The 56,055-nt window shown below is 69.5% G+C and carries 53 protein-coding genes and 2 pseudogenes (2 of these 55 only partly in view); 27 read left to right on the top strand and 28 right to left on the bottom strand.

Translation table 11 applies throughout. The features are described from left to right. On the top strand, window positions 1-887 hold the 3' portion of the coding sequence (locus OHA77_RS01375; protein ID WP_406315496.1) for an aldo/keto reductase. Its footprint begins 94 nt before the window's first position; only the last 887 of its 981 coding nucleotides appear in the window; its start codon lies off the left edge, out of view; it ends in the stop codon at window positions 885-887. Between the two features lie 197 nt (window positions 888-1,084). Here the strand turns inward: OHA77_RS01375 and OHA77_RS01370 are convergent, their stop codons facing one another. The 10 genes from OHA77_RS01370 to OHA77_RS01325 form a co-directional block, all read right to left on the bottom strand. Beyond that, window positions 1,085-1,633 (bottom strand): hypothetical protein, encoded by a 549-nt coding sequence (locus tag OHA77_RS01370; protein ID WP_406315494.1) that lies wholly within the window; start codon window positions 1,631-1,633, stop codon window positions 1,085-1,087. Next, on the bottom strand, window positions 1,630-2,097 hold the full coding sequence (locus OHA77_RS01365; protein WP_406315492.1) for a hypothetical protein: 468 nt from the start codon (window positions 2,095-2,097) through the stop codon (window positions 1,630-1,632). The genes OHA77_RS01370 and OHA77_RS01365 overlap by 4 nt, the downstream gene beginning before the upstream one ends. A 39-nt stretch (window positions 2,098-2,136) precedes the next feature. Then, window positions 2,137-2,919: a hypothetical protein gene (locus OHA77_RS01360; protein WP_406315490.1), complete on the bottom strand. Its 783-nt coding sequence runs from the start codon at window positions 2,917-2,919 to the stop codon at window positions 2,137-2,139. A gap of 25 nt (window positions 2,920-2,944) precedes the next feature. Then, window positions 2,945-3,445 carry a hypothetical protein gene (locus tag OHA77_RS01355; protein ID WP_406315488.1) on the bottom strand — a complete coding sequence of 167 codons (501 nt, stop codon included), beginning with the start codon at window positions 3,443-3,445 and terminating at the stop codon, window positions 2,945-2,947. Window positions 3,446-3,490: 45 nt separating this feature from the next. After that, window positions 3,491-5,032 carry a hypothetical protein gene (locus OHA77_RS01350; protein WP_406315486.1) on the bottom strand — a complete coding sequence of 514 codons (1,542 nt, stop codon included), beginning with the start codon at window positions 5,030-5,032 and terminating at the stop codon, window positions 3,491-3,493. A 9-nt stretch (window positions 5,033-5,041) separates the two neighbouring features. Continuing rightward, window positions 5,042-6,598, bottom strand: a complete 1,557-nt coding sequence (locus tag OHA77_RS01345; protein WP_406315484.1) for a pyridoxal phosphate-dependent decarboxylase family protein — start codon at window positions 6,596-6,598, stop codon at window positions 5,042-5,044. A gap of 894 nt (window positions 6,599-7,492) precedes the next feature. Next, window positions 7,493-7,972, bottom strand: a complete 480-nt coding sequence (locus tag OHA77_RS01340) for a nucleoside deaminase (protein ID WP_326822509.1) — start codon at window positions 7,970-7,972, stop codon at window positions 7,493-7,495. 181 nt (window positions 7,973-8,153) lie between these two features. Beyond that, entirely contained in the window at window positions 8,154-9,785 is a 1,632-nt protein-coding gene (locus OHA77_RS01335) for a penicillin-binding transpeptidase domain-containing protein (protein WP_406315482.1), read from the bottom strand. Window positions 9,786-9,858: 73 nt separating this feature from the next. After that, window positions 9,859-10,509, bottom strand: a complete 651-nt coding sequence (locus tag OHA77_RS01330; RefSeq protein WP_326822511.1) for a lysophospholipid acyltransferase family protein — start codon at window positions 10,507-10,509, stop codon at window positions 9,859-9,861. Between the two features lie 577 nt (window positions 10,510-11,086). Beyond that, window positions 11,087-11,581: a winged helix-turn-helix transcriptional regulator gene (locus OHA77_RS01325; RefSeq protein ID WP_406315480.1), complete on the bottom strand. Its 495-nt coding sequence runs from the start codon at window positions 11,579-11,581 to the stop codon at window positions 11,087-11,089. A 105-nt stretch (window positions 11,582-11,686) separates the two neighbouring features. Here OHA77_RS01325 and OHA77_RS01320 point away from each other — a divergent pair, with 105 nt between their 5' ends. After that, the gene (locus tag OHA77_RS01320; protein ID WP_406315478.1) at window positions 11,687-13,105 is read left to right on the top strand and encodes an MFS transporter; all 1,419 of its coding nucleotides are present in this window, start codon (window positions 11,687-11,689) and stop codon (window positions 13,103-13,105) included. A 17-nt stretch (window positions 13,106-13,122) separates the two neighbouring features. Continuing rightward, a complete protein-coding gene (locus OHA77_RS01315; RefSeq protein WP_406315476.1) occupies window positions 13,123-13,608 on the top strand; it encodes a pyridoxamine 5'-phosphate oxidase family protein in 486 nt (161 codons plus the stop codon). 73 nt (window positions 13,609-13,681) lie between these two features. Here the strand turns inward: OHA77_RS01315 and OHA77_RS01310 are convergent, their stop codons facing one another. After that, window positions 13,682-14,089 carry a hypothetical protein gene (locus OHA77_RS01310; RefSeq protein WP_406319969.1) on the bottom strand — a complete coding sequence of 136 codons (408 nt, stop codon included), beginning with the start codon at window positions 14,087-14,089 and terminating at the stop codon, window positions 13,682-13,684. A 629-nt stretch (window positions 14,090-14,718) separates the two neighbouring features. Here OHA77_RS01310 and OHA77_RS01305 point away from each other — a divergent pair. The 4 genes from OHA77_RS01305 to OHA77_RS01290 all read left to right on the top strand — a co-directional run bounded on the left by OHA77_RS01305 (window position 14,719) and on the right by OHA77_RS01290 (window position 17,316). Then, window positions 14,719-14,946, top strand: coding sequence for a Gfo/Idh/MocA family oxidoreductase (locus OHA77_RS01305; RefSeq protein WP_406315474.1), 228 nt, complete (start codon window positions 14,719-14,721; stop codon window positions 14,944-14,946). A 96-nt stretch (window positions 14,947-15,042) separates the two neighbouring features. After that, on the top strand, window positions 15,043-15,804 hold the full coding sequence (locus OHA77_RS01300; protein WP_406315472.1) for a group II truncated hemoglobin: 762 nt from the start codon (window positions 15,043-15,045) through the stop codon (window positions 15,802-15,804). A 39-nt stretch (window positions 15,805-15,843) separates the two neighbouring features. Beyond that, window positions 15,844-17,046, top strand: coding sequence for a low temperature requirement protein A (locus tag OHA77_RS01295; protein ID WP_406315471.1), 1,203 nt, complete (start codon window positions 15,844-15,846; stop codon window positions 17,044-17,046). 99 nt (window positions 17,047-17,145) lie between these two features. Next, entirely contained in the window at window positions 17,146-17,316 is a 171-nt protein-coding gene (locus OHA77_RS01290; RefSeq protein ID WP_406315469.1) for a hypothetical protein, read from the top strand. 279 nt (window positions 17,317-17,595) lie between these two features. Here OHA77_RS01290 and OHA77_RS01285 read toward each other — a convergent pair whose 3' ends face one another. Next, window positions 17,596-17,922: a putative quinol monooxygenase gene (locus OHA77_RS01285; RefSeq protein ID WP_406315467.1), complete on the bottom strand. Its 327-nt coding sequence runs from the start codon at window positions 17,920-17,922 to the stop codon at window positions 17,596-17,598. Window positions 17,923-17,979: 57 nt separating this feature from the next. On the opposite strand from OHA77_RS01285, the gene OHA77_RS01280 reads away from it, so the two are divergent. Further along, a complete protein-coding gene (locus OHA77_RS01280; protein ID WP_406315466.1) occupies window positions 17,980-18,300 on the top strand; it encodes an ArsR/SmtB family transcription factor in 321 nt (106 codons plus the stop codon). Between the two features lie 32 nt (window positions 18,301-18,332). On the opposite strand, the pseudogene OHA77_RS01275 reads toward OHA77_RS01280, so the two are convergent. The 4 genes and pseudogenes from OHA77_RS01275 to OHA77_RS01260 form a co-directional block, all read right to left on the bottom strand. Next, window positions 18,333-18,515, bottom strand: a pseudogene (locus tag OHA77_RS01275) (IS30 family transposase); the annotation flags it as partial. After that, the gene (locus tag OHA77_RS01270; RefSeq protein WP_406315464.1) at window positions 18,469-18,684 is read right to left on the bottom strand and encodes a helix-turn-helix domain-containing protein; all 216 of its coding nucleotides are present in this window, start codon (window positions 18,682-18,684) and stop codon (window positions 18,469-18,471) included. The gene OHA77_RS01270 and the pseudogene OHA77_RS01275, both read right to left, overlap by 47 nt. A gap of 324 nt (window positions 18,685-19,008) precedes the next feature. Beyond that, window positions 19,009-19,770, bottom strand: coding sequence for a TetR/AcrR family transcriptional regulator (locus OHA77_RS01265; RefSeq protein WP_406315462.1), 762 nt, complete (start codon window positions 19,768-19,770; stop codon window positions 19,009-19,011). 17 nt (window positions 19,771-19,787) lie between these two features. Continuing rightward, window positions 19,788-20,762 (bottom strand): tyrosine-type recombinase/integrase, encoded by a 975-nt coding sequence (locus OHA77_RS01260; RefSeq protein WP_406315460.1) that lies wholly within the window; start codon window positions 20,760-20,762, stop codon window positions 19,788-19,790. Window positions 20,763-20,869: 107 nt separating this feature from the next. Between OHA77_RS01260 and OHA77_RS01255 the strand changes: the two genes are divergently transcribed. The 5 genes from OHA77_RS01255 to erm all read left to right on the top strand — a co-directional run bounded on the left by OHA77_RS01255 (window position 20,870) and on the right by erm (window position 25,871). Continuing rightward, window positions 20,870-21,415 (top strand): MOSC domain-containing protein, encoded by a 546-nt coding sequence (locus OHA77_RS01255; protein ID WP_406315458.1) that lies wholly within the window; start codon window positions 20,870-20,872, stop codon window positions 21,413-21,415. A gap of 51 nt (window positions 21,416-21,466) precedes the next feature. Next, a complete protein-coding gene (locus OHA77_RS01250) occupies window positions 21,467-22,264 on the top strand; it encodes a GNAT family N-acetyltransferase (protein ID WP_406315457.1) in 798 nt (265 codons plus the stop codon). Window positions 22,265-22,370: 106 nt separating this feature from the next. After that, the gene (locus OHA77_RS01245) at window positions 22,371-23,465 is read left to right on the top strand and encodes a winged helix DNA-binding domain-containing protein (protein WP_406315456.1); all 1,095 of its coding nucleotides are present in this window, start codon (window positions 22,371-22,373) and stop codon (window positions 23,463-23,465) included. Window positions 23,466-23,542: 77 nt separating this feature from the next. Further along, a complete protein-coding gene (locus OHA77_RS01240; RefSeq protein WP_406315454.1) occupies window positions 23,543-24,607 on the top strand; it encodes a cobalamin-independent methionine synthase II family protein in 1,065 nt (354 codons plus the stop codon). A gap of 523 nt (window positions 24,608-25,130) precedes the next feature. Then, window positions 25,131-25,871 carry an ErmE/ErmH/ErmO/ErmR family 23S rRNA (adenine(2058)-N(6))-methyltransferase gene (gene erm, locus OHA77_RS01235; RefSeq protein WP_406319968.1) on the top strand — a complete coding sequence of 247 codons (741 nt, stop codon included), beginning with the start codon at window positions 25,131-25,133 and terminating at the stop codon, window positions 25,869-25,871. 71 nt (window positions 25,872-25,942) lie between these two features. On the opposite strand, the gene OHA77_RS01230 is transcribed toward erm, so the two are convergent. Next, the gene (locus OHA77_RS01230; RefSeq protein WP_406315452.1) at window positions 25,943-28,201 is read right to left on the bottom strand and encodes a cellulose binding domain-containing protein; all 2,259 of its coding nucleotides are present in this window, start codon (window positions 28,199-28,201) and stop codon (window positions 25,943-25,945) included. A gap of 387 nt (window positions 28,202-28,588) precedes the next feature. Here OHA77_RS01230 and OHA77_RS01225 point away from each other — a divergent pair, with 387 nt between their 5' ends. Both OHA77_RS01225 and OHA77_RS01220 read left to right on the top strand, forming a co-directional pair. After that, the gene (locus OHA77_RS01225; protein WP_406315451.1) at window positions 28,589-29,236 is read left to right on the top strand and encodes a LysE family translocator; all 648 of its coding nucleotides are present in this window, start codon (window positions 28,589-28,591) and stop codon (window positions 29,234-29,236) included. Between the two features lie 432 nt (window positions 29,237-29,668). After that, the gene (locus OHA77_RS01220; RefSeq protein ID WP_406315449.1) at window positions 29,669-29,896 is read left to right on the top strand and encodes a hypothetical protein; all 228 of its coding nucleotides are present in this window, start codon (window positions 29,669-29,671) and stop codon (window positions 29,894-29,896) included. Here the strand turns inward: OHA77_RS01220 and OHA77_RS01215 are convergent. Next, a complete protein-coding gene (locus OHA77_RS01215) occupies window positions 29,889-30,368 on the bottom strand; it encodes a hypothetical protein (protein ID WP_406315447.1) in 480 nt (159 codons plus the stop codon). The genes OHA77_RS01220 and OHA77_RS01215 overlap by 8 nt on opposite strands. Before the next feature lie 239 nt (window positions 30,369-30,607). On the opposite strand from OHA77_RS01215, the gene OHA77_RS01210 reads away from it, so the two are divergent. Next, entirely contained in the window at window positions 30,608-30,964 is a 357-nt protein-coding gene (locus tag OHA77_RS01210; protein WP_326822523.1) for a PRC-barrel domain containing protein, read from the top strand. Window positions 30,965-31,016: 52 nt separating this feature from the next. Here OHA77_RS01210 and OHA77_RS01205 read toward each other — a convergent pair whose 3' ends face one another. Next, the gene (locus OHA77_RS01205) at window positions 31,017-33,029 is read right to left on the bottom strand and encodes a HelD family protein (protein ID WP_406315445.1); all 2,013 of its coding nucleotides are present in this window, start codon (window positions 33,027-33,029) and stop codon (window positions 31,017-31,019) included. 65 nt (window positions 33,030-33,094) lie between these two features. Between OHA77_RS01205 and OHA77_RS01200 the strand changes: the two genes are divergently transcribed. Beyond that, the gene (locus tag OHA77_RS01200; protein ID WP_406315443.1) at window positions 33,095-33,775 is read left to right on the top strand and encodes a TetR/AcrR family transcriptional regulator; all 681 of its coding nucleotides are present in this window, start codon (window positions 33,095-33,097) and stop codon (window positions 33,773-33,775) included. A gap of 96 nt (window positions 33,776-33,871) precedes the next feature. On the opposite strand, the gene OHA77_RS01195 is transcribed toward OHA77_RS01200, so the two are convergent. After that, the gene (locus tag OHA77_RS01195; RefSeq protein ID WP_406315441.1) at window positions 33,872-34,816 is read right to left on the bottom strand and encodes a DUF5996 family protein; all 945 of its coding nucleotides are present in this window, start codon (window positions 34,814-34,816) and stop codon (window positions 33,872-33,874) included. Window positions 34,817-35,198: 382 nt separating this feature from the next. On the opposite strand from OHA77_RS01195, the gene OHA77_RS01190 reads away from it, so the two are divergent. Next, entirely contained in the window at window positions 35,199-36,836 is a 1,638-nt protein-coding gene (locus OHA77_RS01190) for a right-handed parallel beta-helix repeat-containing protein (protein ID WP_406315439.1), read from the top strand. Between the two features lie 355 nt (window positions 36,837-37,191). Beyond that, a complete protein-coding gene (locus OHA77_RS01185; protein ID WP_406315437.1) occupies window positions 37,192-37,770 on the top strand; it encodes a hypothetical protein in 579 nt (192 codons plus the stop codon). A 39-nt stretch (window positions 37,771-37,809) separates the two neighbouring features. Here the strand turns inward: OHA77_RS01185 and OHA77_RS01180 are convergent, their stop codons facing one another. Next, a complete protein-coding gene (locus tag OHA77_RS01180) occupies window positions 37,810-38,829 on the bottom strand; it encodes a zinc-dependent alcohol dehydrogenase family protein (protein ID WP_406315435.1) in 1,020 nt (339 codons plus the stop codon). After that, window positions 38,826-39,536, bottom strand: coding sequence for a pyridoxamine 5'-phosphate oxidase family protein (locus OHA77_RS01175; protein ID WP_406315433.1), 711 nt, complete (start codon window positions 39,534-39,536; stop codon window positions 38,826-38,828). The genes OHA77_RS01180 and OHA77_RS01175 overlap by 4 nt, the downstream gene beginning before the upstream one ends. 334 nt (window positions 39,537-39,870) lie before the next feature. On the opposite strand from OHA77_RS01175, the gene OHA77_RS01170 reads away from it, so the two are divergent. Beyond that, complete coding sequence (locus OHA77_RS01170; protein WP_406315432.1) at window positions 39,871-41,055, top strand: MFS transporter; 1,185 nt, start codon at window positions 39,871-39,873, stop codon at window positions 41,053-41,055. Here the strand turns inward: OHA77_RS01170 and OHA77_RS01165 are convergent, their stop codons facing one another. After that, a complete protein-coding gene (locus tag OHA77_RS01165) occupies window positions 41,056-42,363 on the bottom strand; it encodes an NAD(P)/FAD-dependent oxidoreductase (protein WP_406315430.1) in 1,308 nt (435 codons plus the stop codon). A gap of 159 nt (window positions 42,364-42,522) precedes the next feature. On the opposite strand from OHA77_RS01165, the gene OHA77_RS01160 reads away from it, so the two are divergent. Both OHA77_RS01160 and OHA77_RS01155 read left to right on the top strand, forming a co-directional pair. Then, the gene (locus tag OHA77_RS01160) at window positions 42,523-42,960 is read left to right on the top strand and encodes a hypothetical protein (protein WP_326822533.1); all 438 of its coding nucleotides are present in this window, start codon (window positions 42,523-42,525) and stop codon (window positions 42,958-42,960) included. A gap of 280 nt (window positions 42,961-43,240) precedes the next feature. Beyond that, complete coding sequence (locus OHA77_RS01155; protein WP_406315428.1) at window positions 43,241-43,711, top strand: CBS domain-containing protein; 471 nt, start codon at window positions 43,241-43,243, stop codon at window positions 43,709-43,711. A 57-nt stretch (window positions 43,712-43,768) separates the two neighbouring features. Here the strand turns inward: OHA77_RS01155 and OHA77_RS01150 are convergent, their stop codons facing one another. Further along, window positions 43,769-44,470, bottom strand: coding sequence for a CBS domain-containing protein (locus OHA77_RS01150; protein WP_406315426.1), 702 nt, complete (start codon window positions 44,468-44,470; stop codon window positions 43,769-43,771). Window positions 44,471-44,780: 310 nt separating this feature from the next. Here OHA77_RS01150 and OHA77_RS01145 point away from each other — a divergent pair, with 310 nt between their 5' ends. After that, window positions 44,781-46,508, top strand: a complete 1,728-nt coding sequence (locus OHA77_RS01145) for a GAF domain-containing protein (RefSeq protein WP_406315425.1) — start codon at window positions 44,781-44,783, stop codon at window positions 46,506-46,508. Between the two features lie 13 nt (window positions 46,509-46,521). Here OHA77_RS01145 and OHA77_RS01140 read toward each other — a convergent pair whose 3' ends face one another. Both OHA77_RS01140 and OHA77_RS01135 read right to left on the bottom strand, forming a co-directional pair. Next, window positions 46,522-47,163, bottom strand: coding sequence for a response regulator (locus tag OHA77_RS01140; RefSeq protein ID WP_406315423.1), 642 nt, complete (start codon window positions 47,161-47,163; stop codon window positions 46,522-46,524). Between the two features lie 191 nt (window positions 47,164-47,354). After that, the gene (locus OHA77_RS01135) at window positions 47,355-49,088 is read right to left on the bottom strand and encodes an NAD-dependent malic enzyme (protein ID WP_406315421.1); all 1,734 of its coding nucleotides are present in this window, start codon (window positions 49,086-49,088) and stop codon (window positions 47,355-47,357) included. 446 nt (window positions 49,089-49,534) lie between these two features. Here OHA77_RS01135 and ftsH point away from each other — a divergent pair, with 446 nt between their 5' ends. Together ftsH and OHA77_RS01125 are read left to right on the top strand one after the other, a co-directional pair. Continuing rightward, window positions 49,535-51,472: an ATP-dependent zinc metalloprotease FtsH gene (gene ftsH, locus OHA77_RS01130; protein ID WP_406315419.1), complete on the top strand. Its 1,938-nt coding sequence runs from the start codon at window positions 49,535-49,537 to the stop codon at window positions 51,470-51,472. A 106-nt stretch (window positions 51,473-51,578) separates the two neighbouring features. Further along, the gene (locus OHA77_RS01125; protein ID WP_406315417.1) at window positions 51,579-52,991 is read left to right on the top strand and encodes a phosphoribosyltransferase family protein; all 1,413 of its coding nucleotides are present in this window, start codon (window positions 51,579-51,581) and stop codon (window positions 52,989-52,991) included. 368 nt (window positions 52,992-53,359) lie between these two features. On the opposite strand, the gene OHA77_RS01120 is transcribed toward OHA77_RS01125, so the two are convergent. Then, window positions 53,360-53,680: a hypothetical protein gene (locus OHA77_RS01120; protein WP_406315416.1), complete on the bottom strand. Its 321-nt coding sequence runs from the start codon at window positions 53,678-53,680 to the stop codon at window positions 53,360-53,362. 94 nt (window positions 53,681-53,774) lie between these two features. Continuing rightward, a pseudogene (locus tag OHA77_RS01115) lies at window positions 53,775-53,965 on the bottom strand (transposase); the annotation flags it as partial. Between the two features lie 113 nt (window positions 53,966-54,078). On the opposite strand from OHA77_RS01115, the gene OHA77_RS01110 reads away from it, so the two are divergent. Together OHA77_RS01110 and OHA77_RS01105 are read left to right on the top strand one after the other, a co-directional pair. Then, window positions 54,079-55,929, top strand: a complete 1,851-nt coding sequence (locus OHA77_RS01110) for a protein kinase domain-containing protein (protein ID WP_406315414.1) — start codon at window positions 54,079-54,081, stop codon at window positions 55,927-55,929. Window positions 55,930-55,995: 66 nt separating this feature from the next. Then, window positions 55,996-56,055 carry the 5' end (the start) of an IS630 family transposase gene (locus tag OHA77_RS01105; protein ID WP_406313722.1) on the top strand. Its footprint extends 1,032 nt past the window's final position, so only the first 60 of its 1,092 coding nucleotides appear in the window; the start codon lies at window positions 55,996-55,998; the stop codon falls past the right edge of the window.

The following is a 56,055-nucleotide window of genomic DNA, read 5'->3' as shown; positions in this document are numbered from 1 at the left end:
CCCGTGCCGAGACGGCGCTCAGGGCGGCCCTCGACGCGGGCGCGTCCCATGTGGACACCAGTGACGCCTACGGCGCCGACGGACACAACGAGCGCCTGGTCGGCAAGGTGATCAAGGGGCGTCGGGAGGAGGTGGTGATCGCCACCAAGTTCGGCCTCGCCGTACCCGAAGGAGAGCCGAGCCGGCCGTTCCCGGTGGGATACAAATTCGGTGAGCTGAGGGTGAACGGCGAGGCGCGGATGGTCCGCGGCTACGCCGAGCGGAGCTTGCGCAACCTCGGCACCGATGTGATCGATCTCTACTACGCGCACTACCCCGACCCGGGCGTGCCGATCGAGGAGACGGCCGGGGCGATGGCCGAGCTGGTCCAGGCCGGTCTCGTCCGGCAGCTGGGCCTGTCCAATGTGACCGCGGAGCAGCTGCGCCGGGCGCACGCCGTGCATCCGGTGGCGGCCGTGCAGAACGAGTGGTCCATGTGGCGACCCGTGGACGCCGACCTGCTGGCGACCGCCAGGGAGCTGGGAGTCGGGATCGTCGCGTGGAGCCCCCTGGGCAACGGCTTCCTGACGGGAACGGTCCGGAATCTCGGCGAAGGCGACTTCCGGCACAATGCGCCGCGCTTCTCCGCCGAGAACCTGGCCCGCAACAACGACCGCTACGCCCCGATCAGGGACCTGGCCACGCACCTGGGTATCACACCGGCCCAGCTCGCCCTGGCCTGGTTGCTGCACCAGGACGAGCACGTGGTGGCGATCCCCGGCAGCCGCACGCCCGCCCACATCGAGGAGAACCTCGCGGCCGCCGATCTCACACTGCACCCGGACACGCTGGCCCGCGTTGAGCGGGCGCTCGGCACGTTCGAGGCCGAAGGAGGGACGCTGCTCTGACAGCCGTCCGGCCGACGCCGGCGGCATGGTGGTGTCACGGGGCATCGGGATGGTCCCGGCTCCACCGGTACCGATAACGATCGTCCCGAACCCGGACCCGCGGGATCGGGACGATCGCACCGGTCGGTCATCGCCGCCGCCCGGCGGCGACCACGACCTCCACCTTCACCGCATCGCGCGCACGGCCCCGGAGGCCGTCAGACGGGCAGCACCCGCAGCGCGGGATAGCGGACCGAGTTCAGGTACAGCTTGTCGGTGCCGTGTTCCTTCTCCAGCTCCAGGACGAACCGATAGCGGTAGAGCCCCGGCCGGGCGTCGCTCATCACCGCCCCGGCCCAGTAGTAGTAGACAGCGGTGTACTGGTCGCGCATCCGGTCGGGAGCACCGTAGACCTTGAGCTCGGTCATGATCCGGCGTTCGGCGACATCGTCCTCGTCGCCCTTCTCGACGTCGAGGAAGACCAGGTTGTTGATCTTCGGCATCGGAGGCCACTTGCCGTCCGCACCGCGGTGCATGTCGATCGGGCGGATGATCCAGTTGATCACCTGGCCCTGCTTGCAGATGGTCTCCAGATGGTCGTTGCCCTGCCCGACCCCGCCGACGCTGTTGTCCATCATGTAGAGGCAGCCGTCCAGGGACTTCGTCGCGGCGGCCTTCTCCATGTCGACGAGGGTCACCACGTTCAGCTGGACGGAGTTGAGCTGGCCGCGATCGGCGAAGTCAGTGGCCGCGTACGCCTGGGTCATCGGCCTTCCTTTCCCTCGTTGGCGGGACCGGCCAGGGCCGGCCGGGCGGTGGGGGTGAACGGCGTGCTGACGGTGCCGAGCAGGAACGAGAGCCGGTACGAGACCGGTTCGGTGAGGTCCTGCTTGACCTCGGCGGTCCAGAACACGATGTCCGTGCCGGGATACACCTTCCGGGTGGGCTCGGCGATCCGCGGGTCGATCTCGATGTCGTCGAGGGACACGTAGGTCTCGCACTCCAGCGGGATCACGTTCCACAGCAGGGTGTCGCCCTTGCGTACCCGGCTGTGCAGCTCAGGAGTGCCGAAACCGGTGGACCCTGAGGTCTTGTTGGTGTCGTAGAGATAGAGGTTGTCGTCCAGGTTCTCCGACGCCAGCGCGGCCACGGGGTCGACCACCGCGGTGATCGTCACGGGCCTGGCGGGCCGGGCGGGCTGGCGTTCGGGCTGTCTGTTCCTCGGGGGCATACGGCTCCTCCGCTCGAAAATACTCCGGCTCGGATCGGGTCAGCCTGCGGCCGGGACGGGCGGGAGCGGGAGCGCGCCCAGTCCGGCACCGGTGAACCCGTTGCGCTTCGGATCGCTGATGATCTTGAGACTGGACTCGCAGGTCAGGTCCACGGACTCCCAGACCAGCTCGTCGTTGCGCTCGACCAGCTCGTGCAGCTGGACGTGCACCGTGTACGCGTAGACCCCGGGCCGGCTCGTGTCCACGGTCGCGGCCCAGTACCAGCCGTCGTAGACCATGTCGGGCGACCCGTACTGGGCCGGGTAGATGATCTTCTCGGTGACGGCCTGGCCGGTGATGTCGGTGATCACCGGAGCCGGATAGTTGTACGCGTCGGGGTTGCTCGTGGTCTTACCCGTGACGTCCAGCAGCTTGGCCTGAGTGAGGCCGCGCGCGCTGCCCGACGTGCGGGCCCGCGTGCCGACCCGCCGCTGCAGCCGCTTGACATCGGCCTCGCTCACGCCGCCCTCGCTGCTGAGCGAGGCCAGCTCCTCCAGCGTGCGCCGGTCGTCGGCGCGCCCCTGCTCGGCCAGGTAGTTGCGCGGCACCGTCGGGGGGATCGACCCCAGCGCCGAGGGCAACCAGTTCAGCACCTGCTCGGTCGCCTGCGATCCGTCGAGGAAGTAGGTGCCGGGCACGATCGTCACCAGCTGCTCGGTGCCCACCCCGGTGGAACCGAACAACTTCATGTTGTCGAACCAGTACGTGTTGCCGTCGAGCGACCGTGTCCGGAGCGCGTTCTCGACGTCGAAGAGCACGATGATCCCGTGTTGCTGGGCCATGAAACCGCCTTTCGCAGAACGTGGCTCACACGCGCAGCAGCGCGGGCGAGTCGATGTGCAGCACGCTGTTGGGTCCTTCGTGGAGCCTGAGGGAGAGCCGGTACCGGTACGGGACGCCGGGCGTCATGTCGTAGGGCACGACGCCCTCCCACACCAGCAGGTCGTGGTTCTCGTATCCGTTGGAGCCCGTGGCGTCGACCCCCGTCCCGGACACCGCACCGGGTGCCGGAACGGTGGAGGGATCCACCGAATACGGCGGCACGGCCTGGTCGGCCGGGGATGAGACGGCCGCACCGGACAGGAACTCGATGGCCTGGATCTCGACCGGGGTCTGCACGTCCACGTGGATGGGCGTCCACTGGACGACCTGCCCCGGGATCACCGCAGTGACGAGATCGGGGGTTCCCTGGTGCTGGCTCCCCGCCGAGCTGTCGTCGACCAGCGAGACGTTGCCGTTGTGCAGCGTCCGATCGGACAACGCCCCGACGGCGTCGACCATCACGACGATACTGATCCTGTCTTTCATCGATCCTCCTTGAGATGTCATGCAGACGTACGGGCCACCACGTGCTCAGCCCCGGTCCCTGACCAGCGGTGTCTTGCCGACGGTGGTCCGCTCGATCTGGGGTGAGGAACGTGGCACGAACACCAGCCGGAACCCGTATCCGGTCTGCTCGATGGCCGCCGCGTTGGCCTCCCGGTCGTTGAAGAGCGACAGGGAGTTCGGCAGCGCCTGGGTGAACAGCTGCCGCGTCCCGCTCGGGCCGAGGGCCTGCTCGACGATCGCGGCCGTGCCCTCGGCGTCGTCCACCGCCGCCAGCAGGGTGAGGGTCCGGTCCTCACGGTGGTTGTGGAACTGGACCTCGTGCGTGATCAGGTCCAGGTCGACGCCGGTCGTCGAGCGCAGCCGCCCGCGCAGGGCCGCGTAGGCCAGTGTCGCCGAATACTGGCTGTCGTTGAGGTGCAGCACGTCGGCGGTGCGCCCGGCGAACTCGAACCGCTCGGCACGCAGCCCGGGCCCGGTCAGGGCGGGGCGGCGGATCATCCGATCGCCGAGCTTGAGCCGCAGCAGCGGCGTCTCGTCGGCGTGCAGCCGGGTGACGACCAGCTCGCCCTCCTCGCCTTCGGCGACGGCATGGCCGTGCTCGTCCACGATCTCCACCAGGTGCAGCCCCGGCACGGCGGAGAGCGCCGGCGAGGTGTGGTCGAGCTGGAGTCCGACGCATTCGGCCTGGGTCGCGGCGAAGTAGCTGAGGATCGACACGTTGGGGAAGAACGCCTGCAGCTCGTCGCGCTTGCGCTGCGGCAGGGAGCCGCTGCCGTACATGGCGACCCGGAAGCTCGCCCTGGCCAGCGGGGACAGGCCCGCGCCCAGCTCGGGCAGGAGCGCGATGCCGGCGGTGATGCCCATCAGCGCCTTGTCGCCCGGGTAGGAGAACATGTGCTCCAGCACCGGCGCGCTCACCGGTCCCGCGCCGATGTAGTTGACCCCCGGGACGTGGGACAGGACGCCGCCGACCATGGTCCCGCTGCTCCACATCTGGTAGTCGGCCAGGGTGGTGAACAGCCAGCGCGCCGCGGGGCCGCGCAGGTAGCGGCCGAGCTGGTAAGCGCCCATGAACGCCCCGGAGATGCGGTAGGTGTCGCGCAGCTCCCGCAGGGAGTACACGATCTCCAGGGGCATGCCGTCACCGGTGCCGCCGCTGGCCACCACCTCGAACCCGCCGCGGTCGAGCGGCACGACCATCCCGGCCCGCGCGCCCATGAACATGTCCCGCTGCACGGTCTTGTCCGAGAGCGGGATCCGCTCCCACTCGGACATGTCGGCGGGGGCGTCGCGGATCCCGAAGTAGTGCAGCCGCTCGCGCCACAGCGGGTTGAGCAGGGCGACGCCGACGAGCTGCTGAAGCCGGCGGAACACCAGCGCGTTCTGGAGGTCGAGCGGGGACTCGCAGTACGGGACTCCGGTGAGCCGCCCGCATTCATCCAGCTTCCCCGCGAACGACGGCAGCCGGGTGACGTCGTCCACCGAGCGGGGCCGCAGCTCCTCCTCGGGGATCAGCCGTGCCGCCAGCTCCGTCGAGGTGGCGATGTCCAAATCCGTCATGGTCATTGACGACTCCTATTCCGCTGGTCGGGCCGCGGCGCTCGCGCCCAGTACCCGTTGCCCGATGTCTCTGATCTCGGCGATGAGCATGGCCAGGTGGTCGGCGTCGATCAGGTGGTTCATCACCACCACGCGCAGCGCCGCCACCCCGTCGATGTCGACCTTGGAGATGAAGAAGCGCCCGCCGCCCCGGATCCGGTTGCGGATCTCCAGCTGCAGCCGGTGCACGGTCGCCGGTTCCAGGCCGTCTGGCCGGTACCGGAAGCACAGGATGTTGGACTCCGGCTCGTGCACCACGGCGAAGTCCGGTTCGGCGGCGAGCATCCGGTACGCCTGCCGGGCCACCGCGCACAGCCGGTCGATCTTCTGCGCGAACAGCGCCGGGCCGTAGACCGACCAGACCGTCCAGAGCGGCATGATCATCGGGCGTTTCGTGCACTCGAGGTTCTTGTCCGCGCTGTCGTAGGCGCTGTAGACGTCCGGTTCCTCGTCGAAGACGTAGCTGGCGCGCTGTCGGAACGCACCGCGCGCCGTCGCGCCGTCGCGGTAGAAGAGCAGCGTGCACGGCGCCGGCATGAACAGCATCTTGTGGGCGTCCCAGGTCAGCGAGTCGGCCTGCTCGATGCCGCGCAGCCTGTCTCGGTGCCGGTCCGACAGCAGCAGGCTCGCCCCGTGCGCCCCGTCGACATGGAGCCAGAGCCCGTACCGGCGTGCCACGGCCGCGAGCTCCTCCAGCGGGTCGAAGGAGCCCATCGACGTGGTCCCGGCCGAGGCCACCAGGCAGAACGGTCGCAGACCGCGCCGGTGCGCCTCATCCAGCACCGGACCGGCCAGGTCGGGGCGGATCCGCCCGGCCTGGTCGACCGGGAGCCGGACGATCTGCCGTTCCCCGATGCCGAGCACCCCGGCCGCCCGGGTCACGCTGTAGTGGGCCTCCTCGCTGACCGCGATGGCCGGGGGACCCGACATGCCGCCGGCGCCGCGCGTCCAGATCTGCGGGAAGGCGCGGTTGCGGGCGGCCAGCAGCGCGGTCAGGTTGGCCAGGGAGCCCCCCGAGGTCGTCACCATGGCGAACCGGTCGCGATCCCAGCCGATGAACCGGTTGAGCTCCTCGGCCATGAGCCGCTCGGCGACATTGGGGAGTTGCCCGGCCTCGTAGAAGGAGGAGGGCTGGTTGACCACCGAGCCGACCAGGTCGATGAGGCCGGCCAGCGGCACCACGCCGGAGAACTGCCGTCCCATGTAGCCGGGTGAGTAGACCGGGATGCCGGTCTCCGTGTACAGGTCGACGATCTGGTTCACCCGGTCGGCGTCGAAGTCGGCGATGCGCTGCCGTTCCGGGGTCATCAGTCCCCGCGCGGCCTTCAGCAGCACCGCCGGGTCGAGGAGGTCGAGTCCCCGGACCGACCGGTCGCCCAGATACGTCGTCAGGCGGCTGACGATGTCCACGGCGCCGTCGTGGAAACGTTCGGGGTCGAAGGCCGCGGCGAGGCCCGGCGTGGGTGACCGGGAGCCTTCGCCGGTCGTCGGCTCTGGAAAGGAACTCTGGACATCGGAAAGCGAACTCGTCACGGAGGAGACTCCAAATGATCCGGCGTTGGGAACACCCATGTGGTCGCGCCTGGAAGAGAATTCGGACATGGCGAATTGAACTCCCGGGCGATCACATGAAGGTTCTCGCGAACAAATGGTGATCTGCGGTGATGCGTCGAGCGAGAAAGAGATCCCCGGCATCCGGGGACGCGAGGCGGCATTCATGCCGCCGTTGAGCCGTTCTGGCAGGTTGGAACGGTCCAACCTCGGGAGGGAATGTCGATCGTGAGGGTGGGTGAGGGCGCGAGAGGGCGTCGCCGCCCCTGCTCGCGCCTGGTTCAAGTGGTTCGAACCGGGCCGGCGACGATGTCGCCGCCGATCAATATCTGGAGGAGACCCGTCGTGGACGAATCGCGATTAATTCAACCTGAATTTCATCCGCCGTATACGTTGGCACGCCCGTCATGTAAGGGAGCTAATCATTGATGACAGGAGAGGCGCAAGACCTCGGGTGCAGTTGGAGTGGCAGAATCCGGCCACAGTTACTTGCGCATGGCGATGGTGGCGGGTGATGTTCGGTTGTTTTAGGCGTATGAGTTTTTCTCACGAACTTGAATTGGGCTCGGCGTTCGAGGCCGCCGTCTTGGCTGGCGATCCTATTAGCTGGACATTCTTATTGCATTTGGTTGTATTCACCAAAATGGCTTAGAAGCCTAAATAAGATGATATGCCGGGTTTTCCCGGCGGGTTGGCCCTGAAAACAGTGGCTGACGACACCGCCGAGGGCCTGGAGTCCAGGATGGAGGACGCCGAGCCGGCTTTCACCTGGCGCACACCTTGCGACCTCGCTCAGGCGCGGTCGCTCCCGTTCCCCATCAAGCGGCCGCATACCTGTGCCAGGTCGCAGGACAGCGCGTTGCCCGGAACGCCCGCTCAGGACGAGCCGTGGAAACGCCGGTGCAGGTCGTGCACCTGGTCCGCGAGGTCGGGGACCGGGCCCTCCACCACGAGGTCGGGGACCACCTGGTGGATCGGCAGGGTCCGCACGGGAGGCGCGGGAACCCCCAGTTCGGCGAGCCAGGCCGCCAGTTGCTCCGAGGAACTCGCGTACACGATGCGACCCAGCCCGACCCAGCCGTGCGCGGCGGCGCACATCGGGCAGTGCTCACCCGAGGTGAAGACGGTCGCCGCAGCCCGTTCGGCCGGGGTCATGTTGGCCGCCGCCCAGCGTGCCAGTTCGAACTCGGGGTGGCGGGTCCGGTCGCCGGAGGCCACCCGGTTGTGGTCCTCGGCCAAGGCGGTACCGTCCGCGGCGACGAGGACGGAGCCGAACGGCTCGTCCCCCACCTCCAAGGCCTCGGCCGCCAGTTCCACACAGCGGCGCAGGTGCCGCAGATCGCTCTCGTCCACCATGACGACCTCTCCTGAATATGATTTTCAATGCGTGCCATGCCCGGTCCCGAGCCGGTGAACTCGGGGAACCCGGGGGACGGGCGGCCGAGCGGTGCCGGGGGCGGGAGGCGCCGTTCGCGGGGAGAGCCGTCCGCGCTTCCGTGTTCCCGGGTACGCCGCCGGGTGGGAGCGCCGTACGGCGTCAGCCGAGGGCGCGCAGGAAGTCCGCGGCCACCGGGGCGGCGACCGCCCCGCCGCCCGTTCCCTCTTCCACGATGACCGCGAAGGCCAGGTCACCCCGGAAGCCGATGAACCAGGCGTGGGTCTTCAGCGCGTCCTGTGCGCCGAACTCGGCGGTGCCGGTCTTGCCCCGGGTGCCCGCCGGCAGGCCCGCGTCCTTGGCGGTGCCCTTGGTGACCACCGCGGACATCATCTGGTGGATCTGGGAGGTGACGCCCTCGGGAAGCTGCTGCGGCGCCACCTTCTGCTTGATGGAGGGGACCAGGGTCGGTGGGCGCCAGGTGCCGTCGGCCAGTGCGGCGGCGGCTGAGGCCATCAGCAGAGGACTGGCGGTGATCCGGCCCTGGCCGAAGGACTCCGCGGCGAGCTCGGCGTCACTCTGGGCCCTGGGGAAGCTGCCCTTGGCAGCCGGGACGCCGATGTTGAGCGGGCTGTTGAAGCCGAACAGCTCGGCGGTGCTCAGCAGCTTGTCGGCGCCCAGTCGCTCCTTGGCCAGCGGGGCGAAAGTGGTGTTGCACGAGTAGGCGAAGGCGTCGGAGAAGCTCACCGAGCCGTATCCGGCGTGGTGGGAGTTGCGGATCGGCAGGCCGCCGACCGTGACGTCCTTGGGGCAGGTGGTCCGCTCGGCGGGCGTCATCCCCTCGGCCAGCAGCCCGACCCCGGTGATCGCCTTGAAGGTCGAGCCGGGCGGGTAGTTGCCGTCCAGCGCTCGGTTGAAACCGCCCTGGTTGTTCACCACGGCGAGTATCTCGCCGGAGGACGGCCTGACCGCGACCAGCGACGCGGTCTGTTTCAGATCGCGGACCGCGTCGGCGGCTGCTCCCTGAATCCGCAGGTCCAGGCTGCTCTCGACCGCCTCGCCGTCCGCCCCCTCGATTTTGCCGATGGTCTTGGCGGTCTTCTTGTCCGTGCCGACGAGCTGGATCTCGGTGGCGGGGGTGCCGGCCAGGCGTTGCTGGAAGGTCTGCTGCAGCCCACCCCGGCCGATCGCGTCGCCCTTCTTGTAGGAGGAGCCGAGGGCTTTGACGTCCTTGTCGGTGGCCTTGTCCAGGTAGCCGACGAGCTGCTGCACCGAGCCGCCCACGTCGGCGCCGTCGAGGCGCTCACCCCCCGCGGCGGTGATCTTCGCTCGCTCCGGCCATTTGGTCTTCAGAGTGAACGTGTCGCCTGCGGTCATGTCGGGGTGCACGGACCTGGGAGACCACTTGACCCGCCAGGTGCGGTCGACGACCGCCAGGTCCAGGACACCTGAGTAGCTCCATTCGCCGACGTCCTTCAACGTCAACGTGGTGGTGTAGGCGGCTTCGCCAGCGCCGTCGCCGGTCTCGCGCACCGAGTCCAGCCGTACCGTGGTGCCCTCGACCGCGAGGTTCCTGCGCATGTCCTCGTACGCCTTGGCGAACGCGGGGTCGTTCACGCCGAGCTCTCCGCGCATCGTGGTCAGATCACCGCTCTGCCACGCCTGGGTGAAGCGCTGGGCGGTCTCCTGAGGGGTGCCCCGGGTGTGCAGGAACCACCATGCCCCGCCGCCGGCGGCCCCCGCCACCAGCACGACGGCCACCGATGTGATCGCGATCGTCTTACCACGCTGCACCCGACTACCCCCTGTTCTCCGGTCTCAAGGGCCGGAGCCTAGCGCGGCCAATACGATATATAACGACAAATGGTTATTCGTTCGCGGTACGTCTGGGCGCGTAGCTCGGCACGTACTCCTGTCCCGACAGTTCCTGGATCGCCGCCATGATCTCGTCGGTCACCTGACGCCGGTCGCGCGCGCTGGTCTCCGAACCGGAGAACGTCATCGGCTTGCCGATCCGCACCCCCACCCGGCCCAGTTTGGGCGTCGAGGCCCCGATGGGGAGCACCTTGTCGGTGCCGCTCATCGCCACCGGGATCACCGGTGCCCCGGTGGCCAGGGCCAGCCAGGAGGCTCCGACCTTACCCCGGTAGAGACGGCCGTCGGGGGAACGGGTGCCTTCGGGGTAGATGCCGAACAGGTCGCCCTCCCGCAGCACCCGCGCGGCCGCGTCCAGCGTGTCCTGCGCGGTGGTCGGACTCTGCCGGTCGATGCTGATCTGGCCGGTGGCCCGCATGTAGGCCGCCGTGATGGGGTTGCCGGTGAAGTATTCGGACTTGGCGACGAACCTGACCTGGCGGGGGAGCACCAGCGGCAGGAAGGTCGAGTCGAGGACCGACAGGTGGTTGGAGGCCAGAATGGCCGGGCCCGTCCTTGGTACGTGCTCAGTCCCGCTGACCTCGGTCGGCCACAGCAGATGAAGGAAAGGGGCACTGACAATCTTGGTCAGGCGATAGAGCACGGGCTCTCCTCATGAGACGGGTTCACCACACTAGGTGGTGGCCCAGTGGGCGGCACGTGTGCGCATCCGAACAAGCAACGCCCCCACCTTTGTAGTTCTCCTCCAAAGCCGGAGGTCTTTTTCAGGATGAAACCTGAAAAAGGAAACGCCCCGCAGGAGCTCAGGCTCCTGCGGGGCGGAACGTTTGGTGCCGATGTGGCGGTCGCCTCCTCGGCGAGAGGCACAACACGGCTCCAGCCGAACGGTATTCCGTGAAGGCGGTAATTTGCGGCCCGGGGGACACAAACCACATCGGCACGATTACTGTAACCGACCTGCGCCGGTAGTTATTCCGCATCGGGCCGTCGGCGTGTCCGGTGCGGTCGGAGACTCCCCACCGGCCGCAGGTCACGGTCCTGCGCCGCGATTTCGGCCAGATGCCGGGAAAGTGCTCGGCGGGCACGGGACATGATCGTTCCTGGCCCGCGCCCGTCCTCCAGGTCCTCCACCCGGGGCCGGGCACTGACACGGCCGGCCTGCTGCACACCCAGAAAGCACCATCGGATTGACGCGCCGCCGCTCGGCGCGTGGCAGGCGGTCAGCCCCTGCCTGGCAGGGCCCCGTGGGCGACGGCCTGGCGTTCGGCCTCCAGGCGTTCCGCCGTCTCTCGTTCGGCCACCACTTTCCTGTCGTAGACGGCGCGAGCGGCCGCGATGGCGTTCTGGTGCTCCTCGGTCCAGACGACCAGGGCGCTGATGGTGCTGTGCAGGGTCGCACCCATCGGGGTCAGCTCGTAGTCCACCCGTGGCGGGACGGTGGGGTGCACGGTCCGGCTCACCAGCCCGTCGCGTTCCAGATGCCGCAGCGTACGGGTCAGCATGCGCTGGCTGACCCCATCGATCGCGCGGCTCAGCTCGCTGAAGCGCAGGCTCCGCTTGTCGAGCAGCGCGATGACCAGAAGCGACCACTTGTCGGCGATGCGGTCGAGAATGTGCCGCACCTCACACTCCGCGCGCTGGTCCCACTGGAGAACGTCCTCGTCGATGCCGGTATCCCCGCAGTAACCGAGGGACCTGAAAGTGCCGTCTTCCATGGTCATCGATAGTGCCTGACGATGCTGTCACTTACAAGAAGGAACCAAGAGACATTTGGGAACCGTCTCCGGATCGGTTCCCCGATGCAGAGGGGCTGGACTCCGATGTCGAATTCCGTCAACGGGCCCGCACGCATGACAGGGCGGGCGTGGGGCGTGTTGCTGGTGTTGTGCGGCGCGATCTTCCTAGAGGGGATCGACGTGGCGATGCTGAACGTGGCGCTACCGTCGATCCGCGCCGACCTGGGGTTGTCCACCGGAATGCTCAGCGGCGTGGTCAGCGCCTACGTGCTCGGCTACGGCGGGTTCATGTTGCTGGGCGGCCGCGCCGCCGACCTGCTGGGACACCGGCGGATGTTCGTGGCGTGGCTGAGTGTCTTCCTGCTCTTCTCCGGGCTCGGCGGGTTCGCCACCGAAGGCTGGATGTTGCTGGCCGCGCGCTTCGTCACGGGAGTGGCGGCCGCGTTCATGGCGCCGGCCGGGCTGGCGCTGGTCACCTCCACCTTCCCCGAGGGCCGCGTACGCACCAAGGCGCTGGGCGTGTACGCGGGAACGGCGGCGGGCGGGTTCTCGCTCGGACTGGTCGCGGGCGGCGTGCTCACCTCGTTCGGCTGGCGGTGGGTGTTCTTCGCGCCGGTCATCCTGTCCGCACTGATCCTGGTGGCGGCGCTGGCCCTGCTGCGCGACACCGGCGGCGAGCGGGCTCGGGGCGGCTTCGACCTGGCGGGGTCGCTGTCCATCACCGGTGCCATGCTGCTCCTGGTATACGGCGTGGTCCGGCTGGAGCACCCCGGTGACGGGCCCCTCCTGACCGTTGCGACGTTCGTCGCGGGGCTGGCGCTGCTCGGGCTGTTCGTCGCGATCGAGCGGCGGTCGTCGTCGCCGCTGGTGCGGCTGGGCATCCTGCGCAACGCGTCGCTCGTGCGCGTCAACGTGGCGGCGCTGCTGTTCCTGGTGGCGTTCGCCGGCTTCCAGTTCCTGGCCACCCTGTACTTCCAGGAGGTGCGCGGCTGGAGCACGATGCAGACCGGCCTGGCCATGCTGGTGATCGGGATCGACACGGTGCTCGCGCCCACGCTGACGCCACACCTGGTCAACCGCTTCGGAAACGCGCGGGTCCTGTTCGGCGGCATCGTGCTCGCGGCGGTCGCGTACGCGCTGTTTCTGCCCGTCGGCATGGACTGGGCCTACACCGCCATGCTTCCGGCGTTGCTCCTGCTCGGTCTGGCTTTCGCGCTGGTGTACGGCCCGCTGACCATGGCCGCGACCGAGGGCGTCGAGGAGCAGGAGCACGGCCTGGCGGGCGGTCTGCTCTACACGGCCATGCAGTTCGGCATGGCGCTCGGGCTGTCGGCCGTCACCGCGGTCAGCGTCTCCGCCGGAACCGGTCTGGACGCGCTGCGGACCGCGCTGATGGTCCCGCTGGCGGCGGCGCTGCTCGGCGTGGTCGTCCTGGCCTTCGGCCTGCGCGCCCCCGCCGCCTCCCCCGAACCGGCCCAAGAGTCCGCCCCCGCCACCGTCTGAGCAGCAGGGAGACAACGTTGACCGACCACGTGACGTCGTTCGCCGAGATCAAGGATCAGTTCGACACCTACATCGGCGACATCGTGTACGCGACCATGACCACGGTCGACCAGAAGGGACGACCCCGCGCACGAGTGCTGATCCCCGTCTGGGAGAGCGTCGACGGCCGGCCGGTGGGCTGGCTCGCCACTTACAAGACACCGGTCAAGGCTGCCCACCTGGCGGGCAACCCGCACAGCACGTTCTCCTACTGGACGCCGCGGCAGAACGCGGTGAGCGTCGACACCGTCGCCACCTGGGCCGACGACCTGGAGACCAAGCGCCATGTGTGGGACCTCTACCGGCGTACGAGCCCGCAGGGGGCCGGCTACAACTTGGGCGACTTCTGGCGCGACCCGGGCGACCCGAAGCTGCACGTGCTACGGCTGGAGCCATGGCGCGTGCAGGTGATCAGGGGCGGCGACCTGCACAGCAGGATCTGGTACGCGCCGGGGAAACGCTGAGCGACCCGGAGACACCGCCGAGCCGCCCTGTTCCAGAATCGGGGGTCAGAGAGATTTGGAACGGAATCCGGTGTTAGCGGGGTTCCCGCTGGTCAGCGAAGCCTTCATCTTCCGTTTGTCCGAACGTGGCCCGCGCCGGATTCCGTTCGCTTTCACACCTTGGTGTTGATCGCCCGCCTCTGATGCTGATGCGGAACCGACGGCTGCTCCGCTTCGGCCCCGAGTCGGATTTGATCCTGCTTCTGGCTGGCGATCGCAGATGCTCGGGCCGACGAGGGTGAGACAGCGCTGTGCTAGGGGATGCTGGCGGTAGCTTGTCACAGGTCTTCGATGCAGCTGACGGCGATGTCGTCGGGTTGGTGTAGAGGCGTAGGTAGCGGTCGTTGGCGTGTCCGAGGCGGCGTTCGAGTTCGGCGCGGTTGTGGCCGGAGGCTTGGGAGAGCTGGAAGGCGAAGGTGTGGCGGGCGTCGTGTGGGCGCAGGGTGCCGAGCTTGCGGTCGGGGTCGGGCGTCTGAGCGTCGTGCAGACGGCCGGCCTCGCCGATGATGGTGTTGATCGAGCTGGCCCACTCGGGTTCGTGTCATCAGCTGCAGTGCGCCACGAGGCGCTGATTTGTCCGGATGGAGGTGGAAGACCACCATCTCCTCGCCGTCGTAGCGGTGAGGTGAAGCTGGAGGCAGCTCGAACCGGGGATTGCCGGTGAGGGCGGGAGCAGCCTCGACAAAGTCGGGTCGGCCCAGGGCTGCTGGAGGGGCCGGGCCCGGTGAGCGAGACGGGAAGGTACACGCGAGGAACCGGTGTTGTTACGCCTCTCGATGTGACGCCAGCTCAAACCCACCCGATTTCGAAAACAAGACAAATGATGCTAAGTGACCATTGAGGCGATTGCTTCCTGATAGTCACCGATTACGGGTGGCCTTCTCAAAACACCACCTCCCTGGGCGCGGCCTGGCCACCACGGCCCTCCAGCTTGGCTTCCTCAGCCTCACCCAGCGTCGCAACCGCGATCCGATCGAATGAGGCGCCATCCGGCCGCGCTGCCCGACCAATCGCAGATCACCGGGCAACCCTGGGGCCCGGCGGCCGAGCCCGCCCACGTGAAGGAGCAGTATGAGCACGCAGGCCATCGGGGTCAAGATCATCGGAGCGGGCGGCCGGGCCGGCTACAGGCATGTCCCAACGTTGCGGACACTGCCGGAGTTCGAGGTGGTCACTGTGGCGGCGCGCCGCATGGAGTCGGCCCAGAACGCGGCCGAGAAGTTCGGTATTCCGTACGCTTTCGCCGTGCACCTTGGACCCCGAGCCAGAGGGGATCATCCGGTACGTGACTTGGTTTGATTACATCATTACAATCTGGAAGAATTCAGCCCTCTTCGCCACCTTGGAAAGGACCGCCATGATCACGGAGTACATCCGCTACCGCATCCCCGACGCATGATCACGGAGTACATCCGTTACCGCATCCCCGACGAACGATTCGGGGAGTTCGAGGAGGCCTACAGCAGGGCGGCCGGCGTTCTGGCGCAGGCGCCGCAGTGCGGAGACTATGAGCTCAGCCGCTGCCTGGACGATCCCGCCTGCTACATCCTGCGGATCACCTGGACCTCGGCCAAGGACCACCTGGAGGGGTTCCGGGGCGGCGAGCTGTTCCCCGCCTTCCTGGCAGAGATCCGGCCCTACGTCGGAATGATCGAGGAGATGCGCCCCTACGAGCGGACCGTGGTGCACGGCAACGGCGGCCGCGTCCCCAGCCTGTACACGTGGGCAGGCGGAACTGAGGCATTCGAGCGGCTTACCGAGCGCTTCTACGAGCTGGTCAAGGCCGACGAGCTGGTCGGGCCGCTGTTCGCGCATATGGACCCCCGCCACCCCCGCTACGTGGCCATGTGGCTGGGGGAGGTCTTCGGCGGCCCGGCGCGCTACACCGGCGAGCGCGGCGGATATGCGCACATGCTCGGCAACCATCTCAACAGAGGGATCACCGAGGCGCAGCGCCGCCGCTGGGTGGCCCTGCTGGCCGACGCCGCCGACGAGGTCGGCCTGCCGGACGACCCCGAGTTCCGTGCCGCGTTCATGGGCTACATCGAATGGGGCACCCGGCTCGCCCTCGCCAACTCCCAGCCCGGGGCCACACCGGTGCGGCAGGCGCCGGTGCCGCGGTGGGGCTGGGGCGTCGCACCGCCGTACCAGAGCTAAGCCCTACCTCGACGACAGATCGCCAAGCTGGGGACAGCCATGCCAACCATCCTGCGACCGCGCAGCCACGCCGCCAAGGTCGTGCCCATCGAGCTCTTCTTCGACCTCGTGTACGTGTTCGCCATCACCCAGCTCTCGCATCTGCTCCTGGGCCATCTTGGAGCGGCCGGAGCGGTACAGACGCTGCTGCTGACGCTGGCGGTGTGGTGGGCCTGGATGTACGCCACCTGGACCACGAACTACTTAGACCCAGAACACCCCGTCATGAGGCTGACGCTGGCCGCCATGATGCTGGCCGGTCTGGCCATGGCCGCAGCGCTGCCACAGGCGTTCGGCCCGCGCGCCGTGTGGTTCGCCGTGGCGTACGTCGTCTTGCAGGTGGGGCGGTCGCTGGTAGCGGCTCTCGCGGCCCGCCACGAGCTCATCGGGCACACCTTCCGGCGCATTCTGATCTGGCAGGTGATCAGTGCCGTGCTGTGGATCGCCGGAGCGCTCGCAGGCGGCACCGGCCAGGTGACGCTGTGGGTGGTGGCGCTGCTGGTAGAGTACGCCGCGCCCTGGCACGGCTACCGGCTGCCGTTCCTGGGCCGCGCGACCACGGCCGACTGGGCGATCGACGCGGCCCACATGGCCGAACGCTGCCAGCTCTTCGTGATTCTCGCCCTGGGAGAATCCATCCTGGTCACCGGCCTGACGCTGGCCGGAAACGATCACCTGTCCATCGCGACGGTGGCCGCGTTCGCCATGGCCTTCCTCACCAGCGTGGCGATGTGGTGGGTGTACTTCGACCGCTCAGCGGAGGACGCCGCTGAGCGGGTGGCCGCAGCGGACGACACCGGGCGGATCGGTCGCTCGGCTTACACCTACAGTCACATCCCCATCGTGGCCGGGGTCATCATCGCGGCCGTGGGCGACGAACTGGCCATCGCACACCCGCTCGGCCCCATCACCACGGGCACCGCCCTCACCGTGCTGGGCGGACCCGCGCTGTTCCTGGCCGGGCACGCGGTGTTCCAGCGGCTCGTGTTCGGCCGCCTGCCGGCTGGCAGGGTCGTCGCCATCGCCGTGCTCGCCGTCACCGCGCCGGTCGTCCTTGCGGCGCCATCACTTGTTCCGCCCCTCGCCCTGGCCGTGCTGGCGGCACTCGTGGTCGGCGGTGCCGCGCTCTGGGACTCACGACCCGCACAACAGGACCACGCCAAGTCCAGGGCAGTCCCCATCACGTACGCACAAGACGGGTAGGCCCACTCCACCGGAGCAGGACGACGGCCGGTGATCCTCGGCGCGGCGCTCATGCCGTCCGCCGGGCAATACCTTCGGTTATGTACCGGATAACGCGCGGTGCCCGCCGATCCGCGGCCACTCGACCTGCGCGGACTGCTCTTGTTGTGCCCTGCACCGGCGGTCCTGCCGTACGGCGGCACCCGGCTGACGGCCTCCATCGACGTCCTCGGCGCCGGGCCGCCGATCGCGCTCGGTACCGAGACCCTGTTGCGCAATGGCAGGCTGTAGAGCGCCTTTCTCACCGTCGGCGTTCGAGGGGTCGTCGCAACACACGTGATCAATTGTTGTTGGCGGTCAGCATAGCCGCGAGACGGTCCGCGCTGACCCTGAGCGTCGCGGCGACGGCCGCCCGCTCCCTCGATAGCGGGAGTGGGTGGCCGTTCATCTTGCCTGTTCATGCGATGCGGACGGCGGCGAGGTGCTTCGGGGACCGACGCATGTGATGGGCGCCTGGCCAAGGTCGGTCACTCCGTCCGGCGTATCGGCGTGGATACGCTGACAATGGAGTCAGGGGGTCACGCTGAGGGGCGTGAGCCAGTGGATCTCCAGGTCTTCTCGTAGGTAGTCCATGCGGTGCTGCTGGAAGTGTGCGAGTTCGGGACGTGCGAGATGCGCGCGCAGGTCGTCGGCCGACCGCCGCAGTTCGTAGAACACGAGCGTGCTGGGATCTGCCACGTCTCGATGGACCTGGTACTGCATCGAGCCAGGCTCGGCCCTGGTTGGCTCCACGAATGACAGCAGCAGCCGCTCCAGCTCATCGGCGCGCTCGGGCTTCGGTCGGGCAAAGCCGTAGATGCCGACCGCCCCGTCTCCTTCAGGTACGATGATTTCCATACCTGCTAACGCTAGCCATCGGCCGGGTATGACGAAAATCGTACCTAGGAGTAAGCCATGGATCTGGGCAAGGTGTTCCGCGCGCTGGCCGACGACTCCCGCCGCCGGGTGGTGGCCGAACTCGCGGCCGATCCCGAAGACCGGGAGCGTGCCTGCGGCTCGTTCGACCTGCCGGTAAAGAAGGCCGCACGCACGCATCACTTCCGGGTGCTGCGCGAGGCAGAGCTGATTATGCAGCGTGACCACGGCAACGGCAGCGCCGTCTCGCTGCCCAGGCAGGACATCGAGCGTCATCTGCCCGGTCTGTTGGAGCTCTTGTGCGAGGAGTTGGAGTCCGGTAGCAGGACGGGCGGAACCGGAAACACTGCGGCTGATTAGCACACCAGCCCCACTGTCCTGGCTCTCACAGGTCAGGGGCAGGCCGTCATGAACTCGGCGAAGCGCTGTGCAGGAGACTTCCAGCCGAGCGTCTTGCGAGGTTCGGGAGTTCAGCTCGGCGGCGACGGCGTCGAGCTGCTGGCGGGATCGCAGAAGTAGACGGGCATGTCAGCGGCGACGGAAAACTCGTGATGGCGGCCCATCTCGCTGCCCTGTCTTGCTCGGCTTGGGGCGCAGCCGGCGTGCGGCGGCATGATCCTGGGCCGCGTGCGGCCGGTATTGGCCGCCTGTGGGGTGTCGGTTGGGGCGGATTTCCCGGCTGATGGTCGAGGGCGCACGGCCCAGCCTGCGGACGATCTCCCGGATCGACGCCTTCTCTCGCACTCGGTCAGCGATGTAGATCCGCTGGGGGAGTGGGCGGTCAGGTGGATCAAGGTCACGCTGTGAGATCGACCGGAATCCGGCGCGAGCCTTCTCCGCAAGCGGGAGACGACAGGGGCCACTGGCCGGCGGGAACCCGGTTAACGCCGGATTCCGTTCCAAATCTTTCCCCCCGAATCCGGGACAGGGCGGCGATGGCCTATGGGTACCCAAGATAACCGGGTCTGCTGCGCCGCCTCGTTGTCGCTGTGCCCCCAGCACCCGCGGACGACTTCGACCGCCCGGGTCCCCGTCTGCAACCCGGCTCGGGCGGCCTGCTCTGCCGCCTCAGCCGCGACGCCTGGCGATGAGCACCTCCACGCCGTCCAGCACCCGTTCCAGGCCGAACGAGAAGAGCTGCTCGGGCGGGACGTAGGCAGCCTGGTAGGTCTCGCCCACCGCGCCGCCGACCCTCACCGCCGTCGGGTAACTGGCCGGATTGAAGATCTTCTCGAAGACCGGCCGGTGGGCCTGCCACCACTGCTCGTCGCTGACCCCGGTGTCCTGCTCGATCCGTGCGGCCGCCACCGCGCCGCGCACGGTGCTGTGCACGTGGCCCAGGACCAGGCTGAGCACGGCGTCCATCTCGACCTCGGTCAGGCCGGTATCGGCGATCGCGCCCAGTTCGTAGTCGTACTTCGCCATGAGGTTGGGCCCCAGGGGCGGGCGTCCGGTGTCGACCTGCAGGGTCCACGGATGGCGGCGGCACAGCTCCCAGTTCTCCCGGGCGACGAGCGTGAGCCTGGCCCGCCAGCCCTCGGCGACGTCCCGGGGGCGGGCCGTCTCGCCGTACACGGTGTCGAGCATGACGTCGAGCAGTTCGGCCTTGCCGGGCACGTAGGTGTAGAGGGACATGGTGCCGACCCCGAGCCGTTCGGCGACCCTGCGCATCGACAGCGCGGCCAGTCCCTCGGCGTCGGCGATCTCGATCCCGGCCCGCACGATCCGGTCCACGCTCAGGTCGGGCTTGCCCTTCCGGCTGGTCCGCTCGCTGGTCCGCCAGAGCAGCGCGAGACTGCGTGCGGGATCCCCTTGGCCGCTGTGTTCCATCGCGGCGAGCCTATCGTCTAGAGCGGCTTGGGCGCGGGCAGGGTGATCCTGTCGACGGCCTCGCGGCGGCGGCGCTCGGGGCGCCGGTCGTAGCGGGCCGTGGTGGCGGGGGAGGAGTGGCCGACGAGTGCCTGGGCCGTGGCCAGGTCCACGCCGGCGTCGAGCAGTTCACCGATGAAGGTGCGCCGGAAGTCGTGCGGGGTCCGGGGCAGGGCTCCCGCCTCGGCCAGCCGTCTGGCCAGGATGTCGGCGATCGCCTGCCCCGTCATGGCGGCCGGTCCGCCGTCCCTGGTCCGCAGCCGCCCGTATCTGCCGATGGGGGAGAACAGGGCCCCCGCCGGGCGGCCCCGTACGGCCAGCCAGCGTTCCAGCCGGCCGACTGCCTCGGCGGTGAGGTAGACCATCCGTTCCTTGTCGCGCTTGCCGCGCACCCGGAGCGAGCGGGCCCCGGGGTCGTAGTCGGCCAGGGCCATCGTGGCTATCTCGGCGCGGCGGCAGCCGGTGGAGTAGAGCACCGCCAGCAGGGCGGCGTCGCGGACCCCGGCGGGGGAGTCGTCACGGTCGCAGGCGGCCAGCGCGGCACCCACCACCTCCGGCGGGACATGCTGCCCGGTGGGCAGGCGGGTGTGCTCGACGGTCGGCAGGTCGGCGGCGCGCTGGTACTCCTCGGCTGTCATCTGGCCGAGGCGCCAGGCCTCGCGCAGCACTCTGCGCAGCGCGACCAGATGCTTGTTGACGTAGGAGGGGGACCAGCCGCGCTCGGTCATCAGGGCGCGTATGCGCACGGTGTGCTCGTAGCGCAGCAGATGCCAGGGTTGACCGGCGCCGGAGGTGACCTCCTCGCCGGAGACGAGGGCGGCCAGGCGGTCCAGGCAGCCGCGCATGGTGCGGCGGGACTCGGCGCTGGACAGGGAGTCGAGATATACCCGGTAGGGGTCCCGTGCGGGCTCGACGACGGTCCGGGGCGACTCGGGTACGGCTGGCACGCTCACCCGCCGACCTTATCCATTCTTGTGAATCTACATTGTAAAGGCGACGGCTCCCAGCATAAATGATCATTAAAATTCCCGGAGGCCCCAGGACGGGAGAGAATCTCCCCATGACGGACGGACGAGTGACGGCGGTGAGCCGTAGTGCCACGCACACCTTCAGCAAGCCCCGCGAGACGGGCATCCGGCTGCTGGCCGGGCTCGGTGTCGAAGGTGACGCGCATCTCGGGGTGACGGTCAAGCACCGGTCCCGGGTGGCGCAGGACCCGACCCAGCCCAACCTGCGCCAGGTCCACCTGATCCACGCCGAGCTCCACGACGAACTGGCGGCGGCGGGGTTCCAGGTGGAAGCGGGCGAACTGGGAGAGAACGTCACCACCCGCGGCGTCGACCTGCTCGGTCTGCCGGTGGGGGCGCTGCTGCGGCTGGGGGAGGAGGCGGTTGTCGAGATCACCGGGCTGCGCAACCCGTGCCTGCAGATCGACGCCTTCCGGCCGGGGTTGCTCAAGCGGGTGGTGGGCCGGGACGAGGCCGGTGAGCTGGTCCGCAGGGCGGGGGTGATGGGCGTGGTGGTGACCGGCGGCGAGGTGCGGCCCGGCGACGTGATCGAGGTGGAGCTGCCGGCGCCGCCGCACCGGCCGCTGGACCGGGTTTAGCCCGGCTTCGCCCTGTCGCCGGAGATGACGTGGTGTGATTGGGTGGGCGCAATGGACATCTCATCGCGGGCCTCGGCCCATCTCCGCGCTTATGACGAGCAGCTCCGGGGCAGGCCGACGCCCGGCCGTACGGCCGAGAGGGTCGGGCCGGTGCTGCGGGTGGTGTCGGATGGGCTCGGGCAGGGCTTCCTGCTCTACCGGGATCTGGGCGGGCTGGACGGCGCGGAGCTGGACGCGTTCATCGCGGGCCAGCGTGACTTCTTCACCGAGATCGGCCGGCCGGTGGAGTGGAAGCACCACGGTGGCGACCTTCCCGTGGACCTGCCCGAACGGCTGGTCGCGGCCGGGTTCGAGGCCGAGCAGCGGGAGACCGTCATGGTGGGCGAGGCGGCCGGGCTGGCCGCGACCCCGGTGCTGCCGGAGGGGGTGCGGCTGCGTGAGGTGACCGGCCGGGTCGATCTTGAGCGGATCCGGGAGATGGAGGAGACGGTCTGGGATGCCGACCGCAGTTGGCTGCCCGATCTGCTGGAGCGGGACATCGCCGGGCCCGGCGACCGGTGCGCGGTGGTCCTGGCCGAGGCCGGTGGCCAGGTGGTGTGCGCGGCGTGGATGCGGTTCCACGAGGACACGGACTTCGTCTCGCTGTGGGGCGGCTCGACGCTGAAGGAGTGGCGGGGGCGGGGCGTCTACCGGGCGATGGTCGCCTATCGGGCGGGGCTGGCGGTGGATCGGGGGTTCCGGCTGGTGCAGGTGGACGCCTCCGATGACAGCCGGCCGATCCTGGCCCGGCTGGGGCTGGAGGCGATCGTGACGACGACGCCCTACGTATGGACGCCTCCGGCCATCTGACGGTGTGAAGCGGGTGGTGCCGCGACGACCTGGCATGCACATGGCGGAATGGACTATTCCATTCTGATAATGTGCTCCTTGGCGGAATCGCGGTGAGAGGAGATATATGCCCGAGATGCTTACCAGGCGCGCGCTCAACCGGGCCACCCTGGACCGGCAGCTTCTGCTGGCTCGGACGCGGTTGCCGGCGTTCGACGCGGTCCGGCAGCTGTACGGCATGCAGGCCCAGGCCCCGAACCCGCCCTACATCGGGCTGTGGAGTCGGCTGGACGGGTTCGGCCACGAGGACCTGTCGCGTCTGCTGCAGGAGCGCAGCGTGGTGCGGCTGGTCCTGATGCGGTCCACCATTCACCTGGTCACGGCCGACGACTGCCTGACCCTGCGCCCGCTGCTGCAGCCGATGCTGCTGCGGGCACTGATGGGCGGGCACGCCAAACGACTGGGCGGCCTGGACCTGGACGAGCTCGCCGCCGCGGGCCGTGCCCTGGTGGAGGAGGGCCCGCTCACCTTCCGCGAGCTCGGGGAGCGACTGCGGGAGCGATGGCCGGAGTACGACTCCGCCGACCTGGTCAACGGCGTGCGCAGCACGGTGGCGCTGGTACAGGTCCCACCCAGAGGCATCTGGGGGGTGGGCGGGAAGCCCGCCCACACCAGCGCAGAGGTGTGGCTGGGACGCCCCCTGGACGAACGGGCCTCCACCGAGGAGGCGGTCCGCCGCTATCTGGCCGCCTACGGTCCCGCGGCGGTGATGGACGTCCAGCAGTGGTCGGGCATGACCCGGCTGGGTGAGGTCGTCCGGGGCATGGGGCTGCGGACCTTCGTGACGGAGGACGGCGTGGAGCTGGTGGACCTGCCCGAGGCCTCCCGGCCCGACCCCGGCACTCCGGCTCCGGTGCGTTACCTGTCAGAGTTCGACAACATGTTGCTGTCGTTCAGCGACCGGACCCGGACGCGGATCATGGCGGATGAGTACCGCCGCAGGGTTTTCACGGTCAACGGCATCATCAAGGCGACGGTGCTGGTGGACGGGTTCGTGCGGGGCATGTGGAAGGTGGCTGCCAAGCGGGACGAGGCGGTGCTGGAGGTGGAGCTGTTCCAGCCGGTGACGGCGGCGGAGCGGGCGGAGCTGGAGCAGGAGGGAATGCGCATGCTGGACTTCGTCGCCGCGTCCGCGACGGTCCGGGACGTCCGCTTCGTCTGACCGCCCGGCCGCTCCGGGAGAGCACTTCTCAGCTGAGAGTGATTGATTAAGTGCAGATCGTTATCTACGCTCCCAGCATGGCTATCCCTACCGAACCGATCGGCAGCATCCCCCGTCCCCCCGCGCTGCTGGCCGCGCTATCCGATCACGCCGCAGGCCGGATCGGCGACGCCGAGTTGGCCGCGCGGCAGGCCGAAGCCGTCGCCGACACCATCGCGCGACTGGAGCGACTCGGCTGCCCGGTCCTCGTCGACGGCGAGCAGTCCAAACCCAGTTTCGCCACCTATCCGCTCACCGGACTCGACGGCCTCAGCCCCGATGGGGCGATCATCCCGTTCGCAGACGGGCACACCCGGCAGTTGCCGTGCCTGACTTCCGGTCCGTTCCGCTACCGCGTCCACGCTGCGGACTATCTGAAGGAAGCGCAGCGCCACACCCGGCTGCCGGTCAAGCAGGCGGTCATCGCCCCGTCGGCGCTGAGCCTGCTCTATCCGGCCGGCGGCATCGCCGACTACCCCCGCAAGGTCTTCCTGGACGACCTGCTCGCCGAGACCGAGGCCGACATCCGCGACTGCCTGGACGCGGGTGCGCACGCCGTACAGCTGGACTTCACCGAGGGACGGCTGTCACTCAAACTCGATCCCAGCGGTGGGCTGCTGAATGACTTCATCACCCTCAACAACCAGGTGCTGGAGCGCTTCAGCCCGGCTGAGCGGGCCCGGATCGGCGTGCACACCTGCCCCGGCGGCGACCAGGACTCCACTCACAGCGCCGACGTCGACTACGCCGCCCTGCTCCCCGAACTCCTTCGGCTGCAGGCCGGCAACTTCTACATCCAACTGGCCGGCGAGCCCGACCCGGCCAGGGTGCTGGACATCATCGGCGCCCATCTGCGTCCCGGTAGCAGGGTCTTCATCGGGGTGACCGATCCGATCGACCCCGTGGTGGAGACCCCCGAGCAGGTGCGTGACCGGGTGCTGCAGGCGGCCCGGCACATCCCGGTCGAGCAGTTGGGCACCTGCGACGACTGCGGGTTCTCCCCATTCGCGGACGACACCTCCACCTCCCGCGAGGTCGCCTTCGCCAAGATCGCCGCCCGGATACAGGGCACCGCGCTCGCCGCCGAGGCCCTGGGCGTCTGACCCGCCGGACCCTACGTGACCGGGCTCCGCCCCGTCACAGGAGCGCCCGGCGCCCGTCGTCGGATCGACGACGGCGCTGGTGCCGGGCGAGCTCGCTGAACGGGGCGCTCACGGCGCGTCGCGGGGTGCGTGTTCCGGTGGTCGCCGGGCCCCTGGGACGCCCTGTTCCCGGCGGGGTGGGCCGAGGTGGCGCGTACGGAGGGAAAAGAGGTTGCGTGCGTGTCGCTGGGGCTCATAGCGTCTACGGCATGTGTATGTGTTCCGCCACCTTCATGGTGGGCCTCATGGTGGCGCGTCCTCGTAACAGCCGGGCTCTGGCCCGCTAGGGGCGCTCTCTTCTCCACGCGTCCCCGATGCGTGTGCCCAGGGCCTCCGAGACCTGTTCATCTCGGACCCGAAAGGGCGACAAGCTGTGGCGCAGTCCTTCGCGCACGGAAATTATTCGCACACCCAGAAGCGGGTGGGGAACGGCGGCGGCCGTACCCCCCGTGACCGGGCCAGGCGTGTTCTCTCGCAGAACTTCATGGTCGATCCGCATGCGGTGCACCGGGTGGTCGAGGCCGCCGGGTCGCACGGGCTGGTCCTGGAGCCCGGCGGGGGAGAGGGTGCGCTCACCCTCGCCCTGGCCGAGACCTGCAAGGAGGTCATCAGCTATGAGGTAGACCCGCGACTGGCCGGCAGGCTCGCCTCCCGCACCCGCGACGAGGACCGGATCACGGTGGTCAGAGGAGACTTCCTCGGAGCGCGTGTTCCCCGTGAGCCGTTCGCGGTCGTCGGGAACATCCCCTACGCGATCACATCCAAGATTGTTTCCTGGTGTCTGGAGGCACCCTCGCTGACCTCGGCGACGCTGGTCACCCAGGTGGAGTACGCGCGTAAACGCACCGGTGACTTCGGTCTCTGGAGCCTGCTGACCGTGCTGACCTGGCCGGAGTACTCCTGGAAATTGCTGGGACGCGTCGGCAGGGAGAGCTTCCGGCCGGTTCCGGCGGTCGACTCGGCGATCCTGGGCATCGATCGGCGGCCCGTGGCGCTGCTGGCCGGGGAGCCGCTGGCCGGTTACCACGCGTTCGTCGAGTACGGCTTCGCCGGGCTCGGCGGCTCGCTGGACGCCTCACTGCGGATGAGATACCCGGCCCACCGGGTGGCGGCCGCCTTCGAGGCGGCGGAGGTACGGCCGGGCACGGTGATGGCGGCGGTCCATCCCGGGCAGTGGCTGGTCCTGTTCGACCGCCTCCATCCCGCGGAGCCGCCCGGCCGATGAGGCGCGGGGCCCGTGCCCGGTCTGCCGCGACCGGGCACGGGCCCTGTTGCCGTCGTCGGTCCCGGTTGGCCTCAGCGCGGGTGGACGTTGGGCCGGGCAGGGGTGGACATGCCGTCACCGATGAAGAAGCTCGGGTGCGGGGGCTGGTTGTAGGCGGTGTTCTGCCAGGCGATCGCGGTGCGGTACTGGGTGTCGTGCATGAGGGTGAAGATCCGCCGGGTGGTGACGGCGGTGGTGGTGTAGACGCGCAGCGCGGTGTTGTCGCCGGTCGCCCAGACCACCTCTTCGCGCCAGTCGCCGAACAGGTCGCCGGAGAGCGCCGGCGTGGACTTGGTGCCGTTGTTGGAGTGCACTCCGCTCGCGGTCAGCAGCCGGCTGTCGCCGCCGGTGCCGTACTTGTCGATGTGCGTGCCGTCGAGGAGCTCACGTACGGGGTCGGCGTCCCACCAGGCCAGGAAGTTCGTCGAGGAGGGTTTGCGGCCCACGTTCTGGCCCTTGGTGTTGACGATCCCGTCCCCGCCGGAGGCCGACCAGGACTCGGCGCCGGGACTGCCGGCCCAGACGTCGGCTGAGACGCCCCGGCCGTTGTCGCCGTTGGCGGCGGTCTGCCAGAGGATCTGCCCGGTGCGGGCGTCGGCCATCCAGGAGCTGGGCTTGGAGGCGTCCTCATCGACCTTGAACACCTCAAGACCGGTCCTGGAGGGGTCCAGGTCGCCCAGGTGCATCGCGTCTCCGTGACCGTTGCGGGTGTTCCACAGCCCGCGGCCGTTGTCGTCGATCGCCGCCGAGCCGTAGACGATCTCGTCTCTGCCGTCGCCGTCGACGTCGCCCACGCTCAGGTTGTGATTGCCCTGCCCGGCCCAGGTGCTGTTGCCCGAGGCGTTGGAGTCGAAGGTCCAGCGCTTGGTGAGCAGGCCGTTGCGGAAGTCCCAGGCCGCGATCACCGCACGGGTGTAGTAGCCCCGCGCCATGATCAGGCTCGGCCGCTCGCCGTCCAGATAGGCGGTCGCGGCCAGGAACCGGTCGACGCGGTTGCCGTAGGAGTCTCCCCAGGAGGAGACGGTGCCCCGGGGCGGGTCGTAGTCGACCGTGGACAGGGCGGCGCCGGTCTGCCCGTTGAACATGGTGAGGTATTCGGGGCCGGACAGGATGTAGCCGGCGGAGTTGCGGTAGTCCGCCGAGGAACTGCCGATGGTCTTCCCGGTGCCGTCGACCGTGCCGTCGGCGGTCTTCATCGCGACCTCGGCCCTGCCGTCGCCGTCGTAGTCGTAGACCTGGAACTGTGTGTAGTGGGCACCGGCGCGGATGTTGCGCCCGAGGTTGATCCGCCACAGCCGGGTGCCGTCGAGCCGGTAGGCGTCGACGTAGACGTTGCCGGTGTAGCCGGACTGGGAGTTGTCCTTGGCGTTGGACGGGTCCCATTTGAGGATGAACTCATACCGTCCGTCCCCGTCGAGGTCGCCCACGCCGGCGTCGTTGGCGGCGTAGGTGTAGGCGACGCCGTCCGGTGTGGTGCCGCCCGCCGGTGGCTGGATCGGTACGTCCAGATAGCTGCCGCCGGTGAAGCGGAGGGAGGTCTCGGAGGCGGCCTGCTCGGCGCCGTTGACGACCGGGCGCACGGTGTAGGAGGCGTCCGCCGCGGCGCCGCCGTCCAGGTAGTTGGTCGAGCCGGTGATGGGGGAGGAGTTCACTTTCGTCGTACCGCGGTACAGGTTGAAGGCCGTGTCCGCCGGGTCGGTGCCGAGCAGCCGCCAGGCGACGAAGTTGCCGGTGCCGGACCGGGCGCTGATCAGACCGCGGTCGAGGTCTTCCACCTGCCGTGAGCCACCGGGCGCGGTCGGGGTGGGCGTGGGGGTGGGAGTGACGGTGGGGGTGACCGTGGGTGTGGGGGTCGGGGTGGGGCCGGTGGAGCCGGTGCAGGCGACCCCGTTGAGCGTGAACGTCGCGGGGACGGGATTGGCGGAGCCGTTCCAGGAGGCGTTGAAGCCGAATGAGGCGGTGGCGCCGGTGGCCAGTGCCGCGTTGTATCCGGCGTCCGCGGCCGTCACCTGGGCGCCGCTCTGGGTGACGGTGGAGTTCCAGGCCTGCGTCACCTGCTGCCCGGCGGTGAAGCCCCAGCTGAGCTTCCAGCCGTTGATCGGGTCACCCAGGTTGGTCACCGCCACGTCGCCGGTGAAACCTCCCGACCACTGGGAGGAGACGGAGTAGCTGACACGGCAGCCGGCGGCCTGGGCGGTCGCCGCCGTGGCCGCGCCCGCCGCGACGGCGACCAGAGCAGCCGAGCAGAACACCAGCAGACGGCGGAGGGGTGGTTGCGATGATCGGGACATGCTCTCCCCTGTGGTTGAGCGGATCGATGCGGGGGACGGCGTCAGCGTTGGGAAAGCGCTTTCAGCCACCTATCACATACCGGCAATCCGTCCGGTGCGCCATCGCGGTGCCCCGTCCGCCTTCGCGGGTGAGGGCGCCGGTGTCCGTCCCCCACCGCCGTGAGCTGTGACTGTCGGCCGTAAAGCGGTCCGGTCGCTCCGGGCGGAGCATGGGGGAGCGGGTGAAACTTTCAGCTCTGGCTGACATGTCAGATATGTACGGCTTCTGCCGCCATGACCCCGGTCGAGGCGGCCTGAACGGCACCGCCCGAGTCGAACTCGATGTTTAAGGGCCAATATGCGAAATTGGCTATTCTCTTGTCGGGGTGAGCGCAACAGGATACGTCCATGGTCTCTGTCAGTGCCGTCCTCGGCATCGCCCTTATCGCCCTTGGCATGGTCCTCACCCCGGGGCCCAACATGATCTATCTGATCTCCCGGTCGGTGACACAGGGACGCCGCGCGGGCCTGATCTCACTTGCGGGCATCGGCGCCGGGTTCCTGGTGTATCTGGGCGCGACGGCGGCCGGTATCGCGACGCTCTTCGCCGTGGTGCCCGCCGCCTACACCGCGATCAAACTCGCGGGCGCGGTCTACCTGCTGTGGCTTGCCTGGAAGACGGTACGGCCGGGCGCGCGGACGGCCTTCGAGCCCAGCGCGCTGCCGGTGGATGCGCCGCTCCGGCTTTTCTCCATGGGGCTGGTCACCAGCCTGCTCAATCCCAAGATCGCCATTCTGTACGTGTCGCTGCTCCCCCAGTTCGTCGACCCGGCGCGGGGCAGCATCGCCGCGCAGGGCTTCTTCCTCGGGCTGACCCAGATCGTCGTCGCCCTGACGGTCAACGGGATGATCGTGCTGTCGGCGGGGGCGATCGCGGCGTTCCTGGGCAGGCGGCCGTTCTGGGCGCGTGTGCAGCGCTACCTGATGGGTGCGGCACTGACCGGGTTCGCGCTGCGCATCGTCACCGACCGCACCCGCGCGCTGGCCCTCCCGTAGGCGGTGGCGAGTCCACGGCTCCGCCCGAACATCCCGCAGCAGGCAGCAGGCAGCAGGCAGCGGCGGGACGGGGTGCCGTGCCCGGCTACGGTGATCGGGACGCCGACCGGTCCGGGGAACCGATGACGCGCCACCGGTCGGGCCCGGCGTGCCAGGGACGCGGGCCGGCCGGTCGGCTCACCGTCTTCGTCGGCGGAGAAACCGCACACGACGGTGGGCAACGAGTAATCCCGATCTTCGGGGCGCGGGTCCTCGCGCAGCGGGTCACCCTCGATGAGGGCGCCCGGACGGCCGCGCGAGGCGGGGACTTTACCGAACATGGGGCTTGCCTGTCCTGAAAAGCGATCAGGGGCCTGACTGTGACCGCACGTCTCCCGTAGGCGAGGAGACCTTGGCCGGTGCGCCTCCGCGCTTTCATGGGGAGTTGGTGCCGTGAAGGACTATCTGGACCTGCATGTCCTGACGGTGTTCGTGGCGACAAGCCTCGTCTCCGGGGCGGGACTGGCCGCGGTGTACGGGCTCGGTCTTCTGGGGTTGTCGATCGCGACCGCGGACGCTCAGCCCGGTGGCCGCAGGCTGCTCGGATCGGTTCTCGCCGTGGTGTCCTTCCTGGTCATCGTCGCGGGGGTCGGCCTGGGCCTCTATGTGATCATCACTTGACGAGTCCGGGCCGGCGCGGTCTCGGCCGTTTCCTCAATTTTCCGCATCCGGCCCGGTCACGGGCGAGTTCCTCGGCGACCAGCCCGGCGCCCATTCCCAGGAGCCAGATGTCCTTGGCGATGGGGATGCCCTCCTGGGTGGGGCGCAGGCTGCCCTCCTGGCGCAGGCCCGGCGTCCTCAGATAGAGGCCGACCAGTCCGCCGGCGAAAGCGGTGAGCGCCGCACCCGCGAGCAGCGACGGCACCAGGGGGATCAGCAGTGCCGCGCCGACGGCGATCTGCCCTCGGGCGAGCCACCGGGTGAACTCCTCGGGGTCCATGTCCTTCAGGAACGGATAGGCCGTCGACGCCATCCCGTGGATGTGGGGCGCGCTCTCCCCGGCCGAGGCCGCGATGGTCAGCCCCGAGTTCAGCAGGAAGGCGCCGGCGGTGAGCCGGACGGGGAACTGATGGGGGCGGGCCAGAAGCCTCATGGGTCCTCACATGATCGGCGGAAATGATCGACAGAGCCGCAACCACGCTCCTTCCCCTGCTCCGACGGACCACCCACGGCTTGATCGTTTCTTGAACATGGCGTGGGCTCCCGCGTCCACGGGGCGACGGCAGGCAGGGCCGACGCAGGCCGGGAGGGGGTGCCCGGAGGGTGTTTATCGTGGCGGGCGCGGGTAGTCACCCGGTTACCGAGACGCTCACCAGCGAAAAGAGCCGTGCGATGACGAGTGAGAACCTGTGGACCTACCGTTCCGGCGTCACCGAGACCGACCAGGGTCTGAGCGTGATCGGTTTTGACGTGGAGGCCACCGACGGCAAGATCGGTTTGGTGGAGGAGGAGAGCAACGTGGCCGGCGAGAGCTATGTCGTCGTCGACACCAGCTTCTGGATCTTCGGCAAGAAGGTGGTGCTGCCGGCCGCCACCGTCACCCGGATCGACCCTCAGGAGCGCAAGGTGTATGTCGCGCACACCAAGGAGGAGATCGAGGAGGCGCCGGAGTTCGACGAGACCGCCTACCACGGGCCCGGGTACCGGCAGGACCTCAGCGGTTACTACGGCCGCCACCTCCTGAACTGAGCACAGGACCTGCGGAGGAAGGGGGCGTCCCGGCGGGGGATGCCCCCTTCCTTCACACATCGGCCAGGTATGAGGGGAGCGGGCGGTGGTGCAGGACGTCGAGCCGTGAAACGGCGCGGGTGAGCACCACGTACAGCCGGTTGAGGCCACGCTCCTCGGCTCCGGCGATCTCGGCCGGTTCGGCCACCACCACATGGTCGTACTCCAGGCCCTTGGCCATCGTCGCGGGCACCACGCTCACCCGTGCGGCGCCGCCCGTCTCACCGGCCTCGGCGATCGTGATGCCCTCGTTCCACAGCGCCGCCGCGAAGGTCTCGACGGTGGCGTCGGCGGCGATGACCGCGATCGATCCGTCATGGCGGAGGGCTTCACGCACCGCGGCGACGGTGGCGCGCGGCAGGTCGGTCACCTGCCGGACGCGTAGCCGGCCGTCGGTCCGGAAGGAACGGGTGGCAGGCACGTCCACCTCGAGGGCTTCGAGCAGGCGGTTGGCGAGCGCGACCACGGCCGCGGGCACCCGGAAGCCGGTCGCCAGCGTGATCACCCGTGCTTCCGGCCTGCCCAGCTGGGTGAGCCGGTCGCGCCAGTCGCGGGCGGCCCAGGGCGTCGTGCCCTGTGCCAGGTCGCCCAGCACGGTGATCGAGCCGTGTTCGCTCCTTCGGGCGATGGCCCGGCACTGCATCGCCGACAGGTCCTGCGCCTCGTCGACGATCACGTGGCCGTAGCCCCGCGGGCGTTCCAGCAGGCCGGCGACCTCGTCGATGAGCACGGCGTCGGCCGCCGACCAGGTGGCGCTCTTGGACGTCCGCGGCGGCCTGGTCCAGGTGATCGCCTCCTGCTCCCGCGCCGTCAGGATTCCGTCCGCGGCCTGCGCCAGCGCCTCGGGGTCGCCGAGCAGCCCGGCGACGACTTCGTAGGGCCGTGCGGAGGGCCACACCGTGTCCAGGAACGGGGTGAGAGCTCTGCCCATCGCGCGCGTCCAGGCCGCGTTCGCGTTCCTGCCGCGGGCCTCGGCCTGCCGTTGCATCAGGGCGACGGTGCGGGAGAGCACCCGCTCGCGTCCGATCGCGTACGGCGGAGCGGCACGCAGGGTGTCGTCGACGATGCGGCGCAGGTCTTCGGTCGCCACCCGCAGGCGGGCGGAGCCGTCGGGGACGGTGACCGGCTCGGTGGGCTTGCGTACCCGCCCGTACAGGGCCCGGCGCAGCACGTCCGCCATGCGGGCGTCGTGCTTGACGACGGCGGCGGTGTCGCTGTCCGCTCCCTGGACCGGACCGTGGGCCAGCAGTTGGTCCACGGTCGTCTGCTCGACGTCGCCCTCGCCCAGCGCCGGCAGCACCGACGCGATATAGCCGAGGAAGGCGCGGTTGGGGCCGAGGACCAGCACGCCGCCGCGTTCGAGCCGCTGCCGGTGGGCATACAGCAGATATGCGGCCCGGTGCAGGCCCACCGCGGTCTTGCCCGTGCCGGGGGCTCCCTGGACGCAGATCGACTCCTGGAGTCCGGCCCGCACCAACTCGTCCTGTTCGGGCTGGATGGTGGCGACGATGTCACGCATCGGGCCGACTCGGGGCCGTTCGATCTCGGCGGCCACGATCCGGCCGGCGGCTCCCAGGTCCTCACCGGACTCGAGGCGTTCGTCTTCGAAGCCGGTCAGTGTGTTCGCGGCCCAGCCGAAGCGGCGACGTACCGCGATGCCCTGCGGATCGTGGGCGCCGGCCTGGTAGAACGCCCTGGAGACGGGGGCGCGCCAGTCGATGACCAGCGGCTGCTGCCCCGTGTCGCCGGAGATGTGGCGCCGGCCGATGTAGTAGCGCTGTGCGCGATGCTCACCGGCGGCGGGACCGTGTCCGAAGTCGAGGCGGCCGAAGAACGGCGGGCCGTCGGGCTCCTCCTCCAGTTGCTTGGCGAGACTTTTGAGGTGACGGCCGAGCCGTTCGGCGCTGTAGCGGTCGCCCGCCACCTGCTCGCCGATGACGACGTTGTGGCGGGCGCCGTCCAGCATCCTGCGCAGTGCCGCCTCGCAGCGTGCGAGGTAGGCCTTCTCGTCGTTCAGTACGGTCATTCCACACCACCAAACTTAACCCGGTTAATATATTAACCAGGTTAACATGGGGATAGGATGGGACCGTGACGGGACTTCGAGACATCAAGAAGCAGCGGACTCATGAGGCGATCTCCACGGCGGCGATCACGCTGTTCCTACGGCGGGGCTTCGACGAGGTGTCGGTCGCCGAGATCGCGGCGGCTGCGGAGGTCTCCAAGCCGACCTTGTTCAAATACTTCGCCACCAAGGAGGACCTCGTCCTCCACCGGATCGCCGACCACCAGGGAGAGGCCGCGCGTGTCGTCCGGCGGCGACGGCCGGGGGAGGAGCCGCTGGCCGCGCTGGAGCGTCACTTCCTGGCGGGGCTGCACCGGCGTGACCCCGTCACCGGCCTCAACGACAACGCGGAGGTGCTCGGCTACCACCGCATGGTCTTCGGCACGCCCAGCCTGGCGGCCCGGGTGTCCCACTACATGGCCGGCGACGAGGAGGCACTGGCCGAAGCGCTCGCCGAGAGCACCGACGACCTCACCGCGCGTCTCGTCGCCGGTCAGGTGCTGGCCGTGCAGCGCGTCCTGGCCCATCGGAACTGGCGCAGGCTCGCCGAAGGGGAGACGGCCGAGCAGGTCCATCCCGCGGCCGTCCACGCTGCGAGACACGCGTTCACCCTGTTGCGCGACGGGGCCGGCGCCGCGCACGGGCCGGAGGCCGGCCCCGGTGCGGCGGAGGCGCGACCACTCATGGACGCAGAGGGGTCGAGCTGACCGCGGCTGTGACGACGGGCCCGCCCCGGCTGCCCCCGCACGCCGCTTGACCGCGACGCGACGCGAGGATCCCCGGCCCTTGAGCCGGGGGAGCGGTCAAGGCTTCGGGGCTTCCTGCTCCAGAACCGGGTCGGTGGTCCCGGGCGGGGCGACGAGCAGTTCGGGAGCCCATCGGGCCCGCCGCGCCCCCGCCTGGTAGGCGCTGTCGAGGAAGTCCAGCACGGCGGCGACGGGGTCGTCGCAGGCACGCGCGTCGTCGTAACGCAGGACGGCCAGGTGGCTGCCCCGCTGGAGCAGCCACGCCGCCCGCTCCGGGCGCAGCGGCTCCTCGGCGATGCCGGCCGGTTCGGGTGCGGTGTAGGAGTAGAACGCCGGCCAGGGCATCGCGTCGTCGCCGAACCAGAATCCGCTGCTGATCACCTCCTTGGAGTAGGCCTCCCTGGTGACGGGATCGGCCTGGGGCTGCTCGCCGGCCGAACGGCCCGAAAAACGCGTCACGGCGATGTCGAAGGTGTGCCAGAAGTGGTGCACCGGGCTGATCTTGCCGCAGAAGTCGGCGGCGGAGCGGTCCAGCACCAGGCTGACCTGGGAGAGGACCTGCCAGTATCGCGTCACCATCGCCGGGTCGTAGGCGGCGTGCCGGGTGTCGTTCGCGAACGGCGTGCCGTCGGTGAGCCCGAACGGCTCGGCCAGGATCTCCACTTCGATGCCCAGGTCTCCCAGCACCTCGAACAGGGTCCGGTGGAAGGAGGCGACCGTATGGCCGATCAGGCCGAAGGACGTGCTCCGTCCGTCCAGCCGGTTGACGATCAGCCGGTGGCCGACGAAGTCGAAGTCGACGGTGAAGATCGGCCTGCCCTCGAAACCGCCCGAGGGGCGTGTGGTGATGCCCCGCCCGGTCAGGTGGAAGGGGACGTTCCACCAGTGGTTGCGCCGGACGCTTGAGGCCAGCCGTACCTTGCCGACGATCTGGGTGAACCGGTGCACGGTCTCCTTCGTGTCCGCCCAGTCGTCCAGGGGCATGGCGGGAAACCACTCCATGGCCGCCTCCTTCGCGTTTCGCCGTGACCGTTCTCTCGTTCCGCGTCACGGCCTCCGCCGGACCGCTCCGGCGAAGGCCGCCCACCGGCACCCGACATCACTCATGGTAGTCAATCATTACCAAGAGTCGCCAAAGGGTGCGGCCTCCGCCCGTGCGATGCCTCGGTCGGTTCGACGAGTGGCCCAGGCAGGATGTCCGCGTTCCCCGGGGCGGGGGATCGGCTACCTCAACCACGCTGAGCTGCGCTTAGCCGGCAAAGGGCCGGGAATTGAACCCATGACCGGCCGGTCCGCTCCCAGGCCGCGCACAAGAGAGGCGTCGGCCGGCCCTCTCGTCTGCCGAGGCCACCGGAGGACCCGTATTCGCCCAGAGGAGGTCGGGATGCCCGTGCCGGCAGCCCCACTGATCTACAACGCCCGTGACCACGGGCTCATCGGCGACGGCGTCACCAACGACCAGCCGGCTCTGGCGGAGCTGGTCGACATGGCGGGGGAGGCTTGCGCCGCGGACGGCCGGGCGCGCGTCGTGCACTGCCCTCCCGGGGTGTACTCGATCCGGGACGCGGGCACCGTGTGGCGGAGCGGCGTCTCCCTCGTCGGCGCCGGCCCGGGGGTGACCCGCTTCGTGCTGTCCAACTCCGGCAACCGCACCGATCCGACGCCGCTGGCCTTCTTCACCGCCATCCAGCACGGCGCCGGCCCCGGCAACCACCTCGCCGACTGCACCTTCGCCGACTTCGAGATCGACGGCTCCGACGTCGCGCTGGAGGAGTACGACGTGCTCGCCAAGGGGCTGGGCCTGCAGTACGTGCTCCGGGGCCGCTTCCGCGGCCTGTACATCCACCACACCGCGGCCTCGGGCCTCGGGTGCGACTTCCTGCAGGACTCGGTGGTGGAGAGTGTCATCGCCGTCGGCTGCGGGCGGCTGGACAGCGGCGAGCAGATAGGCGGAGCCGGTCTCGGCATCGGGATCGGCGGGTGGGGTGCCGTCGAGCGGCTCACCATCACCGGCTGCACCGCCGTCGGCAACGGGACCAACGGCATCTTCCTGGAACTGCAGGACCGGCGGTGGACCCCGCCCCGGGGCATCCGCATCACCAACTGCCACGCCGAGGACAACAGATACGGCATCTCCGACTGGGGCGCCGACGGATTGATCGTCGCCGCCTGCACCATGATCGGAAACCGGGTCGCCGGGTTCGACGTCTCAGGGCTGGGGACGACCTCGGTCGCCGGAAGAGGAGGGGTCGTCACCGGCTGCCTCGTCGACGGCAACGTCGGTGACGGCATCAGCATCGGCAACACCCCCGGCCGATACACCGTCCACGGCAACCGGATCAGCCGCAACGGCCGCTACGGGTACCGGCAGCACAACCTGCCCGGCGGTCCCTCGCACGCCTCCGCCGAGATGGTCCTCGACGGCAACGACATATGGGGCAACGCCCTCGACGGCCTCCGGGTCGACGCGACCCTCATCGACGCCGTCTTCCTCGGTAACCGGATCCGTGACAACGGCGGGCGTGCGGCACCCGCCGCATCCGGCGGGGGTGACACCGTCACCTATGCCGCCACCTGCCTGACCGACACCGCGGCGGCCTGGCTTCCCGACGGGCACCGCGGCAAGGTGCTCACCGTCGGCGTTCAGACGGCGCTCGTCGCCGCCAACACCGCCACCGAACTCGTGCTCGCCCCCTTCCGGCCCGGGGCGAGCACAGCCTGGACCGGTGAGGTTCCCGACCCGGGCACCCCCTACAGCCTGCCCGGTTCTCCCACCGTCCGGGCCGGCGTCGGCCTGAACGCGCCGACCCTCGACCTCACGGTCCGCGGTAACCGCGTCTGGGACAACCAGCGCGCCAAGACGCAGACCCATGGTCTGTGGATCACTGATGCCGGTGGCTGCGAGTCGGGCAGGGTGGAGGACAACGATCTGACGGGCAACGCCGTCGCGGCCGTCCGCTTCGACACCGCCCCCTCCGGCGGACACTGGGATCGCAACCACGGCCTCACCATCACCCCCTGACAAGGGGGCCTTGCGGTGGCAGGGGAGTCAAGCGCGGACATGGCGGCCGGAGACCTGCTCGGCCCGCACCGTGACGAAGCGGTCCAGCCCCTGCGTGCCCATGCCGTCAGCGGCAGGGCCGACAACCGGGCGATCTCCACCAGATCGGCGGCGGAAACCATGGGGCGGACCCGGGGACGCACACATCCGTCCCGCCGTACGGTGTCACGGCGGCGGGCCGGGGAAGGAACGAAAGGTGCGGACCGGCACATGATGAGGCCGAAGGTCCCGGTTGGCCACGTCCAAAGACCCTGGTCACGCCGGGTGCGTGGACCGGACCGTGAAAATGTGTACATCAGCGGCAGGAGGTGGCCTGATGCGTTCCCTTACCCGATGGGCGATGCGCTGCCTGCATCTTCACCGCTTCGACGGCAACCCGTTGCGCAGGCGTTCCGACCGGATCGACACGGTGATCGTCCTGGCGATTCTGGTGATCTTCATCGCCTTCCTGTGGCCGGCGGCCGCATTCGGCCGGCAGGTCTACGCCGGCGGCCTGCGGGCCGAGCTCACCAGCCCCGGACACAGACAGCCTGTCCTTGCCGAGGTCGTGGACCCGGCGGGCGGTACGGGATGGCGGCCACGGACGGTGCGGTGGACCACTCCGCAGGGCGGTGCACGGACAGCGCAGATCGTGCTCTCACCGAGCACACCGGCCGGTTCCCACACCCAGATCTGGATCGACGGCACCGGAAAGCCCACGGCACCCCCGCAGAGCCACATCAAGACGGTCACCGACACCACGGTCGCTGTGGTCACGATTGTGAGTGGGGCCGGGGCGGTCCTGCTGCTCTGTCTCGCCGGTGCCCGAGGGCTGCTGAACCGCCGTCGTGACGCCGAATGGGAACGGGCGTGGACTCTGGCCGACCAGCGGTGGCGCCGCCCGCGGCAGACCTGAACGCCGCGCGGCGGTCTCCGGCCGTGACGTCACGGGTCATCACCGGCCGGGTGTCAGTACGGCTGCGCCTTCGATCCGGTCGGCGGCGAGGTCGCAGAGCGCCTGATCGGCCGCGTCGAGGAGATAGGGCACGGTCGTGACCTTCGGAGGATGGGCCGTGGCGAGCTCCAGATAGGCCCGGCCGTCGGCGCGGGTGTTGGCGGTGACGCTGCGCAGTGTGCGCTCCTGGAACAGGTGGCGCCGGTAGTCGAGGGAGGGGATGTCGCTGAGGTGGATGCCGGCCACGGCAAGAGTGCCGCCGCGGTCCAGAGCGGCGAGTGCGGTGGGCACCAGCTCACCGGCCGGGGCGAACAGGATCGCGGCGTCCAGCGGCTCGGGGGGTGCCTCGGCCGCACCGCCGGCGGAGGCCGCTCCCAGTGTCCTGGCCAGCTCGCGGGCCGCGGCCGAACGGGTCAGGACATGCACGACCGCCCCCTGGGCGATGGCGATCTGCGCGGTCAGATGGGCCGAGGCGCCGAAACCGTAGATGCCGAGGCGACCGCCGGGGGGCAGGTCACAGCGGAGTAGCGCACGGTATCCGATGATCCCGGCGCACAGCAGCGGTGCCAGCTTCTCGGCCGGCACGCCCTCCGGGAGCGGATAGGCGTAGTCCTCGGGGACGGTGAGATACCCGGCGTAGCCGCCGTCGGCGTCCCAGCCGGTGTAGGTGGAAGCCGGGCAGAGGTTCTCCGCCCCCCGGCGGCAGTAGCGGCAGCGCCCGCAGGTCGAGCGGAGCCAGGCCACCCCGACGCGGGTGTCAGGCGCGAGCCGCGGCGTGTCCGGGCCCGGTGCCACGACCCGTCCCACGACCTCGTGGCCGGGCACCGTCCGGGGACGTCGCGGGGGCAGGTCGCCCTCGGTGAGATGGAGGTCGGTACGGCAGACGGCGCACGCCTCGACCTTGACGAGCACCTCGCCCGGCCCCGGCTCGGGAACCGGGATCCGGACGCGCTCCAGCGGATGGGAGGTGATCGGCCCGGGGCGGGCCACCACCCAGGCGTCCATCTCGGCGGGGATCACTCGACGTGCCGGATGCGGCGACCGGTGACCTCGGTGGGGACGACCTTGACGTACAGTCCGCGGTCGCCGCCCGCCCACGGGTCAACCCCTGACACGCCGGCCGCGGCACGCTCGGCATCGGCATCGGCATCGGCATCGGCATCGGAGGAGACGTCGCCGGAGACATGGTGGATGCCACCGCGCAGCAGTACGCTCCAGCCTTCGCGGCGGGCCTCGTCGATCCGGTCGACCTCGAAGGCGACCTTGAATTCCACGCCCCGCAGGCCGGTGCGCAGGGTCTCGTCGAGCGGACCGCCGAAGGCGGTGCGGAAGACCACCGCACCGTCGTGAAGGGCGTAGTTGACCGGTAGGATCACCGGTCCGCCGAGGTCGTTGAAGGCGATCCGGCCGACGCCGCCGGGGGAGATGAGCCGTAGACACTCCTGCGGATCCAGTTTCTCCAGGTGGGCGTGGGGCGCCGCCTCCCCCCGCCCGGGGGGAAGGTCGGCGGTCTGGCCGAGGAGTTCCTCGGTGCTGGTCTCCAGGGCCACGGCCAGGCGATGGACGGTCTCGGCCGCCGGTGACGCGGCGTTCTCCTCCAGGTAGCCGAGGTATCCGGAGTCGATCCTGGCGCGGCCGGCCAACTGCTCACGGCTCAGGCCCATGGCCTCACGGCGCCAGGCCACCCGGCGGCCCAGGTCACCGGGGGCCGTCATGTGTCCGGTCATGAAGTCTCCCAACGAGTTGCGGCAGAGGAAGACGGCGCCCCGCGTCTCGCAGGCGCCGCCCGGTCCCGGCCTGTCCCGCCGGGGCTTCCCTGCCTACCTGCATCCCACTACGGGAAGGGCCTGCAGGGCAGAGGGCGGAAGTCCCCAATGGATGGGACTTTCGGCCGGTGCCGGTGAACGTTGTTCCACGAGCCAGCCGGGTCCGCCAGGGCCGGTCCCGCGGCCGGGGGCCATCAGGCGGCCGGCCGGCGACGGTCACCATGAGCGTTTGCATATATAGCGCGCATGCAACTATTGTCGGCGCTTGTACTCGTCGTTCGACATGGGAAGACTCATGCCTCTTGCTCTGATCGCGCTGGCTGTCGGCGCGTTCGCCATCGGCACCACCGAGTTCGTGATCGCCGGTCTGCTGCCCGAGGTGGCCGCCGACTTCGGTGTCTCCATCCCCGTGGCCGGCTACCTGATCTCCGGTTACGCGCTCGGCGTCGCGGCCGGCGCCGCACCGATGACCATCCTCGGGGCGCGGATGCGCCGCAAACACCTGCTCCTCGCCCTGATGGGGATCTTCATCGCGGGCAACCTGCTCTCCGCGCTCGCCCCCACCTACGGTGTGATGATGACCGGCCGCATCGTAGCCTCCCTCACCCACGGAGCCTTCTTCGGGGTCGGCTCGATCCTCGCCGCCGATCTCGTCGCACCCGGCAGGCGGGCCAGCGCGATCGCGTTCATGTTCACCGGGCTCACCCTCGCCAACGTGCTCGGCGTGCCCATGGGGACCTTCGTCGGGCAGAGTCTCGGCTGGCGCTCCACGTTCCTGGCGGTGGCCGCGCTCGGCGTCGTCGGCCTGGTCGGCATCCTGGCACTGGTCCCCAGCCGGCCTCGTCCCGCGGCCACCCACATCGGCGCCGAGCTGGTGGTGTTCCGCAACCCGCAGGTATGGCTCGCCATCGCGATGACCGTGCTGGGCTTCGGGGGCGTCTTCGCCTCGTTCACCTACATCGCGCCCATGATGACCGAGGTGACGGGCTTCTCCGACGGTGCGGTCAGCTGGCTGCTGGTGCTCTTCGGTGTCGGTCTCGTGATCGGCAACCTGCTCGGCGGGCGCCTCGCCGACCGCGCGCTGATGCCCAGCCTCTACCTCCTCCTCGGCGGGCTTGCCCTGGTGCTCGCCGCCTTCACCTTCACCTCCCGCGCCCAGGGGCCCGCCATGGTCACGATCTTCCTGCTCGGCGCGTTCGGGTTCGCGACCGTCCCGCCCCTGCAGAAGCGGGTCCTCGACAACGCGGCGACGGCGCCGACCCTGGCCTCCGCCGTCAACATCGGCGCCTTCAACCTCGGCAACGCCCTCGCGGCGTGGCTCGGTGGCCTGGTCATCACCGCCGGTCTCGGCTACACGGCCCCCAACTGGGTGGGTGCCCTGATGGCGGCCGGCGCGCTCCTGATCGCGCTGACCTCCGGTCTGCTCGACCGTCGCGCGGTGCCGGCCGGCGTCCCCCTGCCAGAGAGGCAGCCTGCCTGATCAGCGCGGCCCGCCGTCGCGAGCCCCCTCCTGGACCGCGAGCGGCACCTCGGAGCCGTGGACCAGGTCGAGCTGGACCGTCTGGCGGGGCAGCAGGGCGTCCAGGAGCCAGTTCCCGGCGATGCGCGCCCGGCCGCCGGGGACGGCCAGCAGGTGGTAACCCCGGGTGACCGCCTTCGCCGCCACTCCGGACAGCGGGATGCCCAATGGGTTGGCGGCTGCTTCCGCGCCACCCAGGTCGACGACGAATCCCAGGTCGTTGTGCCGGTAGGGACGCCGCTCGCCGTGACCGTAGGAGGCGGCGATGTTACGGGCGACCTGCTTGCCCTGACGGGTGGCGTGCTGGGCGGTCATGGCGGTGTAGTGGCCCGGCCGGGTGAGGTCGGGCACCGCGGCGGCGTCGCCGCAGGCGAAGATCTCCCGATGGCCGGGCACGTTCAGATACTCGTCGACGAGGAGCCGTCCCTTCTCGGTCGGCAGTCCCAGCGATTCCACCAGTGGGTCGGGGCGGACGCCGACGCACCAGATCAGCGAGCGCGTCGGCACGGTCTCCCCATCGGAGAGTCTGACCCCTTCCGAGGTGGCCTCGGCCACACTCGTACCGGTGCGGATCTCCATTCCCCGTTCGGCCAGTGTCCGGTGTGCGATGTCGGACAAGCGCTGGTCCAGCTCGGGAAGGATGCGTGGGGCGAGGTCGACGAGGACCCAGCGGACGGACTGGCCGCGCAGGCCGCCGCGCTGCCGTACGGTGTCCAGGGTGAGCAGTTGGCCCTGGGCCGCCACCTCGGTCCCGGTATAGCCGGCGCCCACCACCACGAAGGTGCAGCGCGCCCTCCGCTCCTCCGGATCGCTTGTGACGTCGGCGAGCTCGATCTGGCGGATGAGGTGGTCGCGCAGGTAAAGGGCCTCGGCGAGGCTGCGGAAACCGTGCGCGTGCTCGGCCACTCCCGGGATGGGGAGCAGCTTGTTGACGCTGCCCACGGCGATCACCAGCCGGTCGTAACCGAGGTCGCGGCGGTTGCCCTCAGAGTCGACGCACACGATCCGCCGTTCCCCCGCGTCGATGGACTCGACCGTGGCGAGCAGGTGACGGATGCCGCGGCTGTGACCCGACAGCGATATGGCGACCTTCCGCGGGTCGAGGATCCCGGCCGCCACCTCCGGCAGCAACGGCAGGTAGAGGAAGTAGTCCGTCGGATTGATCAGAACGATCTCGATGGCGCCCCTGGCCGACTTCGACAGGCTCCGGGCCGCGGTGAAGCCCGCGAACCCTCCTCCGATGACGACGACTCGCTGACGTTCGGTCATGACCGTTTCCTTTCCGGGTCTCCTGCCCTCCATGCGTCCCGGCGACCTACCCGTTCCGGATGGGTTTCTCCACCGTGGTGGCTGCTCGCGTCGGATGCCGACCCACCGCTTTCGTCAAGCAATCTTGACGTCAAGCCGTCCTGACGAAATACTCGGATCATGTTCACTCCCGACGCGCTTGAGCGCAGATTCACGCTGCTGACCGCCGCCGCCCGCTATGACGGCCTCCGCGCCCGTGACGCGCTGGCCTCGCCCGTGGACGAGGACGACGCCGACCCCGCGTTCCCCGACCCGGGCGCCCCGCCCCTCAGCCGGGACGAGACGCTGGAACTCCTCGCGCTCGGCGAGGTGCTCGCCCGCAAGGCGGGCTACGGGCGTCAGCTCGCCGTACGGTCCGCACGGGCCGCAGGTGCCTCGTGGTCGCAGATCGGGGCGGCCCTGGGGACCAGCAAACAGGCCGCCTGGGAGGCGCACGGCCGCTGGATCGACGATCAGGCCGAGCGTCACCGGCGGGACGGCTATTCCGGCATGGGCGAGAGCGACGTCGCGGCCGCACGAGCCCTCGCCGGAGAGGCCGAAGGCGGCGCCGGGACATGATCGCGCACGACTGGCTCACCGCGGCCGCCGGGTCTTCCGCCCGCCACTAGAGCGTGGTGCGCCTGCGGCGTGCACCGTCGATCCGAGCGCCCACGCCCGCCCGGAGGCGCCCGCCCGGAGGCGCCCGCCCGGAGGCGCCCGCCCGGAGGCGCCCGCCCGGAGGCGCCCGGCCGCGGGGAGGTCGCTGAGGCGGAAGGTCCCACGACCTCCGGGACCTTCCGCCCTGCCGCGTCCGACCTCTCCCGTGGAGCATGAAAGGAGGGCCGACCAGGACATCACCGTGCGAAAGAAAGCCGGAAAGACCATGACACTGCAGGTCAACGACGTCATGGGTACGGTGGCCATCGCCGTTCACCGAGAGGCGACGTTCGCCGAGCTGACGGAGACCATGCGCCGCTTCAAAGTGGGGAACGTCGCCGTGATCGACGCCGACGGGCGGCCGGTCGGGGTGGTGTCGGAGGACGACCTGCTACCGGAGGGGACCGCCACCTCACGCGGCGGAAGCGCCCCGGAAGCCCGCAGGGAACGTCAGAGATGCGGCAGGACGGTTGAGATGATCGCCGGGGAGATCATGACCAGCCCGGCGTTGACGGTCACCCGCCAGACCTCGATACCGGAGGCGGTCCGCCTGATGCACGCGAACCGGGTCGAGCAGCTCCCGGTGGTCGACGCCGTCAGCGGCAAGATCGCCGGAACTCTCCATCAGGTGGACCTGCTGAGGGCCTTCGACAGGCGACCGGTGGACAGCTGAGGGTCCCGGCGGCGGCAGGGCACCCGGTCCGGGCACCCGATCCTCGCATCGCCCTCGTCACCGCCCTTTCCAGGCGGGAGAGTCGTCCACGTTCCACTCCAGCTTGTCGACCACGTCGACGACCCCGTTCACCCGGTGGGTCAGCCGCGCCGCGAGCTGGGCGTCCCCACGCCGTTGCATACGGCCGGTCAGCGTGACGATCCCGCACGTGACCGTGACGGCGGCCTCATTGGGAAGCGCCCACAGGGAGCGCTCAAGGATGTCCTCACGCACCTCGTCGGCGATGTCGCCGTCGCTGCGGACGAAGACCTTCAGCAGGTCGGTGCGGCTGACGATGCCCTGGAGAATCTCCTCGCCGTCCACGACGACAAGTCTCTTGACCCCGTGCTCCTCCATGATCCGCATTGCCGTCACGATCGAGGCGTGCGGCTGGATCGTGACGGCGGGGGCGGTCATCAGCTCCGCGGCGGTGTCACCGTGGGCCTTGTCCCTGCCGTTACCGCTCTTGGAGCTCAGGCGGTGGCGCAGCCGGGCACGGAGCGGCGGCTGATATCCCTCCCGGTAGTAGCGTTCCCGGAACTCCTCCTTGTGCAGCAGGTCCGCCTCGGAGACGACCCCGAGGACGTGTCCCTCGCCGTCCACGACGGGGACCGCGCTCACGCCGTGGGCGATGAGCACCTCGGCGATGTCCTTGAACGGCGTGCTGCCGTTGACCGAGGCCACCTCTGTGGTCATGACGTCCTTGACCTTCACGCGCATCACTGAACCTCCTTGGCGTACCCGCGGACCCGATCCGGCCGGCTCGCACCTCGCCGGACCCTCTCCCGGGGTCCGGCGACGGCCGCCCCGGCCCGCCTGCTCGTTGCCGGGCTCTTCGCACCTCCATCTCACTGCCGCCGGGATCGCCGAGACAGCGGCCGGAGGTCCTCAATACCGAGGTCTTTCGACCAGCGCCGCAGGCAGGCCGCTCACCCGGACGGCCCTGCTGCCCGCACCGGCCGTACCGGACCGGTGTCCACCCCCGCACTGCCGTGGTCGCCCACCCCGGCCGGGTGCGAGACTTTGGTACATGGAGGAGACCGAACCGGGCGCACTGCTCCCGCACATGCGGCTGGATGAGCTGCTGTCGGAGCTGCATGTACGGCTGGAGGCGGTGCTGGCCACCCGGGACCGGGTGCACGCCCTGCTGAACGCGGTCGTCTCCGTGGGCAGCGACCTGGATCTCGAGACGGTGCTGCGCCGGATCGTGGAGACCGCCATCGCGCTGGTCGACGCCAGCTACGGTGCGTTGGGCGCGATCGGGGACGAGAACACGCTCATCCAGTTCATCCCGGTGGGGCTGACCGAGGAGGAGATCGCCCGGATCGAGCACTGGCCGCACGGGCTGGGCCTGCTGGGCCTGCTGATCAAGCAGCCGCAGTCGCTGCGACTGGGTCACATCTGCGACCACCCCGAGTCCTACGGCTTTCCCCCGGGGCACCCGCCGATGGGCTCCTTCCTGGGCGTGCCGATCCGGGTGCGCGACGAGGTGTTCGGCAACCTCTACCTCACCGAGAAACGCGGGGGAGGGGAGTTCGACGAGGAGGACGAGGCGATCGTCACGGCCCTGGCCACCGCGGCCGGGGTGGCCATCGAGAACGCCCGGTTGTACGAGGAGAGCCGGCGGCGGGAGATATGGCTGCAGGCGTCCTCGGAGGTCACCACCAGCCTGCTGTCCGGGGCGGAGCCGCGGGAGGTGCTCATGCTGATAGCGCGGCGGGCACGGGAGATGGCCGGAGCCGACGTCGTGGCGGTCCTGCTGCCGGACGAGACCGGGCAGATGCTTCAAGTGATCATCACCGATGGTCCGGTCGGCGACCAGGTGGCCCATGTCGAGGCGCCCTTCGCCGACTCCCTGGCCGGCCGGGCGTTCACCAGCGGTGAGCCGCTCATGGTCACCGATCCGGCCGGAGAGGAGATCTCGGCCGTGATGGCCGGCCAGGCGTCGCCCGGCCCCGCCGCCGCCGTGCCGATCGGCACGGCGGGAACCGTGCGCGGCGTGCTGTCGCTGGGCAAGCGCTCCGGCCGTATCCCGTTCAGCCACGCCGAGCTGGGCATGCTGCACTCCTTCGCCGGGCAGGCGGCGATCGCCCTGGAACTGGCCGAGTCCCGAATGGACGCCGAGCGGCTGGGGCTGCTGGAAGACCGCGACCGCATCGCCAAGGACCTGCACGACGTGGTGATCCAGCGGCTGTTCGCCATCGCCATGACGTTGATGAGCACCGTACGGCTCGTCGACAAGCCGGAGGCCTCCTCCCGGCTGCAGTACGCGATCGACGAACTGGACGGCACCATCCGGCAGATCCGCTCGACCATATTCGCCCTGCAACTCCCCCATGAGGGCGGCGACACCGGCCTGCGCGCGCAGTTGGTCGGCCTGGTGGAGGGTGCGCGGGGGCATCTGGGCTTCCTGCCCGGCCTGACCATGGAGGGTCAGATCGACAGCAGGGTGCCGGAGGGGGTCGCGAAACAGTTGCCGGCCGTTCTCCGTGAGGCGCTGTCCAACGTCGTGCGCCACGCCAGAGCCTCCAAGGCCGACGTGTCGGTGGAGGTCGACGGCGACCGGCTCACCCTCGTCGTGCGGGACAACGGAGTGGGACTGTCCGAGGAGAGCAGGCGCAGCGGGCTCCGCAACCTGCAGGAGCGGGCCGAGCGGCTCGGCGGCTTCTTCGAGATCGACTCTCCGGCGGAAGGCGGTACCCGGCTGGTGTGGAGCGTCCCGCTCGGCTGGCGCGGCCCCGAGGGGAACACCCCGTAGGGGCGGAGGCGCCTCAGTCCGGCCGGCCGACCTTCAGACGTGCCGCCAGCGCGGCCGCCTGGGTGCGGCGTTGCATGCTCAGCTTCGCCAGCAGGTTCGACACGTAGTTCTTCACGGTCTTCTCGGCGAGGTAGAGACGCTCACCGATCTGCCGGTTCGTCATCCCCTCGCCGATCAGCTCCAGGATGTGGCGCTCCTGCTCCGACAGCGCCTGCAGCGGATCCTTACGGGTGGCCTGTTCACGCAGCCGCGCCAGCATGGTCCCGGTGGTCTGCGGGTCCAGCAGCGACTGGCCGGCCGCGACCGTCCGCACGGCGCCGACCAGGTCCGAACCGTGGATCTGCTTGAGCACGTAACCCGACGCGCCCGCCATCACCGCGTTGAACAGGGCGTCGTCGTCGGCGAAGGAGGTCAGCATCAGACAGGCCAGCTCCGGCACCCTTGAGCGGACCTCGCGGCAGACGTCCACCCCGTTGCCGTCGGGCAGCCGCACGTCGAGGACCGCGACGTCCGGCCGCAGCGCGGGGATGCGGGACACCGCCGACTCCGCGGTCCCGGCCTCACCGACGACCTCGATGTCGCCCTCGGACTCCAGCAGCGCGGCCACGCCTCGCCGTACCACTTCATGGTCGTCCACCAGGAACACGCGAATCATGTCCTGAACGCTAAACCTTCCGGCGGCGTCGTCGGTAGGGACCAAGGTCCTCAGTGCCACCCCGTACCCCGGCGGCGGCCGGCCGGTACCCGGACCGCCTCCCCCAGCGGGGATGTCTGGGGCCTCCAGCCCGACCGGCAGGCCCGGGTGCCGGGGCCTCGCCCTGCGCTCCGGGTGCCGACCGGCCGTCGTCATGCCCCCCGGATCGGCCGGTACTCGGGCCGCCACATCGCGTCCCGGACCTGCCGGATGGTGTCGTGCAGGTCGGTGCGGGCCAGGTTCTCCTTGGCCGCCTGCTCCGCGACCGCGACCGCGACCGTGGCCGAGACCTCTCTCAGGTCGTCCACCTGGGGCAGCAGCGACGCGCCCGGGGCCGAGACGTCCACCATCCCGCCGACCGCCTCGGCGGCGGCCTGGAGCATGCCGTCGCTGATCCGCCGTGCTCGTGACACGACCGCGCCCAGTCCCAGCCCCGGGTACAGCAGGGCGTTGTTGGCCTGGGCGATGGTGTAGACGACGCCGTTGCAGGTGACGGGCGGGACCGGGATGCCGGTGGAGATCAGAGCCCGGCCGTCGGTCCATCGGATCAGGTCGGCCGGCATCGCCTCGATCCGTTCGGTCGGGTTGGAGATCGGGAAGATGATCGGCCGGTCGACACCGGAGGCCATGGTGCGCGTGATCTTCTCGGTGAAGGCGCCGTGCATGGTGGAGGTGCCGAGCAGCATGGTCGGCTTGATGTGTTCGACGACCTCGCCGAGGCCGATGTCGTCTCCTTCCCCGCTCCAGTCGGCGACCTCGACGGCCGGCCGGGCGTAGGGAGCCTGGAAGTCACGCAGGTCTGACATGTCGTCGATCAGCAGGCCGTGCTTGTCGACCGGCCAGATCCGGCGTGTGGCCGTCTGGTGGTCCAGGCCGTCGCGGACCATCGCGTCGCGTAACTGGTCGGCGATCCCGATGCCCGCCGTACCGGCGCCGAAGATGACGATCCGCTGGTCGCGCATCGGCGTGCCGGAGACACGGGCGGCACCCAGCGTCGCCGCGAGCACGATCGCGCCGGTGCCCTGCATGTCGTCGTTGAAGGTGGGGATCCGGCCGGTGTACTTCTCCAGGATGCGCCGGGCATTGGCAGGGCCGAAGTCCTCCCAGTGCAGCACCGCGTCGGGGAACAGGCAGGTGGCCACCGAGACGTAGGCGTCGATGAAGTCGTCGTAGCGCTTTCCCCGCACCCGCCGATGCCGGTTGCCGATGTAGAGGGGGTCGTCGAGCAGCCCCTCGTTGTCGGTGCCGACGTCCAGCGCGATGGGGATGACCCGGGCGGGGTCGATTCCGGCGGCGGCGGTGTAGACGGCGAGCTTGCCGACGGTGATGCCGGCCCCGCCGCCCACCCCCCAGTCGCCGATGCCCAGGATCTCCTCGGCGTCGGAGGCGACGATCAGGTCGACGTCGCCGGGCCCCATGCCGAGGTTCCGGAGAGCCTGCTCGATGCCGTCCACGTCGTCGACGGACAGGTAGACGCCCCGCGGGCGGCGGTATTCGTGGCTGTAGGTCCTGATCGCCTGCGCAACGGTCGGGTCGTACACGATCGGCAGCATCTCCCGCAGGTGATCGGTGAGGAGCCGGTAGAAGAGCACCTCGTTACGGTCCTGCAGCGCCGACAGGTAGACGTTCTTGAGTAGATCGGTCGGTTGCGTCAGATACTGCGCGTACGCGCGACGCGCCTGCCCCTCCAGCGTCTCGACCGCCGGAGGGACCAGTCCCTCCAGGCCCAGTTGCGCCCGCTCCTCCTGGCTGAACGCCGTGCCCTTGTTCAGCAACGGGTTGCTCAGTATCTCCATCCCGCGTCTTGCGGTGACATAGCCGCCGTCGGCGTTCTCGGCGAAGCCCCGGCGTGCGCCCTTCGATCCTCCGTTCCTGCCAGTGGACATCGGTATTCCCATCTCCTGTGGTCCTCAGAGGAAAGCCGACTCCTGTGGTCCTCAGAGGAAAGCCGACTCCTGTGGTTCTCAGAGGAAAGCCGACGAACCGGACGGGCTGTTTCCTCGGGTACGCAGAGGCCGATTTTCCCCTTCTGACACTTCCCCGTGGCGCCGCCGCCGACCTCAAGACGGTGGAAAACTTCGCTCTCCTCCTCCTGGCTCCCGGCCGTCCCGCGCCCGCCGGGCCGATGAAGAGGGTGCGTTCCCGCGCATCCCGTGTCCTTGGGGCAGGGCTTGCCCTCCGCCAGACCGCGCAAGCGGCTCGGCGAGGAGCCGCCTGCTTTCGGGGAGCGGAGGAGCCACGGTGTTCTTCGGGACTTTCGGCCCTGCCGCACTCTGGTCAAAAAGCTGGAAACTGGCAGGTGAGATAGGGGAACCGACAGGGAGGCCGGTTGATGATCACCTGGGCTCGGCTGAGCGGTCGGCATGCGACAGGTACGGCCAAGCCGGGACCACCGGACGAGCCCCCACCTCCTCCGGAGGCTCCGCGATCTCCCGACTGGCGCCGCTGGCTGCTGCCGATAGGAACGCTGATCGTCACACTGTGGCTGCTCGTGCCCCTCATGCTCACCGGATCGGAGGTCCGCTCGTACTCCTACAGCGACTTCGTGGCCCGGGTGGGAGCCGGGCAGGTGAAGACGGTGACGATCGACGACCAGGGTGCGGTGTCCGGCAGCCTGGACAACGGCACGACGTTCACCACGCAGATTCCCACCGCACTCAACGTCGGCACGCTGGAGTTCCAGCTCCAGTCCCACCACGTCCAGATCAAGGCGACCCGGGCGGACGGTTCGCTGCTGTCGATCCTCCTCGGCTTCCTGCCGATGATGCTGCTCATCGGCCTGTTCCTGTGGATGGGGCGGCAGGCGCAGCACTCCATGGCCGGCGGCCTCGGCGGGATCGGCGGCTTCGGCCGATCCGGCGCGAAGATCATCGAGGCGGAGCGGCCGACCACCCGGTTCGGCGACGTCGCCGGTTACGAGGGCGTCAAGCAAGAGATCGACGAGGTGGTGGACTTCCTGCGCGACCCCGGCCGATATGCGGCGGCGGGTGCGAAACCGCCCCGCGGAGTGATCATGGTCGGTCCGCCGGGGACCGGAAAGACGCTCCTGGCCCGGGCGGTGGCCGGAGAGGCGGCCGTGCCGTTCCTGTCGGTCACCGGCTCCGGGTTCGTGGAGATGTTCGTGGGAGTGGGGGCCTCCCGGGTCCGCGACCTGTTCGACGAGGCCCGCAAACGTGCCCCCTCGATCGTCTTCATCGACGAGATCGACGCCATCGGAGGACGGCGTGGCAGGACCGTCGCCGGTGGCAACGACGAAAGGGAGCAGACGCTCAACCAGTTGCTGGCCGAGATGGACGGCTTCGACCAGAGCAGTGGGATCGTCGTGCTGGCCGCGACGAACCGGCCCGAAACGCTCGACACGGCCCTGCTGCGCCCCGGCCGCTTCGACCGGCAGGTCACCGTGCCGCTGCCCAACCAGGCTGAGCGCGCGGCGATCCTGGCCGTTCACGCCGCCGGAAAGCATCTGGGCCCGAGCGTCGACCTCGGCAGGGTCGCCCGTGCCACCCCGGGTTTCTCCGGCGCCGACCTGGCCAACCTGGTCAACGAGGCCGCCATCAACGCGGTCAGAGCCGGCCGTACGACCATCAACGCCGACGATCTCGACGCGGCGCGTGACCGGGTGCTGCTCGGCCGCCGTGAGACGTCCAACGCCCTGCTTCCGCAGGAGCGCCACGCGGTGGCCGTGCACGAGTCCGGGCACGCGCTGCTCGCCACGCTGTGCGAGCACGCAGACCCGGTCGCGAAGGTGACCATCCTGCCCGCCGGTCCCACGCTCGGCGTCACCGAGCAGCTACCCGAGGCCGAAAGGCACCTCTACAGCGAGAGCTACCTGGCAGACCTGCTGGCCGTACGGCTCGGCGGCCGGGCGGCGGAACTGGTCGTCTTCAATGAGGGCTCCACCGGTGCCGCGAACGACCTCGCGGCCGCCACGCAGATCGCCACCCGCATGGTGCGCGACTTCGGCCTGTCACCCGCGCTCGGCCCGGTCGGCTACTCCTCCGCCGGGCCCCAGTATCTCGGCGAGGACGGCGAGGACCCGCGGCTCAAGCCGTACTCCGAACGGACCCAGCAGATCATCGACGAGGAGATCGCCCGTCTGCTCGGCACGGCCGAGAAACGCGCGGTCGACCTGCTGCACAGTCACCGCCGCGCGCTCGACCGGCTCGCCGCGATCCTGACCGAGCGCGAGACCGTCGACGGCGACGTCGTCGGCGGCGTGCTGCGAGACGAGCGCTCGGCGTTCCCCAGCCTGGACGCCGCCACCGCCTGACGGCCGGCTCCCCGCGCCGCCGGCCGGGGCGATCGGTTTCCGCAGGCGGGAGCCCGAACCGGGACCTTCAGCCCTGGTGCCGGTGTGTTCCCCTGGCCGAGGATTGATGAGGACCGACGGATGCGATCCGCTCGCCGCTCTGGTCGCACAACCGGCGAGCGGCAGCGCGGAGAGCGTCCGAAAGGAGGTGGACGCGGTGTTCACTGACCGTCGTGATGCGGGCGTGCGCCTGGCCGAACGGTTGCGTGGGCTCCTCGGCACCGAGAACGTGATGGTGCTGGGGCTTCCCCGAGGGGGCGTACCGGTGGCGTTCGAGGTCGCCGCGGCCCTGGGCGCCCCACTGGACGTGATCGTGGTCCGCAAGCTCGGGGTGCCGTTCCAGCCGGAGGTGGGGTTCGGAGCCATCGGGGAGGGCGGAGTCCGTCTCGTCAACCGTGAGGTGGTGCGGCTCGCGAATCTCACCGAGGCGGAGATGACCGAGGTGGAGGAGCGCGAGCGGGCCGAACTCCTGCGCCGCGCGCGCCGCTTCCGAGGAGACCGCCCCCTGGCGGACCTGACCGGCCGGACGGTGATCGTGGTGGACGACGGGATCGCCACCGGCGGGACGGCCCGCGCCGCCTGCCAGATCGCCCGTGCGCGTGGTGCCTCACGGGTGGTGCTGGCGGTCCCCGTGGGGGCGCAGGAGACGGTCGCGAGTCTGCGCAAGGTCGCCGACGAGGTGGTCTGCCTGCGGACCCCCGAGGACTTCTACGCGATCGGCGCCTGGTACGCCGACTTCGCCCAGACCACCGACGAGGAGGTGGTCGAACTGCTCGCCCGGGTTGCGCCTCCCGCGACCGGGCACGAGGAGAAGATGATGGGAGCGGCCCCGCCGGGTTTCACCGGCGAGGTCCTGGTGGAGGCCGGAGAGGTTCGGCTGCCCGGACGGCTCGTGATCCCGGATGAGGCCGGGGGAGTGGTCGTGTTCGTGCACGGCAGCGGCAGCGGCCGAAACAGCCCGCGTAACCGCTACGTGGCCGCCACGCTCAACCGCGCGGGTCTGGGAACTCTGCTGTTCGACCTGCTCACCGCGGAGGAGGAGGCCGACCGGCGCAACGTCTTCGACATCGGGTTGCTGGCCGAAAGGCTCGTCCGGGTGACCGGCTGGCTGCGTGATCAGCCTCAGGCGGCGGGTCTGCCGGTCGGTTACTTCGGAGCCAGCACCGGTGCTGCGGCCGCGCTCCGGGCGGCGGCGGAACCGGGCAACGAGATCGCTGCCGTCGTCTCCCGGGGCGGGCGGCCCGACCTGGCCGGCCCGCGGCTCGACGCGGTGCGGGCGGCCACCCTGCTGATCGTGGGAGGCGACGACGAGGCGGTCCTCGACCTCAACAGGGCCGCGCAGCGGCGGTTGCGCTGCGAGAACCTGCTGCAGGTCGTCCCCGGTGCCACTCACCTGTTCGAGGAGCGCGGAACACTTGAGACCGCCGCGGCCCTCGCACGCGACTGGTTCACCGCCCACTTCGGGCCGCCCATGAGCTGAGCGCCCGCTTCAGTGAGCTCGGTTCAACCTGAATCCGCAGGTCAGAGGTGTGGTGTGATCGTCGTTGAACGTACTCGGGCTGGTGGCACCCAGGAATCATGACAAGTGATCGTCCGTCATCAGCAGCGAACGCGCCCCCGTCGGGCATGCCTTCGCCGACCTGAAGAACTGGCGCATCCTCACCAAGCTCCGCATGGACGCCGCTCACGCCACCATGCTGCTGCTGCGCGCGCTGCTGGTGCTGACCCACAGCGAAATCACCCGGTGACAGACGATCACACACCATGATCAGACGCGGTGATCTGCCCGAACACCACCAAACGAACTCAGGCAAGGGACGTGACCTAGCATTTCAGGATGGAATTCCCTCAATTGGTTCGGTGCGTCCGCGGCGGCGTCTTCATCACCGTGGCACCTTCGCCGGCGAAGATCTCATCGAAGGCGGCGGTGAATTTGGCATCCCGGTCGCCAATGAGGAACCGGAACGAGCTGGACCTCTGCCCGAGGTTCATGAGGAGATTGCGGGCTTGATAGGCCGTCCGGTCGGCCCAGTCCGGCTTCGGCCGGACGACCTGACGCTTCAACACCGCCACCTCATGGCGGAGCACCATGATCTCGACGTCCTTGGACGCCTGACCACGGCCCAGCAACACCAGCCAACCGAACACACGAATCAAGGTCAGATACAACAGAGGAACCGACGCAGACCGCGATCTTGCCTGCTCGGCCTCTGGAGGTCAAAGCCGCAGATCAAGCACCACGCAATGAGTTATGAAGCGGTGCAAGATATTTCCAGGCGATTCCTGTGCGGTTGATGTACAGGATCGCGTTGAAGACGTCCCGTAACTCGACCGTAGCGGGCTGGCCGTGGGGCGGCGGTCGAGTCGGGATTGCCGCCAGGCGGTCAAGGTAGGCTCGATCAATGCCCAGCGGGCGTCGGATATGTCGCTCGGGTACGGCTTACGCTCAGCCACTCAGCCATCACAGCACGACCGCACCGCCAACCGACGGTAACGCTACAAATCCATACGGTCAAACTACAATATCACGGCCATAGGCTCGCGAACCGCACTCTAAGATCCCCTTCATGCAGCCACTGCGCCAGGGGGATCCGACAGCGCTGGGCCCCTACATGCTTCTCGGTTTCCTCGGTGAGGGCGGCCAGGGCGCCGTCTTCGCCGGGCGGGCACCCGACGGCACCGCCATCGCGGCCAAGGTCCTGCACGCCCGCTTCGCCGGTGACACCGCCGCCGTACAGCGCTTCCAGCGTGAGGTCGAGCTGGCCCGCCGGGTGGCCCAGTTCTGTACGGCACGCGTGCTCGACGTCGGATTCGCGGGCGCCGTGCCGTACATCGTCTCCGAACTGGTCGAGGGCGTCTCCCTCCAGCAGGCCGTACGCACGCGTGGCCCCTTGACCGGCGACGATCTGGTACGGCTCGCGGTGGCGACCATGACCGCGCTGATCTCCATCCACCGGGCGGGCATCGTGCACCGCGATTTCAAGCCTTCCAACGTGTTGCTGGCCGCTGACGGGCCCAGGGTGATCGACTTCGGCATCGCCAGGGCGCTGGACGCCTCCTCCGTTACCGCCAGCAGTGTGGTGGGCTCGCCCGGCTACATGTCGCCCGAGCAGATTCAAGCCGAGCAGATCGGGCCCGCCTCGGATCTGTTCTCGTGGGCCGGGACGATGGTCTATGCCGCCACCGGTTCGCCCGCCTTCGGCCTCGACTCCATCCCTGCGGTCATGCATCGGGTGCTCAACATCGAGCCTGACCTTCGGGCCATCGGTGAGCCGCTGCATGACGTGCTGACGGCGTGTTTTCAGAAGGATCCCGCGCTGCGCCCTGACGCCCAGACGGCCTGGCACGCGCTGATGGATGGCTCCCCAGCCGCCGCACCCGTGACGCCTCCCCGGGACAGCGTGCCTGGCAACAACTCTCACAGGGACAACGGACCTGCTGAGGCTCGCCGGGACAGCGTGCCCAGTGAACCTCACAGGGACAGCGGCCCTGGCGAGCATCACGGCAAACCCGGGGTTTCTCGCCGTGGCACCACACCGGCGGCGCCTAGACGAGACCATGCTGCCCGCCGTACCTCCAAATGGGGACGGCCTGTGGTGGCGGCGGGGGTGGCGGTGACGGTGACGGTGAGTGCGGCGGCCTACATCCTGTGGCCCGCGCCCTTAACCAGCCCGCCCGCAGTCGCAGACCCAGCGGCCACCACCACGCTCGGCCTGCCAGCATCAGCTTCGCCGGCTCCTGCCACGCCAACGCCTGCCACACCAACCGGCACGACCCCGCCGACCTCCGCCCGGAAGGCCACCCCGAGCACAAGCCCGACCCCTTCGTCGGCCACCACTCCAACCCCCACCCCGACGACAACCCTCACCCGACGCCCTGCAGTGTCTGCACGCTGGGATACGAAGGGTGACGTGTCAGCGTGGGACATCACCGGCCCACGCAGCGCCAAGTTGACCCAATACCCCGAAGGACCCACAGGCCCCGGCTGGGGGTTCCTGATGTGGACGAAGCGGCCGATGAGCACCAGCTTCACGCTTTCGGTCCGCGCGCGCCTGCTCGACTACGGCCGCCGGGACAAGACCCCGAAGTACGGCTTGCTGTTCTCCAACACGGAGCCGGGTAACGACATCGGCTACTACGTCGAACCGCTCACCGCAGGCGGCCGGCTCACCGTCCTGGTGATGGAGAAGGGTGTGTTCAGCTGGGAGCGCATCCCATGGCCGTTCGGCTTCGACCCCGATGACTTCCACACGTTCAAGGTGACCAGGAAGGGCTCGACCTATACCTTCTACGTGGACGGCCAACAGGTGCACCAGCGTGAGGTGCCCGGAGTCGACCCAGAAGGTCTGGGCCGGGTCGGTCTGGCCGGGTTCGATGTCCTCGCCGAATTCCGAGACTTCAGAGTGCGTTTTATTTGAGTAGATTGCGGCTTATGTCCTAGTGTCCCGCGCCGGAAATTTGTCGGCTAAGTCTAAAATGCTGTCATGGCGCGGACGGGACGACCGAAGGCCGAAGTGACGCTGACCGACACCGAGCGGGCGACG

It is taken from the genome of Streptosporangium sp. NBC_01639, assembly GCF_045209755.1.
In the GTDB taxonomy this organism is placed as follows: Bacteria; Actinomycetota; Actinomycetes; order Streptosporangiales; family Streptosporangiaceae; genus Streptosporangium.
Note: the sequence above shows the minus strand (reverse complement) of the source record. Positions and strands in the feature narration are given on the sequence as shown.

Coding starts and splice junctions, on each gene's coding strand:
- OHA77_RS01140 (WP_406315423.1), bottom strand. CDS start 47,163: ATGATTCGCGTGTTCCTGGTGGACGACCATGAAGTGGTACGGCGAGGC.
- OHA77_RS01370 (WP_406315494.1), bottom strand. CDS start 1,633: ATGACCCAGGCGTACGCGGCCACTGACTTCGCCGATCGCGGCCAGCTC.
- OHA77_RS01215 (WP_406315447.1), bottom strand. CDS start 30,368: ATGAGGCTTCTGGCCCGCCCCCATCAGTTCCCCGTCCGGCTCACCGCC.
- OHA77_RS01150 (WP_406315426.1), bottom strand. CDS start 44,470: ATGCGCGTGAAGGTCAAGGACGTCATGACCACAGAGGTGGCCTCGGTC.
- OHA77_RS01165 (WP_406315430.1), bottom strand. CDS start 42,363: ATGACCGAACGTCAGCGAGTCGTCGTCATCGGAGGAGGGTTCGCGGGC.
- OHA77_RS01205 (WP_406315445.1), bottom strand. CDS start 33,029: ATGACCGTACTGAACGACGAGAAGGCCTACCTCGCACGCTGCGAGGCG.
- OHA77_RS01365 (WP_406315492.1), bottom strand. CDS start 2,097: ATGCCCCCGAGGAACAGACAGCCCGAACGCCAGCCCGCCCGGCCCGCC.
- OHA77_RS01135 (WP_406315421.1), bottom strand. CDS start 49,088: ATGTCCACTGGCAGGAACGGAGGATCGAAGGGCGCACGCCGGGGCTTC.
- OHA77_RS01355 (WP_406315488.1), bottom strand. CDS start 3,445: ATGAAAGACAGGATCAGTATCGTCGTGATGGTCGACGCCGTCGGGGCG.
- OHA77_RS01265 (WP_406315462.1), bottom strand. CDS start 19,770: ATGGAACACAGCGGCCAAGGGGATCCCGCACGCAGTCTCGCGCTGCTC.
- OHA77_RS01305 (WP_406315474.1), top strand. CDS start 14,719: ATGAGCACGCAGGCCATCGGGGTCAAGATCATCGGAGCGGGCGGCCGG.
- OHA77_RS01250 (WP_406315457.1), top strand. CDS start 21,467: ATGGACATCTCATCGCGGGCCTCGGCCCATCTCCGCGCTTATGACGAG.
- OHA77_RS01320 (WP_406315478.1), top strand. CDS start 11,687: ATGTCGAATTCCGTCAACGGGCCCGCACGCATGACAGGGCGGGCGTGG.
- OHA77_RS01360 (WP_406315490.1), bottom strand. CDS start 2,919: ATGGCCCAGCAACACGGGATCATCGTGCTCTTCGACGTCGAGAACGCG.
- OHA77_RS01145 (WP_406315425.1), top strand. CDS start 44,781: ATGGAGGAGACCGAACCGGGCGCACTGCTCCCGCACATGCGGCTGGAT.
- OHA77_RS01240 (WP_406315454.1), top strand. CDS start 23,543: ATGGCTATCCCTACCGAACCGATCGGCAGCATCCCCCGTCCCCCCGCG.
- OHA77_RS01160 (WP_326822533.1), top strand. CDS start 42,523: ATGTTCACTCCCGACGCGCTTGAGCGCAGATTCACGCTGCTGACCGCC.
- OHA77_RS01225 (WP_406315451.1), top strand. CDS start 28,589: ATGGTCTCTGTCAGTGCCGTCCTCGGCATCGCCCTTATCGCCCTTGGC.
- erm (WP_406319968.1), top strand. CDS start 25,131: ATGGTCGATCCGCATGCGGTGCACCGGGTGGTCGAGGCCGCCGGGTCG.
- OHA77_RS01175 (WP_406315433.1), bottom strand. CDS start 39,536: ATGACCGGACACATGACGGCCCCCGGTGACCTGGGCCGCCGGGTGGCC.
- ftsH (WP_406315419.1), top strand. CDS start 49,535: ATGATCACCTGGGCTCGGCTGAGCGGTCGGCATGCGACAGGTACGGCC.
- OHA77_RS01125 (WP_406315417.1), top strand. CDS start 51,579: ATGAGGACCGACGGATGCGATCCGCTCGCCGCTCTGGTCGCACAACCG.
- OHA77_RS01325 (WP_406315480.1), bottom strand. CDS start 11,581: ATGGAAGACGGCACTTTCAGGTCCCTCGGTTACTGCGGGGATACCGGC.
- OHA77_RS01190 (WP_406315439.1), top strand. CDS start 35,199: ATGCCCGTGCCGGCAGCCCCACTGATCTACAACGCCCGTGACCACGGG.
- OHA77_RS01350 (WP_406315486.1), bottom strand. CDS start 5,032: ATGACCATGACGGATTTGGACATCGCCACCTCGACGGAGCTGGCGGCA.
- OHA77_RS01195 (WP_406315441.1), bottom strand. CDS start 34,816: ATGGAGTGGTTTCCCGCCATGCCCCTGGACGACTGGGCGGACACGAAG.
- OHA77_RS01300 (WP_406315472.1), top strand. CDS start 15,043: ATGATCACGGAGTACATCCGTTACCGCATCCCCGACGAACGATTCGGG.
- OHA77_RS01255 (WP_406315458.1), top strand. CDS start 20,870: ATGACGGACGGACGAGTGACGGCGGTGAGCCGTAGTGCCACGCACACC.
- OHA77_RS01280 (WP_406315466.1), top strand. CDS start 17,980: ATGGATCTGGGCAAGGTGTTCCGCGCGCTGGCCGACGACTCCCGCCGC.
- OHA77_RS01245 (WP_406315456.1), top strand. CDS start 22,371: ATGCCCGAGATGCTTACCAGGCGCGCGCTCAACCGGGCCACCCTGGAC.
- OHA77_RS01110 (WP_406315414.1), top strand. CDS start 54,079: ATGCAGCCACTGCGCCAGGGGGATCCGACAGCGCTGGGCCCCTACATG.
- OHA77_RS01295 (WP_406315471.1), top strand. CDS start 15,844: ATGCCAACCATCCTGCGACCGCGCAGCCACGCCGCCAAGGTCGTGCCC.
- OHA77_RS01170 (WP_406315432.1), top strand. CDS start 39,871: ATGCCTCTTGCTCTGATCGCGCTGGCTGTCGGCGCGTTCGCCATCGGC.
- OHA77_RS01185 (WP_406315437.1), top strand. CDS start 37,192: ATGCGTTCCCTTACCCGATGGGCGATGCGCTGCCTGCATCTTCACCGC.
- OHA77_RS01285 (WP_406315467.1), bottom strand. CDS start 17,922: ATGGAAATCATCGTACCTGAAGGAGACGGGGCGGTCGGCATCTACGGC.
- OHA77_RS01230 (WP_406315452.1), bottom strand. CDS start 28,201: ATGTCCCGATCATCGCAACCACCCCTCCGCCGTCTGCTGGTGTTCTGC.
- OHA77_RS01210 (WP_326822523.1), top strand. CDS start 30,608: ATGACGAGTGAGAACCTGTGGACCTACCGTTCCGGCGTCACCGAGACC.
- OHA77_RS01340 (WP_326822509.1), bottom strand. CDS start 7,972: ATGGTGGACGAGAGCGATCTGCGGCACCTGCGCCGCTGTGTGGAACTG.